This is a genomic window from Polyangiaceae bacterium, assembly GCA_016715885.1.
Lineage (GTDB): Bacteria > Myxococcota_A > Polyangia > Polyangiales > Polyangiaceae > Polyangium.
The window spans coordinates 57672-115342 of sequence record JADJXL010000025.1 but is presented as its reverse complement, the minus strand read 5'-3'; the positions used below and the strand labels follow the sequence as shown (position 1 = coordinate 115342).

General features: G+C 61.2%; 48 protein-coding genes and 1 tRNA gene (2 of these 49 cut by a window edge). 19 read left to right on the top strand and 30 right to left on the bottom strand.

Features of this window, described 5'->3' with window-relative positions; translation table 11 throughout:
* Together IPM54_35560 and IPM54_35555 are read right to left on the bottom strand one after the other, a co-directional pair.
* Window positions 1-115, bottom strand: the 5' end (the start) of a protein-coding gene (locus tag IPM54_35560; protein ID MBK9265085.1) for an insulinase family protein. The gene continues 1175 nt to the left of window position 1, outside the view; 115 of the gene's 1290 nt are visible here — the first part of the coding sequence; its start codon is at window positions 113-115; the stop codon falls past the left edge of the window.
* Window positions 116-152: 37 nt separating this feature from the next.
* Complete coding sequence (locus tag IPM54_35555) at window positions 153-1931, bottom strand: peptidylprolyl isomerase (protein MBK9265084.1); 1779 nt, start codon at window positions 1929-1931, stop codon at window positions 153-155.
* A gap of 354 nt (window positions 1932-2285) precedes the next feature.
* On the opposite strand from IPM54_35555, the gene IPM54_35550 reads away from it, so the two are divergent.
* The 3 genes from IPM54_35550 to IPM54_35540 all read left to right on the top strand — a co-directional run bounded on the left by IPM54_35550 (window position 2286) and on the right by IPM54_35540 (window position 5378).
* Entirely contained in the window at window positions 2286-2795 is a 510-nt protein-coding gene (locus IPM54_35550) for a hypothetical protein (GenBank protein ID MBK9265083.1), read from the top strand.
* A 133-nt stretch (window positions 2796-2928) separates the two neighbouring features.
* The gene (locus tag IPM54_35545; protein MBK9265082.1) at window positions 2929-3354 is read left to right on the top strand and encodes a hypothetical protein; all 426 of its coding nucleotides are present in this window, start codon (window positions 2929-2931) and stop codon (window positions 3352-3354) included.
* Between the two features lie 125 nt (window positions 3355-3479).
* Complete coding sequence (locus tag IPM54_35540; GenBank protein MBK9265081.1) at window positions 3480-5378, top strand: ATP-dependent DNA helicase; 1899 nt, start codon at window positions 3480-3482, stop codon at window positions 5376-5378.
* Between the two features lie 60 nt (window positions 5379-5438).
* Here IPM54_35540 and IPM54_35535 read toward each other — a convergent pair whose 3' ends face one another.
* From IPM54_35535 to IPM54_35515, 5 genes are all read right to left on the bottom strand, one after another.
* Entirely contained in the window at window positions 5439-7910 is a 2472-nt protein-coding gene (locus IPM54_35535; GenBank protein ID MBK9265080.1) for a phenylalanine--tRNA ligase subunit beta, read from the bottom strand.
* 133 nt (window positions 7911-8043) lie between these two features.
* A complete protein-coding gene (locus IPM54_35530; protein MBK9265079.1) occupies window positions 8044-9126 on the bottom strand; it encodes a DUF4340 domain-containing protein in 1083 nt (360 codons plus the stop codon).
* Window positions 9127-9138: 12 nt separating this feature from the next.
* Window positions 9139-10977 carry a GldG family protein gene (locus IPM54_35525; GenBank protein ID MBK9265078.1) on the bottom strand — a complete coding sequence of 613 codons (1839 nt, stop codon included), beginning with the start codon at window positions 10975-10977 and terminating at the stop codon, window positions 9139-9141.
* A gap of 10 nt (window positions 10978-10987) precedes the next feature.
* Entirely contained in the window at window positions 10988-11725 is a 738-nt protein-coding gene (locus tag IPM54_35520) for an ABC transporter permease subunit (GenBank protein ID MBK9265077.1), read from the bottom strand.
* 6 nt (window positions 11726-11731) lie between these two features.
* Complete coding sequence (locus IPM54_35515; GenBank protein MBK9265076.1) at window positions 11732-12904, bottom strand: ATP-binding cassette domain-containing protein; 1173 nt, start codon at window positions 12902-12904, stop codon at window positions 11732-11734.
* 433 nt (window positions 12905-13337) lie between these two features.
* Here IPM54_35515 and IPM54_35510 point away from each other — a divergent pair, with 433 nt between their 5' ends.
* The 3 genes from IPM54_35510 to IPM54_35500 are packed head-to-tail and all read left to right on the top strand — an operon-like array spanning window position 13338 to window position 16390.
* Window positions 13338-14459, top strand: coding sequence for a hypothetical protein (locus IPM54_35510; GenBank protein MBK9265075.1), 1122 nt, complete (start codon window positions 13338-13340; stop codon window positions 14457-14459).
* A gap of 3 nt (window positions 14460-14462) precedes the next feature.
* Window positions 14463-14657 carry a hypothetical protein gene (locus IPM54_35505; protein ID MBK9265074.1) on the top strand — a complete coding sequence of 65 codons (195 nt, stop codon included), beginning with the start codon at window positions 14463-14465 and terminating at the stop codon, window positions 14655-14657.
* 35 nt (window positions 14658-14692) lie between these two features.
* On the top strand, window positions 14693-16390 hold the full coding sequence (locus tag IPM54_35500; protein ID MBK9265073.1) for a HAMP domain-containing histidine kinase: 1698 nt from the start codon (window positions 14693-14695) through the stop codon (window positions 16388-16390).
* A 210-nt stretch (window positions 16391-16600) separates the two neighbouring features.
* On the opposite strand, the gene IPM54_35495 is transcribed toward IPM54_35500, so the two are convergent.
* The 6 genes from IPM54_35495 to IPM54_35470 form a co-directional block, all read right to left on the bottom strand.
* Window positions 16601-17173, bottom strand: coding sequence for a hypothetical protein (locus IPM54_35495; GenBank protein ID MBK9265072.1), 573 nt, complete (start codon window positions 17171-17173; stop codon window positions 16601-16603).
* A 33-nt stretch (window positions 17174-17206) separates the two neighbouring features.
* A complete protein-coding gene (locus IPM54_35490) occupies window positions 17207-19384 on the bottom strand; it encodes a hypothetical protein (GenBank protein MBK9265071.1) in 2178 nt (725 codons plus the stop codon).
* A gap of 51 nt (window positions 19385-19435) precedes the next feature.
* Window positions 19436-20032, bottom strand: coding sequence for a hypothetical protein (locus IPM54_35485; GenBank protein MBK9265070.1), 597 nt, complete (start codon window positions 20030-20032; stop codon window positions 19436-19438).
* A 41-nt stretch (window positions 20033-20073) separates the two neighbouring features.
* Window positions 20074-20907 carry a lipoyl(octanoyl) transferase LipB gene (gene lipB, locus IPM54_35480; GenBank protein MBK9265069.1) on the bottom strand — a complete coding sequence of 278 codons (834 nt, stop codon included), beginning with the start codon at window positions 20905-20907 and terminating at the stop codon, window positions 20074-20076.
* A complete protein-coding gene (locus IPM54_35475) occupies window positions 20874-22295 on the bottom strand; it encodes a response regulator (protein MBK9265068.1) in 1422 nt (473 codons plus the stop codon). The genes lipB and IPM54_35475 overlap by 34 nt, the downstream gene beginning before the upstream one ends.
* A 140-nt stretch (window positions 22296-22435) precedes the next feature.
* Entirely contained in the window at window positions 22436-24802 is a 2367-nt protein-coding gene (locus IPM54_35470) for a methyltransferase (GenBank protein ID MBK9265067.1), read from the bottom strand.
* A gap of 193 nt (window positions 24803-24995) precedes the next feature.
* On the opposite strand from IPM54_35470, the gene IPM54_35465 reads away from it, so the two are divergent.
* Window positions 24996-26327: a hypothetical protein gene (locus tag IPM54_35465; protein ID MBK9265066.1), complete on the top strand. Its 1332-nt coding sequence runs from the start codon at window positions 24996-24998 to the stop codon at window positions 26325-26327.
* Window positions 26328-26628: 301 nt separating this feature from the next.
* Here IPM54_35465 and IPM54_35460 read toward each other — a convergent pair whose 3' ends face one another.
* Both IPM54_35460 and cyaY read right to left on the bottom strand, forming a co-directional pair.
* A complete protein-coding gene (locus tag IPM54_35460) occupies window positions 26629-27537 on the bottom strand; it encodes a matrixin family metalloprotease (protein MBK9265065.1) in 909 nt (302 codons plus the stop codon).
* 30 nt (window positions 27538-27567) lie between these two features.
* Window positions 27568-27912, bottom strand: a complete 345-nt coding sequence (gene cyaY / locus IPM54_35455) for an iron donor protein CyaY (GenBank protein MBK9265064.1) — start codon at window positions 27910-27912, stop codon at window positions 27568-27570.
* Window positions 27913-28000: 88 nt separating this feature from the next.
* On the opposite strand from cyaY, the gene IPM54_35450 reads away from it, so the two are divergent.
* Together IPM54_35450 and IPM54_35445 are read left to right on the top strand one after the other, a co-directional pair.
* Window positions 28001-28270, top strand: a complete 270-nt coding sequence (locus tag IPM54_35450; GenBank protein ID MBK9265063.1) for a hypothetical protein — start codon at window positions 28001-28003, stop codon at window positions 28268-28270.
* 151 nt (window positions 28271-28421) lie between these two features.
* Window positions 28422-30206: an AAA family ATPase gene (locus tag IPM54_35445; GenBank protein MBK9265062.1), complete on the top strand. Its 1785-nt coding sequence runs from the start codon at window positions 28422-28424 to the stop codon at window positions 30204-30206.
* A 6-nt stretch (window positions 30207-30212) separates the two neighbouring features.
* Here the strand turns inward: IPM54_35445 and IPM54_35440 are convergent, their stop codons facing one another.
* Together IPM54_35440 and IPM54_35435 are read right to left on the bottom strand one after the other, a co-directional pair.
* A complete protein-coding gene (locus IPM54_35440) occupies window positions 30213-30914 on the bottom strand; it encodes a hypothetical protein (GenBank protein ID MBK9265061.1) in 702 nt (233 codons plus the stop codon).
* A gap of 84 nt (window positions 30915-30998) precedes the next feature.
* Window positions 30999-32783: a hypothetical protein gene (locus IPM54_35435; GenBank protein MBK9265060.1), complete on the bottom strand. Its 1785-nt coding sequence runs from the start codon at window positions 32781-32783 to the stop codon at window positions 30999-31001.
* 178 nt (window positions 32784-32961) lie between these two features.
* Here IPM54_35435 and IPM54_35430 point away from each other — a divergent pair, with 178 nt between their 5' ends.
* A complete protein-coding gene (locus IPM54_35430; GenBank protein MBK9265059.1) occupies window positions 32962-33627 on the top strand; it encodes a hypothetical protein in 666 nt (221 codons plus the stop codon).
* Here IPM54_35430 and IPM54_35425 read toward each other — a convergent pair.
* Together IPM54_35425 and IPM54_35420 are read right to left on the bottom strand one after the other, a co-directional pair.
* Window positions 33624-34595: a Gfo/Idh/MocA family oxidoreductase gene (locus IPM54_35425; GenBank protein ID MBK9265058.1), complete on the bottom strand. Its 972-nt coding sequence runs from the start codon at window positions 34593-34595 to the stop codon at window positions 33624-33626. The genes IPM54_35430 and IPM54_35425 overlap by 4 nt on opposite strands.
* 4 nt (window positions 34596-34599) lie before the next feature.
* On the bottom strand, window positions 34600-37296 hold the full coding sequence (locus IPM54_35420; GenBank protein MBK9265057.1) for a hypothetical protein: 2697 nt from the start codon (window positions 37294-37296) through the stop codon (window positions 34600-34602).
* A 300-nt stretch (window positions 37297-37596) separates the two neighbouring features.
* Between IPM54_35420 and grxD the strand changes: the two genes are divergently transcribed.
* From grxD to IPM54_35400, 4 genes are all read left to right on the top strand, one after another.
* Window positions 37597-38529 carry a Grx4 family monothiol glutaredoxin gene (grxD, locus tag IPM54_35415; protein ID MBK9265056.1) on the top strand — a complete coding sequence of 311 codons (933 nt, stop codon included), beginning with the start codon at window positions 37597-37599 and terminating at the stop codon, window positions 38527-38529.
* Window positions 38530-38555: 26 nt separating this feature from the next.
* Window positions 38556-38819: a BolA/IbaG family iron-sulfur metabolism protein gene (locus tag IPM54_35410; GenBank protein MBK9265055.1), complete on the top strand. Its 264-nt coding sequence runs from the start codon at window positions 38556-38558 to the stop codon at window positions 38817-38819.
* Between the two features lie 66 nt (window positions 38820-38885).
* Window positions 38886-40562, top strand: a complete 1677-nt coding sequence (locus tag IPM54_35405; GenBank protein MBK9265054.1) for an amidohydrolase — start codon at window positions 38886-38888, stop codon at window positions 40560-40562.
* 275 nt (window positions 40563-40837) lie between these two features.
* A complete protein-coding gene (locus IPM54_35400) occupies window positions 40838-41095 on the top strand; it encodes a hypothetical protein (GenBank protein MBK9265053.1) in 258 nt (85 codons plus the stop codon).
* 10 nt (window positions 41096-41105) lie between these two features.
* Here the strand turns inward: IPM54_35400 and IPM54_35395 are convergent, their stop codons facing one another.
* The 5 genes from IPM54_35395 to IPM54_35375 all read right to left on the bottom strand — a co-directional run bounded on the left by IPM54_35395 (window position 41106) and on the right by IPM54_35375 (window position 44623).
* Window positions 41106-42926, bottom strand: coding sequence for a hypothetical protein (locus IPM54_35395; protein ID MBK9265052.1), 1821 nt, complete (start codon window positions 42924-42926; stop codon window positions 41106-41108).
* 16 nt (window positions 42927-42942) lie between these two features.
* Window positions 42943-43386, bottom strand: a complete 444-nt coding sequence (locus IPM54_35390) for a hypothetical protein (GenBank protein ID MBK9265051.1) — start codon at window positions 43384-43386, stop codon at window positions 42943-42945.
* A 128-nt stretch (window positions 43387-43514) separates the two neighbouring features.
* A tRNA-Arg gene (locus IPM54_35385) sits at window positions 43515-43588 on the bottom strand.
* A gap of 58 nt (window positions 43589-43646) precedes the next feature.
* Window positions 43647-44384, bottom strand: a complete 738-nt coding sequence (uppS, locus tag IPM54_35380) for a di-trans,poly-cis-decaprenylcistransferase (GenBank protein MBK9265050.1) — start codon at window positions 44382-44384, stop codon at window positions 43647-43649.
* Window positions 44381-44623 carry a hypothetical protein gene (locus IPM54_35375; GenBank protein ID MBK9265049.1) on the bottom strand — a complete coding sequence of 81 codons (243 nt, stop codon included), beginning with the start codon at window positions 44621-44623 and terminating at the stop codon, window positions 44381-44383. Before IPM54_35375 ends, uppS begins: the two co-directional genes overlap by 4 nt.
* A 389-nt stretch (window positions 44624-45012) precedes the next feature.
* Between IPM54_35375 and IPM54_35370 the strand changes: the two genes are divergently transcribed.
* Window positions 45013-46035 carry a hypothetical protein gene (locus IPM54_35370; GenBank protein MBK9265048.1) on the top strand — a complete coding sequence of 341 codons (1023 nt, stop codon included), beginning with the start codon at window positions 45013-45015 and terminating at the stop codon, window positions 46033-46035.
* An 83-nt stretch (window positions 46036-46118) separates the two neighbouring features.
* Here IPM54_35370 and IPM54_35365 read toward each other — a convergent pair whose 3' ends face one another.
* A complete protein-coding gene (locus IPM54_35365) occupies window positions 46119-46829 on the bottom strand; it encodes a hypothetical protein (GenBank protein ID MBK9265047.1) in 711 nt (236 codons plus the stop codon).
* Window positions 46830-46851: 22 nt separating this feature from the next.
* On the opposite strand from IPM54_35365, the gene IPM54_35360 reads away from it, so the two are divergent.
* Window positions 46852-47142, top strand: a complete 291-nt coding sequence (locus IPM54_35360; GenBank protein ID MBK9265046.1) for a hypothetical protein — start codon at window positions 46852-46854, stop codon at window positions 47140-47142.
* A 467-nt stretch (window positions 47143-47609) separates the two neighbouring features.
* Window positions 47610-48362, top strand: coding sequence for a hypothetical protein (locus tag IPM54_35355; protein MBK9265045.1), 753 nt, complete (start codon window positions 47610-47612; stop codon window positions 48360-48362).
* Window positions 48363-48827: 465 nt separating this feature from the next.
* On the opposite strand, the gene IPM54_35350 is transcribed toward IPM54_35355, so the two are convergent.
* The 4 genes from IPM54_35350 to IPM54_35335 all read right to left on the bottom strand — a co-directional run bounded on the left by IPM54_35350 (window position 48828) and on the right by IPM54_35335 (window position 54827).
* Window positions 48828-50213, bottom strand: coding sequence for a HAMP domain-containing protein (locus IPM54_35350; GenBank protein ID MBK9265044.1), 1386 nt, complete (start codon window positions 50211-50213; stop codon window positions 48828-48830).
* Window positions 50210-50956 (bottom strand): winged helix-turn-helix domain-containing protein, encoded by a 747-nt coding sequence (locus IPM54_35345; protein MBK9265043.1) that lies wholly within the window; start codon window positions 50954-50956, stop codon window positions 50210-50212. Before IPM54_35345 ends, IPM54_35350 begins: the two co-directional genes overlap by 4 nt.
* 413 nt (window positions 50957-51369) lie before the next feature.
* A complete protein-coding gene (locus tag IPM54_35340; GenBank protein ID MBK9265042.1) occupies window positions 51370-52764 on the bottom strand; it encodes an aminotransferase class V-fold PLP-dependent enzyme in 1395 nt (464 codons plus the stop codon).
* Window positions 52765-52838: 74 nt separating this feature from the next.
* On the bottom strand, window positions 52839-54827 hold the full coding sequence (locus tag IPM54_35335) for a tetratricopeptide repeat protein (GenBank protein ID MBK9265041.1): 1989 nt from the start codon (window positions 54825-54827) through the stop codon (window positions 52839-52841).
* 123 nt (window positions 54828-54950) lie between these two features.
* Here IPM54_35335 and IPM54_35330 point away from each other — a divergent pair, with 123 nt between their 5' ends.
* A complete protein-coding gene (locus tag IPM54_35330; protein MBK9265040.1) occupies window positions 54951-56174 on the top strand; it encodes an acyl-CoA dehydrogenase family protein in 1224 nt (407 codons plus the stop codon).
* Window positions 56175-56183: 9 nt separating this feature from the next.
* Here IPM54_35330 and IPM54_35325 read toward each other — a convergent pair whose 3' ends face one another.
* Window positions 56184-56762 carry a hypothetical protein gene (locus IPM54_35325; protein ID MBK9265039.1) on the bottom strand — a complete coding sequence of 193 codons (579 nt, stop codon included), beginning with the start codon at window positions 56760-56762 and terminating at the stop codon, window positions 56184-56186.
* A gap of 427 nt (window positions 56763-57189) precedes the next feature.
* Here IPM54_35325 and IPM54_35320 point away from each other — a divergent pair, with 427 nt between their 5' ends.
* A protein-coding gene (locus IPM54_35320; protein ID MBK9265038.1) for a hypothetical protein crosses the window boundary here: on the top strand, window positions 57190-57671 show its start. Its footprint extends 808 nt past the window's final position; the window shows 482 of its 1290 coding nt (coding positions 1-482); the start codon lies at window positions 57190-57192; its stop codon lies beyond the right edge, outside the window.

Sequence of the window (57671 nt, the reverse complement as noted above, 5' to 3'; positions counted from 1 at the left end):
CGAAGCGAGGACCCACGCGCAGAAAAAGCGCGGCCACCGCGCGGTGAACGTTGGGCTGCGGTACGACGACCACCGGCAGCCCACTCGACAGGACGAGATCGTGGTGGATCAGCATTCACCTACACGAAAATGATGCATGCGAGCATCGTATGCTACTCGGTCGGCTCTTCGCTCGAAGGGTCCGACTCTTTCGGTTCGTTCACGAACTCCGGGCCGTACTTGATTTCCGCTCCGAGCGTGTTGCGCAGGCGGTCCAGGTACGCAGTGAGCGCGTCGTTTTGCTTCTCCGCGCGAAGGCGCGCGATGAACATCGTCTTGTCCTTCTCCCACGCCTCTTTGGATGCCGGAGTTTTCTCCTTCAGCACCATGACGGCGTAACCGTTGAACAGCTCGACGATGTCGTTTGGCACGTCGCCGGGCTTTTCGAGCTTGAAGGCCATCGCGGCTGCATTGCTCGCGGGCGATGCCCCGGGGATGGGACTACCGGACGCATTGAACGGCAAGCTCGTTTCGACGACCGGACGCGCGGGATGCATGGCGAAGAGCGATGGAGCTGCTTCGGCTTCCTCACCCTTCTTGTCATCCTTCTTTTTGTCGTCCTTCTTCTTGTCTTTGCCGCCTTGAGCTTCCTCGGCCGCTTGTGCTGCCTTCGCTTCCAGATCCGCGATGTGTGCCGTGACGGCCTCGTCGATCTTCTTGCCGCCTTGCACCGCTGCAAGGATCGCTTTTGCTGCTTCGGCTGCGAGGCGCTCCGTCTCGTGCGCGAGGTAAATCTCTTTGTCGACTTCGGCGCGTCCGAGCGCTTCGGCTTCCAAGTCTTTGGCGATCTTGTCGATGACGATGAGGTGGATGCCGAACTGAGATTCCGTTTCGACGACTTTGCCAAGTTCAGCGCCGAACGTCGCGTCTTCGAAGGGTTTGACCATCTTGCCCTTGCCCACGCATCCGAGCAGGCCGCCTTGTTCGGCGCTGCCATCGTCGCTGAGCGACTTTGCTACGTCGGCAAAGCTTTCACCTTTGTCGAGGCGCTCACGTGCTTCCTTGATCTTCTTGCGCGCCTTTTCTTTCTCGGCATCGGGATCGGCGGCATCCTCGTTGATCTTCGCCAGGATGTGCCGCGTCACGCGACATTCGGGCGTGTACTGGCTTTTGCGAGCGTTCCACACGCGCTCTTCTTCTTCCTTGTTGAGCGCGACCCACGCATCGATGGACTTTGTCGAAGTGTCGGCAACGAGATCGGCGTAGAAGCGTTTGTCCAAGCGAACGTACGACACGACCGCTTGCGACTTGTCCTTCGCGTAGCGCGCGAAAGCTTCTTCTTCGCCCACTTGAACGCGTGATCGGACGATGTCGCGCATGCGCGCCGCGATGAGCTCTTCCTTTTGGTAGGCGCGGAACTCCTGCGGGCTCATCTTCGCCATGGCCCGTACTTCACGTTCGTACGTTTTGAGGTCAAACTTTCCGGTTTGCTTGTCCTTGACGGGCCAGTAACGAACCATGTCGGGTCCGAGGCCCAAGTAGGGCATGAGCTTCGCAGGCTCGACTGCGGTGCCGTCGGCGAGTTTGATGGGGGCGACGGGCGCCGAAAGATGCATGCGCCCCGACCTGAGCTCGGTGTTGAGGTCGTCTTCGGAGACGGTGATGCCGAGGCGTTTGGCGTCTTCGTTGAGCAGGTAGCGCTCGACGAGGCCTTCGGCGGTCATTTTGCGCATGCGGAGCTGTCGCAAGAGCGCGGCTTCTGCGCCGCGCGGGACCATCATTCGGAAGGACGCCCAGTAGTGGAGGGTGGGGATGCACGAACCTCGCACTTCGATGGCGCACGTTGGGCCGGTAGCCACCTGCTGTCCCGCGTTGGGGCGGAACTGCACGATGAAAACGATGGCGATCGCAAAGACCGCCAGGCCACCCAGGATGCTCGTCAACTTGTTCACGCGTCGAAACTCCGCAGCGTTCGTCACTAGGCCGAAGAACGCGGCCCCGGGGCATACCATCTTTTTGGGGCCGCGCCTTGGGGGTTTTGGGTTTGAGTTCCAGCACGCCGTTCAGTCTGAAATTAGGCAAATTCGGGGCATCGATCTGCGTGCACTTCGCACCTCACCCCCCGGCCCCCTCTCCCTACGAGGGAGAGGGGGAGGAGGAAAAAGGGTCACGATCATGTAATTCCCCCTCTCCGCGGAGCGTCACGCAGTGACGCGACGGGGAGAGGGGGTTAGGGGGTGAGGCGCGAGCCCCCCCAGGAGATCAACATCCCCAACCAGCCAAACACGAGCTATGCTGCGCGCCCAATGGCGACGACACCGAAATCCATGCTTCCTGATTGCGGCCTCTACCTGACCTCGCAGCCCCTGCCGGGCAACGAGCAGCGGGTTCCCGCAGGCTCGATCGTGTACTTCCACAACCACTCGGACAGCGGTCTTCCGCAGGTCATCACGCCTGACCACAACATCCACAACCGATGGCACTTTCACGGGCCGGGCATCGAGTTTCGTGGGCTGTCCTGGGCAAACTCGCTGAAGAAGCTGACGCCGGAAGGCTTCTACACGCTTCGTCGCGAGCTCAACTTCGACGGCGGCTCGTGGCCCAAAGGCGCCATCGTGCAACTCGGCTACACGCGCGAAGCCGATCCGATTCTCTTCATCGGTCGCGTCCGCTCTCGCCTCGAGGAAAACGACCTCTTCTTCTCGGACAAAGGTCTGAAGATCAAGCGCGACCAGCTCAACGTGCTCGAGCCCGCGCCCATCTTCCAAGAGCCCGATGACGGTTCGAGCGGTCACGCGCCCAACGCGACGCACTGACCACTTTTCTCCCGCACACTCACCCATCCCCCGAAAGCTCGACCCAAAACGCACGTATTCTTGACGTGGTGCAGCGGAATTGCGACGCTGCGCTTGCTACGTTTCTTGGCTCGGGGGCCCGCACCATCGAAAGATGCCGACACCGGCCGAAGTAAAAAAAGCCCTGGTTTCCGCAGGATTCGTCGTTTACCGCACGCGTGGTGACTTGGTCCATGTCGCCGAACGCGCGCGGGAAAACCTCATCATGGATGCAGGCATCCGCGTGCGAGCGTCCGAGCCCGCAGTGATCCTCATGGTACGCGCGCAGCGTAGCGACTTCCCGCACGAGCCCGAGGGCGTGATGTTCGAACACGCTCGGAAACTCGCGAAAATAGCGATCGAGCGCGGCTACGTCGAAGTGGGTACGCAAATCACGCCTTTGCCCGATCCGAACGACGAATCGCACACGCTCGATAGCTGGTTCGAGGTTTCTTACGAGAAACGAGTAGCGGACCTCGAGCAGGCGATGACCGAGGTAGCTTTCGCGCTGTCGATCGAGAAAGCTGCTTCCCGCACGTAGTGGTCGCGTACGAACAGCCCTCTTCAGCGTCACCTCACGTCGGTCGAGCTCGCAGGCTGCTTGGTCCGAACGGCCCGCTTGCGCACTTGTTCGCCGGCTACGAAGAGCGCGACGGGCAGCTCGCGATGGCCGACGCCGTCGAACGAGCGCTCGAAGAAGGCCGCGTGCTGTTTTGCGAAGCGGGCACAGGGACGGGAAAAACCCTCGCGTACCTGGTTCCCGCCATCCTGAGCGGCCGGAAGGTCGTCATTTCGACCGCCACCAAGGCGCTCGAAGAACAGATTTTTAGTAAGGATTTGCCGCTCGTTTCGACGCTCCTTGGCTTGCCCGTTTCGGCGGCGCTCGTGAAGGGACTCGGCAACTACTTGTGCCTGCGTCGTTACGACGAGCTGCGCAAGAGCCCCGAAGCGTACCGGGATGACAAACTCTTGCGATCGCTCCCCATCGTCGAAGATTGGGCGAGCTACACGGCGACGGGAGATCTCGCAGAGATCGCGTCGCTGCCGGAGGGCGATCCGATTCGTCGCGAGGTCTGTTCGTCCAGCGAAACGCGCATCGGTTCGAATTGTACGTACTACGAACGGTGCTTCGTCACGCGCATGAAGCGAGAAGCGGAAGCGGCGCGCATCATCGTGGTCAACCATCACCTCTTCTTTGCGGACTTGGCGCTGAAGGTGGGCCGCGGAGACGTTCCTGGCGCAGGCGCATTGCCCCCGTACGATGCAGTGATCTTCGATGAAGCCCACGAGCTCGAAGACATCGCGACGGACTTTTTCGGCACGCGCGTGTCGCAAACTCGGTTCGACACGATGCTGCGCGACGCCGATCGCGCTTTCATCGCGACGGGTTTGTCCGACCGAGTGCTCGGGAAAGGCGAGGGCGCGGTCATCACGTCGCTCACGCGCGAAGCAGCCGATCAATTTTTTGCGCAGGTTGCTCAGGTCGTAGCGAAGGATCCGCGGTCGAACGAAGGACGGGTCGAGCTTGCGCACGATGCGTGGTCGGGCGATCTTTTGAACGCATACCATCGGGTCGACAACTGCCTCGATGGGCTCATGAATTACGCGGGCAACAACGCGAAAGCCGAGGCGGTAGCGCTGGTGGGCATGCGTTCGAGCATGTTGCGCGACGACCTCGCCAAGATCGTGGACAAGCACCACAACCACGTCACGTGGGCCGAGGTTCGTCCGCGGTCGATCGCGATTGGAGCTTCCGCGGTCGACGTGGGGCACATCTTTCGCGAGTCGGTGTTCGAGCGCATCGGATCGGTCGTGCTCACGAGCGCGACGCTCACGCCGAAGCCGGGGGATTACCGCTATCTGCGTTCACGTTTGGGGATCGATGAGAACGTCACGGTACCCGTGGACGAGCTCGTCGTGCCTTCGCCATTCGATTACGCGTCACGCGCGCTTTTGTACACGCCGCTGGACTTGCCGGACGTCGCTGACGCGGCCTTTGGCGCGGCAGCGGCCGATCGCATCGCGGCGCTCGTGGGCGTCGTTGGTGGCGGCGCGTTTGTCTTGTGCACATCGAGTCGCGCGATGGTGGGGTTTGGCAGGGCACTTGCTGGTCGAGTTCCCGGGCCGCTGATGGTGCAGGGGCAAGCGCCGAAAGGGCTGCTTCTCGAGCGTTTCCGTGCATCGAGGAACGCGGTGCTCGTGGCGACGATGAGCTTTTGGGAAGGCGTCGACGTGCCTGGAGATGCGCTCAGGCTGGTCATCATCGACAAGATTCCGTTTGCCGTGCCGACCGATCCGATCGTGGTGGCCAGGTCTCAGGCCATCGAACAAGCGGGCGGCAAGCCGTTCGCCGAGTACTCGGTGCCGCAAGCCGCGATCACGTTGAAGCAAGGGTTTGGGCGATTGATACGAACGCGTAAGGATCGCGGAGTCGTCGCGATCTTGGATCGACGCGTTCGCACGCGAGGGTACGGACAAACGCTGCTCGCGGGTTTGCCCTCGGCGTCGCGGACGGAGCAGCTCGATGATGTCGAGGCGTTCTGGAAAAGGCTGCTCGCGGAATAGCCTCACCCCCTGGCCCCCTCTCCCCTCGCGCCTGCGGCGCGGCGGAGAGGGGGAAGAGAGTCACGCTCGAAGCGTCGCGCCAAACTTCTTGTGCGCAGCTTCGACGACGCTCTTGTGACGGCGATCGACTTCTTCGTCCGTGAGCGTTTTTGCGTTTTCAGGATCGGTCGCTGCGCGCGGATCGCGGTACACGACGTGGAACGCGAGAGACCGATGCCCGGCGGGAATGCCCTGGCCGCGGAACAGGTCGAAAAGCTCGACCGATTCGCACAATTCGCCGGCTGCTTCTTGGATTGAAGCCCCTACGGTGCCCGCCTCGATCTCGTCCGATACGACCAGCGCGATGTCCCGCGTTGCTGCAGGAAGCACCGGAATCGGCTTGTATTGCGGCCTTCGCGTGCCCACCTGCGCGAGCGCTCGCAGGTCGAGCTCCATCACGACGCAACCACCGCCCAGATCCAGCGCATCGACCACATCCGGATGCAGCGGGCCGAAGCTGCCGACGACGCGACCTTCAACCAAGACAAACGCCGCCCCGCGCGGATGCAAGTACGGCGCACGCTCGTTTTCAGGCTGATGCGCGACCGTCGCGCTCTGCTGCGTGACACGCTCGACAATCTCCACGGCGATGCCCTTGGCGTCGTACACGTCGACCTCCACGGGCTTTTGCAGCACCGCGCGCCGCGAGCCTGCAAGGATCGCCGCAAACGACGGGACCTCGTCGGCAAGGGGCGCGGTTTGCTCGCTCGCGAGAAATCGCGCGCCCGACGTGAAGAGCCGGACGTCGTGCACACCATGACGGCGCGCTCGACCAAGCGCTTCGAGGAGGCCAGGAAGCAGCGACGTGCGCATCACCGAACGCGTTTCGACGAGCGGGTTCAGAAGCTTGAACGGTGCCGGTGGTAAACCGAGCGCTTCGAGCTCTTGCGGTGATACGAACCCGTACGTGATCGCCTCGGACAAACCCAGCGCGACGGCTGCTGCACGCACGCGGTTCTGCAGGTCGAACGCCGTGCGAGGTGGTTGCGGGCGCAGCGCTGGAAGCACCGTGGGCACCGTGCCAAGGCCTCGCACGCGGATGACCTCTTCCATGAGGTCCGCTTCTCCGGCGATGTCCGGACGATGCGGCGGAGGCACCACCAGCGCGTAAGCCGCGTCGTCTTCGCCATGCGTTTCCGTCACGTCGAAGCCGAGCCGCTGAAGGATGTCCGTTGCTTCCGGCATGGGGACTGCGACGCCCAGCAGCGAGTGCATGCGTGACGCACGCAGGCGCACGGGCTCGCGTGGTGGAAGGGGTGCACCCGCAAAGAGCGGCGCTGGAGCCGCCTGTCCACCCGACAAATCCGCGAGTAGCGCCGTCGCCCTAGCGAGCGCCGCATCCATCGTCCCGTGGTTCACGCCTCGCTCGAACCGATGACTCGATTCCGTGTGCATGCCGTGTCGCCGAGCCGCTCGACGAACCCCTCGCGGCGCGAAGTACGCGCATTCGAGGAGCACCCGCCGCGTGGTTTGCCGAATCTCGCTGTGCGCACCACCCATGATGCCCGCAAGCGCTGTCGGTCCTTCGGCATCCGCAATCACGAGGTCATCCGCGTCGAGCGCGCGATCGACGCCATCCAGCGTCGTGAGCTTCTCGCCCAGTTTGGCGCGACGAACGATGATCTTTCCGCCTCGCACATCGTCCAAATCGAACGCGTGCATCGGTTGCCCGTACTCGAGCAGCAGAAGGTTTGTCACGTCCACAATGTTGGAGATGGAACGAATTCCCAAGCTCTCGAGGCGGTACTTCAGCCACGACGGCGAAGGACCCACCGCCACGTCGAGAACCAAGCCTGCGCCGTATCGCGGGCATCGCTCGAGGTCCTCGATCGCGACCGACACGTGCCGTCCGACGTCTTCACCTTCGGCAACGCGCTTCGCTGCGTGAATCGTGGGCAGTTGGAACGGCAAACCAAACAGCGCTGCGACTTCACGCGCCAAGCCGATGTGGCCCAGACAATCCGGTCGGTTGGGGGTCAAACCAAGATGCAGGATGTGGTCGTGCACCTCGGGCATCGCTTCACGCAGCGGCGTGCCGGGCGCAGCAACGCCCTTGGGCAGGATCAAGATGCCGTGGTCTTCGTCCTTGCTGGCAACGGCGTTCAGCCCCAGTTCCCGCTCCGAGCAGAGCATGCCTTCGCTCACGACCCCGCCAATCTCGCGAGGTGTCAGCGTCAGGCCCACCGCGGGCAGATGTGAACCGAGCGGCGCGAACGCCACGAGGCCCCCCGGATCGGGCACGTTCGGGGCACCGCAAACGACCTTCTGCGTCGTGTCTGCGCCGAGCTTCACCGTCACGAGCCGCAGCTTGGCGCGCGCCGGATGCGGCTCGAACGCCACGACCTCTGCGACGACCAGCGACTTCGTCCCTTCGCCGAACTCGTTGATCCCCTCGACCTCGATTCCTGCATGAGTGAGCCTCCGTGCAATTTCATCGACGGAAGCATCGAGACCTGGGACCAGTTCGCGCAGCCAGCGGCAGGAAGCCTTCATATCACGGCGGGCCTAGACCGCATGACCGCCAAAATCAAGGCATTTTGCCACTAGCTTCCAAGATTTGAAGAGGGACAAATCGGGGGGGTATGGGGGGTGCCCGAGCCTCGGGCCCCCCATCGCAAACAAGCTATCATTGCAAATCGGGCGGAAGACCAGGGATGTCGCCGTGGCCGTGGCCATCGTCGGCACCGTGCGGCTCGTCCTTCTTGTCGTCGGACTTCTCGAACTTCTCGCGGTTCGCGGTCGCCCAATCGGCCGACCACGACGAGATCACGTAGAGCGTCCCGTCGCCGCCTTCCTTCAAGGCGAAACGGCTCGTGCCCTTGTTTGTCTTTCCAACCTTGACCGTGATGTCGCCCGCGTTGTCCTTCAGCTTGATCTGAACGACACCACCGTTCGTCTCGGCAGCATCGAGACCCGCGTCGGACTTGTCGTCGCCGAAGTCTTCCGCCGTCAAGGACTTGAATGCACGCAGCATCTCCTTGACCTTGCCTTCGTCGAACTTCTCCCACTTCTTCTCGGGTTTGTCCTGGAGCTTGCCGTCCTTGTCGCGCTTCGTGAACGACCCGGACCACTTCCCATCGTTCTGCGAGAAGCTGAACTGACCGTTCGGGTTTGTCACGGACGCTTGAATCACGTTCGCATCCTCGAACTTGAGGATGGACGTCTCGCGCCAGTTCTTGACCTCGCGCGTGTACAGGAACGGCGAGTACCCGTTGACGATCCACACGCCGTCTTTGCCGCCCACGCGTGCAAGCTGTCCGCGTGAGCCGCTCTTGCCGAAGTACGCGTCGAAGACCTTGCCGTCGCCCTTGTAGGCCACGACATGCACCCCCTTCTCGTCGTTCAGCTCGTACTGCGCGTACGTCGTCGTGCCGCGATCGATGCTCTCCTTGACCTTGAGATCCTTCAAGTTGTCGAGCAGCGACCGGACGTTGGCCGCATTGGCCTTGGCGGATACGGGAGCGGTGACTTCCCAAGCGTCCCCCTTCTTTTCGAGGGTAACGCTCGATTTGTCCGCGTTCTTGACCTCGAGCTTCGTGATGGCTTCGACGTCGTCTTTGCTCACCGCGATGGTCGGAAGGTCGGCCATGGCTGCCGGGGCCGAGTGCGCAGCAATGTCCTTTTGCTTCTTTTGATTCGTGGCGTACCAGCCGCCGCCGAGGGCGAGGAGGATGGCGATCGCCACGTAGATCTTGAGTTCGGTCTTCATGGTTCTTCGTCCTCAGTCGAGTCGGATGGCTTCTCGTGCGCTCTCACGCCGACGCCATCGGAACAGGCCGAACCCTGCGAAGAGGATCGGGCCGAGGAGCGTCAGCGTCCACTTCACGCGCGTCTGAACTCGTTCACGCTCGAGGCGATATTCCTCGGCCTTCTTGGTCATGGCGGCCTCGTCGTCCGTCGCCTCTTGCTTGGGCTTGCGGATGTCCGAGTACGTCAAGTTGGGCTCCTGGAGGAGCTTGGCGCTTGCAGCAATGAGGTCGCTGTCGCCGCCCATCCAGTCGAGCGTGTTCTTGAACGCCAGGATCGTCGCCGTGAGGTACTTCTGCGCGTACGGCATGCTGAGCATCAGCAGGTCTTCGTCGCCGCCCATGCCGCCCATCATCATCATCTGCGGGGGCATCGGAGGCGCGTTGCCTGCACGCGCGAACGGGTTCGCCAAGAACTGCGACGCGCTCACCACCAAGATGCGGCTCTTGTCTTTCGACTCCGCCGGCGCCTCGACGCCTTGGTTGTCGCCCGTGAACGCACTCTTGAGTTTGCCCTCGACCACGACCGCCATCGCCCGCTGCCCGTAGTCCCCCTTGGGCTTCAGGTCGTTGGTGAACTTCATGTCGATCGTGTCCGACGAGTCGACAGTGGTGTTCGGCGTCGATCGCGCGACGACCTTCATTTGCGCTCCCGGTTGCTTCTCGGGATGCGGAACGAGCGTCGAAGGGAAGGGGAACGAAAGCTCGTCGATGCGGAAGAAGCCGGCGAACGACGAGTCGAGCATCTGCTCGTTCTCCTCGAGCCCACCTTCGTGCTGGAGCTGCACCACGCCGTGCATACGAACCCAGCCGATGCCGCCCGACTGCGTTTGGTAGGGGATTCGCATCGTGCGGCCCCAATCCAAAATCGCTTCTTTCTTCATCTCGACGCCGTAGCCATCGAGAAGTTTTTCCAGGCCATGCGTGTTCAGCTCGGCCTTCATCGCTGCATCGGAAGCCTTGAGGTTCACGGCGCCGGCAAACACCACGAGCGCCTTGTTGCCCTCCATCAGGAACTGATCGATGCGACGCAGCTCCTTCTCGGTGAAGTCCTTGCCCGGCTGCGTGATGATGATGCCCGCGAGCTCCTTGTTGATCTCGGCATCGCCGTTCTGCAGATCGACGTCTTCGATTTTGTAGAACGGAAGCGCCTGATCGATGATCCCCTTCATCGAGGGACCACCGCGGCCACCTTGGCTCGCCACGAGGTTCGTGTCGGTCAGCTTGATCTCGTCCTTGCCCGTGATGACGCCGAACTTCTGGCTGTCGTTCTCGGCGCGATCGCGGATCTCGCGAATCTTGTTGGTGATCCAAAATTCGAGGCCCTGGGACGAATCGGGCGAAAGTATCGGAATCGATTCCTTCTCGCTTCCGTACTTGAAGGCCATGCCCATGAAGCCGCGCGAGATCGTCGCTTGATCGCGGCCCGTTTCGCTGCCTTCACCGAACGCGGCTTCTTGCAAGCCAGCTTCTTTGGCTGCCGTCTTCTGCTCTTCGGTCTTCGGCTCGATGATCGTGTAACGGAGTTTGCCGTTCGAGGCTCGCTCGTACTCGCCCATCAAGTCGGTGAGGTCCTGAATGAAGGCCTCGTGCTTGGGCAAACCCCGCGTCACGTAGATGTCGATCTGCAAGTCTTGCTTCAGCTTTTCGCTGACGAGCCGAGCCGAACCCTTCGACAGGGTGAACCGCTCGCTCTTCGTCATGTCGAAACGCTTGTAAGCACCAAACGAGATGACGTTCGCCATGACGAGGATCACGGCGACGAGCGCGAGGTAAAACCCAGTCTGCGCTCGTGCTTTGTTTTTGCGTTCCATCGCCATTCTCCTACGCCCACTTCCTTCGTTCGAGCGCCCGGAATGCAATCATCAGGCAGCCGATGGTGATCGAGAGGAAGTAGACGATGTCACGGGTGTTGATCATGCCCTTCGCGAACGGCATGAGCCTCGAGTTGAAACTGATGAACGCCACGGCCTCGCGAGCCCACGGCCAGGGCAAACTGTCCGCGACGTTGCCAACGACGTGGAGGAAAAACAGGATCACGGCGGTCAGGAAAAACGCGATCGGTTGGCTCTCGGTCAGAGACGACACGAGAAGGCCGACGGCAACCGCCGCTGCGCTGTAGAGAACGAGCCCGAGGTAACCCGTCATGACGGGTCCCATGTCGAGCGGCCCGAGGTTCCAAGGCCACTTGAACATGAGGATCGGATAGAGCGCCGTGGCGAGGATCAGCATGGCAACGAGGCCGAACGCGCCGAGGAACTTGCCGAGGATCACTTCGTGATCCTTCACCGGCAAAGTAATGAGCAGCTCGAGCGTCCCGCTGCGCTTCTCTTCAGCCATCACGCGCATCGACACGACCGATGCCACGACGAGCAAGAGCCACGGTGCCAGGGCAAACAGCCCCGCCAAACTCGTGCGATCCGCCTGCCAGAAGCCCCCGTTCCACCAAGAGAAAAACAGGAAGCCCACGAGGAGGAGTCCAATACAGATCACCACGTAAGCCAGTGGTGAGTCGAAGTTCGAGCGGAACTCGCGCTTCGCGATGATGAATGTGGTGCCCATCGACGTTCAGCCCTTCTTCTTCTTGTCGTCGGACTCGTCCTCGTCGTCGGACTCGTCTTCGTCTTCATCCTCGGACTCGTCCTCGTCCTCTTTCGACTCGTCCTCGTCGGACTCGTCTTCATCGGACGCGTCTTCGTCCTCATCCTCTTCCTCAGCCGCTGCGGCGTCTTCTTCGGGTTCGTCGACGATGGGACGACCGCGATCTTTGCGTTCGTCGCTGCGCGTGAGCGCTTTGAAGACGTCCTCGAGCTTCTGCGCTTCGCGGCGCATTTCGAGCAAAAGCCAGCCTTTGGCCACGACGAGCTGGAAGATCTCGGGCCGGATGTCGCCATCCTGCACGCCCATGATCTGGAAGCTGTGCGCCTTGTCGTCCGTCGGCAGCTCCACGACGCTCGTTACGCCGGGGAGTTTTTCCAGGGCAGCCTGGACCTCTTCGGCGCTCGGCGGCTTCTTCGCCGATCCACCTTCGAAGACGCGTTTTTCGTGGACGGTCACGACGTACCGCACTTTGCCCGTTCGGGAGCGGATGTCGTCGAGCGCGCCGTCGGCGACGATGCGACCTTTCGAAACGATGATCGCGCGCGCACACGCTTGCTCGACTTCGTTCAAGTTGTGCGTCGAGAGCAAGATCGTGCGCTCTTTGCCGATCTCTTGGATGTAGCGAATGACCTCCGCTTTTTCGTTGGGGTCCAAATCGCTCGTGGGTTCGTCGAGGATGAGGATCGGGGGGTTGTGCACGAGCGCTTGCGCGAGACCTACGCGCTGGCGATAGCCGTGTGACAAGTCCCGAATGTCTTTGCCCAAGCTCGTGGCCAGGCCGCAGATCTCGACGATGTTCTTCATGCGCTTACGGAACGTTCCGTGGTCGAGCCCGCGCATGTCGGCGACGAACGTCAGGTATTCCCAGACGTTCATTTCGCCGTAGAGAGGCGCTCGCTGCGGCAAGTAACCGACTTTCCTTCGAACCTCGAGCGGTTCGTCGAAGACATCGTGCCCATGCACCTTCGCCATCCCGCCCGATGCGGAGATGAAGCAGGTGAGGATGCGCATCGTCGTGGACTTGCCGGCGCCGTTCGGGCCGAGAAAGCCCACCACCTCTCCCCGGTGGACTTCGAAGCTCACCTTGTCCAGCGCGCGAAACGCCCCGTATCGCTTGGTGAGCCCATTGGCCTCGATCATCACGTCGGTAGACAATCCGACCTCCTTGAACGATGGGGCGCCCTGGTTCGCGCCCCCCTTGGTTCGCTGAAAATAGTAAAACGCGTTATCCGCCAGAGCCGCACGGCGGCGCGCTCGGCCCGGTATTGCGAACGTTTTCCCGGGCGCAGCGGCGCGCATCCTAGCGGCAGAGTGATCCGTGTCAACGTCTCGACGTCGACTCGCGCGCCCAAAACCGCATTTGTCGAATTTTATTCCCGCTGACTTCAAAACATCCACGCGTGATCCGTCACACTTTTTCGGTGGATCCTGATGCGTTGCGTCGAAATTCGAAGTTCAGGGGATTTTACGTTGTCGACCATGACGCCAAACCGTCAGGGAAAGGGCGTGCAGGACGTGGTAGGCTCGGGACGTCTTTCTTCGTTCCCAATCAGCTAGTGAGGAGGTTTTGCCGATGTCCATCGAGAAGCAGTGGTGTTTGTTCAGTGCGGGCGCGGCGCTTTTGCTTGGGCTTTCCGCATCGGCGGTGGGTTGTCGGGCCGAGCCGCAAACGGGATCCGGCGGAGCGGGTGGCGATGGCACGGGTGGCGAGGGTGCAACGACCGTTGCGAGCTCGTCGTCGGGCATGGCCGGAGGAGCTGGTGGCACTGGCGGTGGCGGTGCTGGCGGCGGAGGCGGTAGCGGCGGCGGCGAGGCGTGCTCCGGATCTGAGGTGACCATCGAGCAGATCACCAACGAGAAGGCGGCAGGAGCCGTCGGCAAGGGTTCGCCCGTGTCGGTCAAGGGCGCGGTGGTGATGAGCCAAAAGTTCCTCGTGTCGAAGAGCTCGTCGAGCGGCACGTGCCTTTATGGTGTATTCGTTTCGGCGCCTGGCCTCACGGAAACTGCACCGTATTCGGGCATCATGGTCGTGAGCAAAGGCAACAATGCCGTGATTCCACCAGGTCAGCAGACTTCATACTGCGGCAAAATCAGCAATCGTTTCGCCGACGATCCGCTTCCCGGCGATTCGATTCCGGACGATATCAAACCGGGCGACGTGGTCGACGTGATAGGCGTCGCCGATTACTTCCTGCTCAATGCGTGTGCAAACGAAATGAATGGCAGCCAAGTGGCGCAGCGGCAAATTGCATTCGCATGCAAAGTCGAAAAGACCGGCACCGCGACGCCTCCGACGCCGCACGCTTTCACGACGGCTGACGAGATCGCCAAGCTCGCTTCGTCCACGGACAAGGATTTCCATGACCAATGGGGCGGCGTGAAAGTGCGCGTTGGGGACGTCTCCCCCGTGCCTCAACCCGATCCGGGCGGCGGCAGCGGCGATGTCGTCGTCGGCGACTTCGGCATCATCAAGCTCTCCGGCAGCAACCTCGAAGTCGGCGATAAACTCTATTATCGCGGCTACGACAAACAAACCTGTTACACCGGCCCGATGTTCTCCGACATCAACATCAAATGGACGGCGATCGACGGCTTTGGTTATTTGAATTACTGCACTTGGGGCCTTCAGCCGAACAACAAGTGCGCCGACTTCAATCCCGCCAGCGAGGATTGTAGCGGCGTCGTCTGCCAGTAATAGATGCCGCTGACCAAGACCACCACGTTGCCAAGTCATTGGCATGTCGTCTCGCCACAGTGGGACGGCTTCGCCACGCGCCCTGATGAAAGCGACGGCGGAAAAGTCCTGGGCATCACCGACCTCGTGCCCGACCAAGCCCGAGAACGAAAAGGCTCGTGGCGCATCGTGGTCGAGTTCATTCCCGACGAGACGTAGACCCACACGGATGTAGAGCGCTACGCTGCCTCGTCATGGCGGCGCGCCGCACGACTGCCGAGTCACAACCATCTCATCCTGCGCTGAGCGCTCTACTCAGTCTGTCCGGATCACTCACGCGCACCAAACCTGGCGGCGTGTTCGCCGAGGCCCTCACGTGCGTCTTCGAAGGCACCAAGCTTCATGCGGGCATGGTGCATGAAGCGACGCCCTCGGGCCTGGAGCTCGTGGCCGAAGAAGGTTTGCCCGCAGCGCTGCGCCCTCACGTTGGATCATTTCCAGCCGCTGTTGCGCCCTGGTTCGTCATCCAAGAAGCCGCTAAACGACGCCGGCTGACCGTCGACGACGATGCAGCATCGATTCTTGCAGCTCGCGTGTCTCCGTCGGTCCTCCGAAGTGCCGGTTGGAACGCGGTCGCCGCTGCGCCCATCGTCATCGGTCGTGATGTTGTCGGGGTCATTTCGCTCGCAGCGTCATCGGCCGAGCTGTTCACGTCTCAAGTGCTGACGGTGCTGGAAACTGCAGCAAATATGCTCGCGCTGTTTCTCGCACGCGAAAAAGCGCTTGCAGGCGAAGTGCCGCGTACGGAACGACCTGCGTCCGTCACGGATGTCGACGAGAAATTGATGCGCCTTGCGACGCTCGGCGCGCTTGCGGCTGGATTCGTCGACGACCTGCGCGCGGTGTCGTCGCAACTCGCGTCCTACAGCAGCCACCAAGAAAAGTGGCTCGAACAATTGCGCATGCGTCACCCGAGCGCGGCAGCCGTGCTCCGCGAGCTCGAGTCCGCGCAAGAAGAAGCTGCAAACACGCTCATGCTCGCGCGTACGAGCGGTGGACGGCTGCTTGCTGCGCTCGAGGAGACGGCCCCGGAGCTCGTCGATGTGGGTTCGGTCGTTCACGATGCGGTTGGCCTCGTCGAATCCGCTGCGCGTGCTCGAAACGTCGACATCCTCGTCGCAATTCAGCCGGGCGCGGAATCACTCGTTCGCTGCAAACGCAGTCACTTGTGGCAACTGGTGCATGGACTGCTCGCGGATGGCATCGACGCTTGCGGTCGCGCGGACAAACCCGGAAAGCCAACGATTCAGGCGCCGCGGATGCAGATCGTGTCGGTATCCGTTGCTCGTGAGAAAAACAAAATCGTCGTGACCATCGAGCATTCGGGAAAAGCCGCGACGACGGAACACCGGCGGGCGACGTCGATTCACCCGCTGCTCGCGAGAGAACCGCTCGGCCTGATGCTCGCACGCAACATCGCCGCATCGCATGGAGGCACGCTCGAAGCAGCGCGCTCGGACTTGGGCGGCATGCTGGTGCGCGTGACGCTGCCGGCATCGGCGTCACCGCCTTCGTCGAAGCGAGCGCGTTCAGGGCCGACATCCTCCAAACGGGCGCGCATGAACGCTCCGACGCTCGATGCCATGCCCGCAGTCCAGCTTCCCGATACGCTGCCAGGCTCGGTGAGCGGTGGGTCGTTGCGGCCGAGCCGAGCACGCGCACAAACGCTCCCTGCGTTCGATGAACCGCCGCCGGTCTCGGAAGTGGACATGTACGCGTCGACCGAACGCGTGCCGCTGGCGTATTCGGCTGCAGCACCCGCGCGCGCTCCTGCATCGATCATCAGTACGAACGTCAACGACTCGCCGAAGATCACCGTGGTCGTTCCGCCGTCGACGAGGAAACGGTCGAACAGCGGACAAGGGCCAGCGAGTAAGGGGAAGGGGTCCTAGGGGGGTGAACAGGGTTTGTCCGCCCAGGGAGGGTTCAATTCTGCGGCGTCGCGGTACCCCCCAAACTCGCCCGCTTCGCGGGCTCGAACAGTGGGGCCCCCCGCAACGCCGCAGAATTGAACCACTCCCCGGGCTAGCTCAAATCTTTGCACGCTGAGCAGGTCCGACCGACGATTCGCGGCGCGCAGCAGCCTGCAAGCTCCCTCTACTTCAATAACCCCATATATATTGGGCTCGTATGAACCCACCGATCGTGTGATCAACTGCGTTTTGGTTGCCGAAAAGCAGCACGCCATAACGCCCCATCGCGCCAATCGAAAAGCTTCGGGAGACTTGGTAGTCGATTCCACCCAGCAAGGAGAATCCGAGACGCGCGTTCGTGCACGGAACGTCGTTTGTCGCGACGCATGGTTCGAGCGCCGAAACGCCATAACCGCCCGCCGTTACGCCCGCCCAAGGTACCCACCGCAACACGTCGATCACGTAGGCGACGCCCACCGAACCTCCGTAAAGCAGCGTTGGTGCATCGCCAGGGTGAGCATTGAAGTCGGCGTGACCAATGATGTTGATCGCATCCGTGAGGCCATACGTGATGGTGAGACTCGACCCAATGCCATGAAGGGACGCTGGCGTTACAGGTGTGCCACCTTCGTTGATGAGCTGCGCGTAACCCACGCCCAAGCCGACTTGCCACTGGCGTTCGTATGCGCCGGCCTCGGACGACGAAGCAGCCATGACGACGCATGACGCAAGCAGCGTAAAAAGCGCGCGGAAAGCTCGCATGACGGAGCCTGTAGCACGTTTTACGCCATGCATTCAGATGTCGAGATGCCGAGTCAGCTCGATGTGCGCGTGATCTGCGGCGAGCTTGCGAAGAGCACGGTAGCGATCGTCCCACGTTGAAGCGGCCGCACCATCGCCTCGCATGCGTGCCGCTTCGGCTCGGGCAAACGCATACGACCGCAGCGAAAACCGACGCTGATCGAACGCGAGCAGCGCATCGAAAAAAACTTCGTGATCACCTTCGGTCGGATCGAGCAACCGGCTCGCGAGAAGCAAATGCACCGACAACCACGGGGGCGCATCGCCGCGCGATCGAAGCGTTGCCCATCGGCCTGCTCGACGCACTGCGGGATCCGCCGTGGCCAGGCCAACCCACGGTGCAAGCGCTCGATCGAGCAGCGTTCGCTGTTTGTCCGGGTCATCCGTACGCCAAGGCTCGAGCGGACTCGCAAACCCCACGGGTGGAAATGGTGCCGGCGTTGCAAGCGTTTCCTTCGGTGGAGGCTCGGCCTTCGCTTCACCGAGCGCCGCAAGCATCCACTTCGATCGCGCAAGGAGGTTCGATTCGTTTGCAGCCGAAGCAAATCGTTCCGCACGAAGCGCCGCGTACCGCGCCTCATCCCGTTTGCCCAAGGACATGGCGAGCTCGGACCGCTGTAACGATAACGCCGCAAGGATCCGGTTTTCGGTAGCGTCATCAGCTCGAGCCGCTGTGGTGTCGAACGCCGATTCGGCGAACGCTTTGTCACGCTCGCCCGATACCCAGTAAACGTTGGACCTCAAAAGGCTGCGAGCTGCCGTGGGCAACTTCAGAACGGCCGCGGCGTCATCGGCTGCGGCGGTGGCCACTTCCGGGTGGCCGTCCCTCGCAAGGGACGCTGCGGCCTCCAGAAGAAGTGCACCGCGCAAGGCAACGATGCCCGCAAGCACATCGGCATCGCTCGTCCCAGGCTGGTCGCCCTCGTTTGGTTCGTCCTTTCCAACGGGTTTGTCCGCGGCTTCCTCGAGCTTCGTCTGCAGCGCGAAAAGCTCGTGCGACGCTGCAAGAAACACCTTTCCAGGCAGAATGGCTGCGGGCTCGGCATCCCCGATGGCCGGACGATGATCGGCGACCCATTCGAGCGCCGTCAGGGAAAGCGACGGGGCAAGCGGTAGCTCGTCGAACTTGGGTTTGGACAGACGAACAATCCGCGCGGTATCGAGATCCGTGCCCGACGTCAGAAGCGCAGCGAGCAGCGAAAGACGCCCTCCCGGGCCACGTGGCCCGCCTTCGAGAAGCCTTACGATGGTCGCGATGGCTGCGTTGCGCGATGCCTCGGCCGCAGGCGTATCCGCGAGCCGCAAACGCAAGAGCGCACGCTGCTCCACGGCGTCAGCGGTGCCCGCGTCTGACCGCGTGGGCAACGGGGGCGGCGGCAGGTTGCGCTTCGCCAAGCACGCGACGAGCAGCGCACGAACCTCGCCATAATCGCGTGAAAGCCCTTCGTAGCGACGACTCGCGCGGTCATCCTGGATGTACGCCAGCATGTCCGCGCCCTTCTCCGGATCGGGCCCCATGCAAAGCACCGATGCAACCGCCGAACGCAGGTCCGGATCTCGCGGATCGTCGACCGCGTACCGCTTCGCGAGCGCTTCGGTTTTCGCCATGTCGCCCGAAAGCAGCGCGGCACGAAGCGTCGAAAGCCGCACGCGCCAGTTGAACCACGACTCACCGCGCTCGACGAGCGTCCGACGGTCACCCAGCTCGTCGGCATCGCGACCAGGATCCGGCGCACCCGCCAAAGGACCGAGCTCCTTCATCGACACGCGCGTCGTTCCGTTTTGCACGATGACGGCTTGGTGTTCGATCGCTTCCGCAGCGTGCGCGAGTGCCTCTCGATTCGGTTTGCCCACGGCCGCTTCGACGTACTCGAATCGCGCCATGCGAACGCCGAGCTCTTCGATTCGGTAACGCGCGCGGGACGCCGTCCACGGAAACTTTGCAGGCCAATAGAACGAGTCGAACGCGGCGCCGCACGACGGCGTTTCAGGGCCGCGGGGCTCGGCGTACTTGGCAAGGCATTCTCGGGCTTCTCGCGTGCCGCGATGAAGCAAGGATTCAGGCACGGCGACCGCGACAGCCGTCATGATGCTCAGCGCGGCTCCGCCCAGCACGAGGCGCATGATCCTTCGCCGCCGTACGGTCGTTCGCCCTCGTGCTCCGCCAGTCACGGGGCCTTCTTAGCTGATTTTCCGCGCATGCTGCACGAATGCTGCACTGAACTACATGACGATCGCGATCCCAGCCGCGATGGAAACGAGCGCAGTCAGCGTCTGCACATACGGCATGACGGCCGGCGACAAGCGTGCAAGCGAGCGCATCGGTAGCGCTACCAAGGCTGCTGCAAGGGCCATCCCGATGACCGCAGCGAAACTGAACACTCCGACGAACACGAGCGCTGCACCAGGCGTGCTCATCGTGCTCGCCACGAGCAACGTGAGAGCCGCCGTACCCGAAGCGCCATGCACGACACCGACTGCGAAAGGCCGCCGGTTTGGCGTAGCCGCGGGTTCGTCCTGGTGGAACTTGTGACGCACGGCAAGAGCATGCACGCCGAGTCCAATGAGCATCACGGCCACGGCGACATCCAGCAGCGTCGCAATGCGCTCTGGTACGGAAACGCCAGCCAAAACGAGCGTCCCTGTGGCGAGCATCAACACGACCGCATGCCCGAGCCCCCACAACGCACCCGACTTCGCCGCGCGTGCAACCGTGCCCCCGCGCGCAACGAACGTGCACACGGCCGCCACGTGATCCGCTTCGAGCGCATGCTTGAGCCCAAGTCCCAAGCCAAGCACGCTTGCCGTCAACACCGACATCGGGCGCACCGTAGCACACGGTTGCGCAATCGTGCCACGGCCTATGTCGGCAGCTCCATCGTGCGCGCAAGTGCCGCTTTCTCCGCGCCAACCAGCGCGCTCAGCAGATCCGGCGCATCCGAAACGTCTTCCACTGCCCCGATGGGCAGGTCGAGCCCCTTGGCAAGCGCATCACGCGCTCCAAACGCTGCATCTCGCACTGAAGGCGCGTGCCCCACGAGGTCCTGAATCGACGTCACCCCATGCTCGCGAATCCCACACGGGATGATCCACTGAAACGCTGCAAGGTTGACCGAAAGGTTCAGCGCAAAACCGTGCATCGTCACCCAACGCGACAAACGCACGCCTATCGCGCCCACCTTCGCCAAGTCCTCCGCCCACGGAGCTCCAGCCCACTCCGATGGTTTGGCGCGGTCGACCCACACGCCAATCAATCCATCGACGACACCAGCCTCCACACCAAACTCGCGCGCCATCAGGATCATCACTTCCGCAAGCGATCGGACGTACTTCCGAACGTCACACCGATCCGGTGCAAGGTTGACGATCGGATAACAAACAAGCTGCCCAGGCCCGTGATACGTGACGTCTCCACCTCGAGCCGTTTGCACGACGTCCACGCCGATGTCGCCAAACGCCGCCTGCCCAAGCAAAAGGTTTGTCTCTTTGGCCGATCGACCAAGCGTCACGACCGGCTCGTGTTCGACGAGCAGCACCAAGTCCGGCGTTTGCCCTTCCGCTCGAAGCGCTACGAGCCGCTGCTGAAGCTCGTGCACCGGCGCATATCGCTGTCGGCCTATGTAACAGGTGCGAATGGGATCTCGGTGGCTCGCCACGCGGGCTACTCTGGCACCTTGACGCCAGAGGCGCGACATTCGTCACGGTAGTTTTCGATGTTCTCCGTGAAGTTTGCCGCAAGGTCCGGATCGAACTGCGTCGCCGCACATCGCTCGATCTCCGCCAGCGCCACTTCATGCGGAAGCGCACGCCGATACGACCGGTCGCTCGTCATCGCGTCGTACGTGTCGGCAATCGAAATGATGCGCGCGATGAGCGGGATGTCGTTGCCCTTCAACTTGAGCGGATACCCGCGCCCATCCCACCGCTCGTGATGCAAGTGCACGCCCGGAATGAGCGGATGCAAGAACTTGATCGGATCCAAGATGTCGCGCCCGAAGATCGGATGCTTCTTGAAGACCTCGTACTCGTCGTTCGTGAGTTTGCCCGGCTTGTTCAAGTTGAGCACGCAGCCGATCTTGCCGATGTCGTGCATCAGCGCGCTTTGCCGGACTATCTCGATCTGCTCCGGGGACAAACCTAGCTGTTTGGCCAAGTACACGGCATAGAGCGCAACGCGATCCGAATGCCCCGACGTGTAGCGATCCATCTTGTCGATCGCCTTCGCCAATCCCTGGATCGTCTGCTGAAACGTGTCCTGCAGATCCTGGTAGAGCCGCGCGTTCTCGATCGCCGCCGCAGCCCGTGACGCGATGATGCTGAGCAGCTTGCGCTGCCCCTCCTCGAATCGCCGGCTCTTCGTGAACGACACCAGCGCGATGAAGCCCATGAAACGCGGGCCAATACGCAACGGCACCGCCATCAGCGACGACAACGGTATGTCGGGGGGCGCGTGGAAAAACCGCAGACCTCGCGTGGATTGCTCGAGCAGCGTCTGCTCCGTGCGGAAATGCTCGATGACCTTCTCGTGGTCGAGCGCTCCGAGCTTCGTGTCCTCGGGAATCGTAGACGAACGGATGTGCTGCCGCTCGAAGAACCCTCCCTCGCCATTGTCGAGCCACGTCGACACCAGATCGCTCTGCACCTCGGACAAACAACTGTCCGCAACCGTCTCCAACACCTGATCGAGCGACAAACTCGCCTGAATCGCTTCGCTCACCTTGTACAAGCTCAGCGCTTCCCGCAGCCGCAGGTTCTCCGCCGCCATCCGCCGCTTCTCGATGCCCCGATGCACCACGTGCATCACTTCATCCACCTTGAATGGCTTCAGCACGTAGTCGTATGCCCCACGCTTCATCGCGTCGATCGCAGTTTCCACCGTGCCAAACCCAGTCATGATGACCGTCAGCGCATCCGGCGCCGTCTTGCCAATCTCATCGAGCAACGTGATGCCGCCCATCTTCGGCATCTTCAGGTCGCTGATGACCAGGTCGTAAGACCCCCGCGCGAGCTCCCCGAGCGCCGCGGCGCCGTCTTCCGCCGTGCGCACCATGTACCCCTCCATGCTCAGAAAATCCGCAAGCATGTCGCGGATCACCTTCTCGTCGTCGACGACGAGAATGCGCGGGCAATCATCCGTCACGGCAGGAGGCACCAGGTCACGTTACCAGATCTTGCCGAAAGGCCGATCGAGACTGCATGCACGAGACGAGCAAACCTCGTCGCTTAGAAGTCGTCATCCGACACGATGGCGTGACGATTGGTCTGCGGCGCTTCGTCCAGATCCGGCACCGGTGAAAGCGCCGACTCACTCGCAGGTGGACGCTCGGTAATCGTCGGCGCATAGGACGGTCGCGAAGGAGGCGGCAGAGCAAGCGAATCCGGCGTTCCTTGTGACGTAGGCTCGACCAGCGAGTCGGGCGCATGCGACGGAGGCGGATCACTCAGTGGGGTCAGGCGCGGCTGCGACGTCCTCGCGCCCGATGGATCCGGCGGCAACATCGACGATGCCCGCTGCTCACCAAGCGCGTGCTTTTGCTCGAGGAACTTCAGCACGTTCGACCCGGTGGAACGCTCCAGCGTGCCGCGCAGATCGCCCGGCAACGTCGACTCGATGAGCAGCTTCGCACCCGTGCGCGGATGCGCGATCTCGATGCGAATGAGATGCACGAATGATCGATCGAGTCCGTGTTTTTCCTCGAAGTACCGATTCGTCGCTACGTGTCCGTAACGTTCGTCCCCAAGAACCGGGTGCCCAATCGCCGCCAAGTGACGCCGTATCTGATGCGGTCGATGTCCATCCGGAATCACACGCAAAATCGAATGCCCCGATGCAACCGCGAGCCTTCGATAACGCGTCCGCGCCATGTAGCTTCGACCCGCTTCTCGCAAGTCGCGCGCAATCGCACCCTTCGTCGGCGTCACGCCTTTGGCCGCAACCAAGTAGATGAGCCGTCCGCTCGTCGCCAGCGCCGTCGCCCAAAGCTGCCGTGCAACCTCGTTACGCGCGAAGATGCACAGACCGCTCGTCCCCGTGTCGAGCTTGTTCACCACTTTCAAGCTCGATACGCCGGGCAAACGCAAACACCGCTGCATCAGCGACGTCACGTATTCGGGCTGGTTCTCCACAGGCTCGTGCGGCCCCTTCTCCACGACGATCACGTCGTCGTCCTCGTAGATCACACGCGGCGCAACCGGCGGCGCCTTCTTCAGCACTGCAATCGTCTCGACCTCTTCCGTCAGCGGAATCATGTCGAGCGGAATCAATTCACTCGACGTGTATCCAACGCGGCTGAAGTGATCGAGGTCCCGCGCGAGCGTGTCGGGATCGCATGAAACGTAGATGCAAAGCGGCGCGCCGATGCGCGCAATCGCTTCGCGCGCCGCCGGCGATACACCTCGACGCGGCGGATTCATCACCACCGTGTCGAACTTCTCGTGCTTCGAAACGAGCTGCGTCACGAGCTCCGCTGCATCACCCACGCGCGCATCGAGCTCCCCCAATCCTTGCGACGCAGCGGCTGCTCGAGCGTTCGCGACCGCCGGCGCGAACGACTCGATCATCGTCACGATGTTCTGCTCTTGCGCGAGCGCGACCGAGATCGCGCCCGAACCTCCGTACAGATCCAGCACTCGAGGCTGCCGTCGCTTCGTCCCCGTTTCGTCGAGCAAGAGCTGCATGTCGAGCGACGCGATCTCACGCGCGATGAGCGCATGCACGCGCGCCGCTTGCCCTCGATGTACCTGGACGAACGACCCGTACGACGCCATGTGATACGTGCGTCCGATGCGATCCTCCGCGTGAGCAGCCCCATCCAGCACGATCGTCTCGGGGCCCAAAATCTGCGGCGCATCGGCTTCGTGCAGGTTCGCCGCAACGCCAATGACGCGAGGCAACAGCGGCCGCACCAGCTTGCCGGCCGCCATCAACGCGTCGCGCGACGACGCGCGATCGCGCTGCAGCACGAACGTCAAAAGCACGCCTACTCGGCTTCCTTGCGGCCCCGGCGTCGTCTCCGGAAACGACGTCGCCACCGCTGCCGGCATGTGCACTTCACGCAGATCGATCGCCCGAAGCACTCCGCCTTTCTGCGGATCGAACGGCGTCAAAAGTGCTTCGGTTCCCGCGGGCGGCGACGCAAGCAGCGCACGAAGCGTTGCAGTAACTTCGGACAGCGGCGGTGCGAGCACGCGGCACGACGGAATGTCCACCACCTCGTGATTGCCCGACCGCCCGTACAGCCCAATGCCCCCCGTCGGCGATACGATCAGCTTCGCTCGACCGCGGTACGCCACGATGAGATCCGCCGGGATCACCTGCCGCGTGTAGAGCAGCTCCAGCGCCGGGTAGTGCACGATGGAGCTCACGACACGAGCTCGTTTCGTCGTGAGTTGCTGCGCGTGATCGATCCCTATCAGCGGACAACCCCCGCATTGCTCCGCGTGAACACACTCGATCTTTGCCGACGGTATCTCACCTGCACGCAACGTTCGTCGCGCCGAGCTTGGCATCGCTGCGCGCACGCCAGGAGCCGCCGGAGTGGGGGGATTGCCGGGACCCTTCGGGCCGTTGTTCCCTGCGCCAGAATCCATCGCGCCCAGGTTACAGCGGTCCTCGTACAAGGTCGAATCTTGAAAACGAATGAGCGAGCGTTTTGTCTTCGAGCGCTACCCGCGCCCACCAATGCCCGCTCACCGCCCAATAACGGCAACTTTATCCGCACGCGCGACCAAGGCCGCGTACCATCCGCAACGCGAGCACCGCTTCTCGCACGACGGTTCGAGAATGCCCCAAGGCGTTGTCAACGCTCTAGGAATTGGCCCCAAAGGCACCAGCGCGATCGAACGCAGCGTTCGCTCCTGCCTCCGCACATGGGCAGCCCTCGCCATCGCCGCGAGCCTATTTTCCACGTCATCCGAAGCTTCCGCATCACCCGAATCCGATGCGCGACAAGGCATGGCCCTCGCCCGCAAAGGCAACTGCGTCGAAGCTCTCCCGCTCCTCGAATCCGCCGAGGGCGCTCGCCACAAGCCCGAAACCGCCGTCGGACTCGCCGATTGTTACGTCGAGCTCGGCGCTCTCCTCAACGCCAAAGTCCTCTACGACGTCGTCGCCGTCGAAACGCCCGAGCGATCCCACTCGCGCGCCGACAGAGCCGCCTTGGCGAGCGTTCGCAAAAAGCTGAAGGACCTCGAAGCTCGCATCCCCACGCTCGCTTTCGAAGTGCCCGCTGACTACCGCGATGTCGTCATCAAGGTGAACGACGAAACCCTGGAAAAACCGAGCGAACCGCGAGCTTTCGATCCGAACGACGATATCGTCGTCACCATCTCCGCCAAGGATCGCAAGACACGCAAAGAGACCATCACGCTCGCCGAAAAAGAACGCCGCGTGATCAAAGTCGAGCTCGATGTTGCCAAAGGTGTCCAAGCCCCAGCACCTACCGAGCCCCGCACGTATTTCGGCGCTGCGTATCGCGGCTACGTCATCCCCAAGTTTCTCACGAACATCTTTGGCGAAGGCGGCCGATCCTTCGTCGCGCCCGGTACCGGCATCTCCATCACCCGCGCATCGGGACAACTCGACCTCACCTTTTCCCTCGACTTCGCAGCGTTCTTTTTATCGGCCACGCCGTTCAAACCGAACGGCACACCCGATACCGAATACGAGATCATCGAGAGCGATCTTTCCGCTCTACACGCCACGTTCGACGTGCGGTGGAACATCCCCCTCGATGCCAAAAAACGCGTGCGATTCCGCATCGGCGCCGGCGTTGGCATCGGCTTCATGCCCTTCGGCGACCTCTACCGCACGCAGGCTTATCCGCAGTCTTTCGTGCCCGGCGATCCCTACACCTACTTGCCTTGTCGCGGTCCGAACGACCCTGGCGGCTCCTACCGCTACTGCAATCAGCTCGACAAAGATGCCGATCACTACGGCGGATACACCGAACCTTCCTGGTTTGCCGGAGGCGTACGGCCGCTCGTTTACCCATGGATCGCGCTACCCATCGTCGGCATGAGCTTCCGACCGACGCCGCGTGTCGCCATCGACGTCGACATTGCCCCATCGATCGCGGGCCTCTTCACGAGCGCTGGCGTACGCGTGGGCTTTTGAAACCGATTCTCCAGACTTGCGGCCCCTCGCCCCAGCCCCGCGCGGGGTTAAAACCCCGCGCTACACGACAAGAAGTCCTCGCGCTGCCGCGCTCGGACTAACGTCATGGCTGCATGGCGAGGCCTACAATCTAGTCGAAATCGTCGAGGATTCTCGATGACGATCCGACATTCCATAAGGTCAGTCCCGAACGGTAGTGAGGGACTTTTGAATGTGTAGCGCGGGGTTTCAACCCCGCGCGTGCGTGCATTGAGGACGGGGTTTCGAGTTATGAGACAGCCTCTTCAACCCCGCGCGGGGCTCATTGACCCTGCGCCGGTCCCCCGGTTTGTCTGCGTAGACGTAGCCAAGTCACAACCATCACCATCACCATCGCCCCCGCGCCGTCGCGCGATGTCCCCAAAGGACCGCTCACCGAACAGTCCCCCTCGGTCTGCTTCGACAAACACGCCGGCGAAAACCCATGCCTCGGAATCGGGTTGCACGTCGCCTTGTCCACCGGCGGATCCACCGCCGGATACACCGAACAAATCCCCGCGATGTCATCGACCGCCAGCGTGCGCGGCCCGAGGTTTCCCGTCGTGTAATTCGCCCACATCGTCGCGCTCGAATCGAGCGAATGCGTGAGCCCCAAAAAGTGCCCCGCCTCGTGCGTCAGCACCGAAAGCAAGTCCGTTTGCACGTCCCCGTCGGATGTCGAAAAGCCAAACTCCGCCGTGTTCAGCTCCATGTCCGCGTCGTAGATTTCACCCGTCCGCGTATCGTACGTGACCGTCGTCAGCGCGATGTTGTGCGGACCCGATGGGTGCGGCCAGTTCAAGTCGCGAAACACGACCACGTTCGCGTTTGCCGCACGCGAGTTGTATTGCACGAGGTCACATTCGATCGGCCCCATGTTCTCCACGTGGATGTTCGGTTTGCCCCCCGAAAGCTCGTCGCAAGCAGGCTCTTCCCACGTTTGAAATGCCTTCGTCACGAGCGCATTGGCCACCTCGAACGGCACCTGCTCCGACCCGTTCACTTGCAAGCTCACGCCCACGCACGGGCGCTTCCACGCAAGCGGAATGCAACTCGGGTCGAGCTGTTCTACGCCGTCGCAAATGGGAACGTCACGGCACGTCGACGTGCGACAAGCTCCCTCTGCCGTGCGTGCGCTCGATGCGACGAGCCCGACGAGAGCTGCCAAGACCAAGCAAGTCGAAACGCGCATCCCGAGTCCTTTCGCGACTCGCCGCGCGGCTCAGGCGTTGCGACGAGCGAGCGTGACGGTGGTGCCGAGTTTACGCGAAAGTGTCGCTTCGAGCGTCGACCACAATTCCGAGCCGTCTTTGTTCGCACGCCACTCGCGACCTTCGGATCGCGGGTCGAAGTGCCAAGCGGTACGTTCCGCGGCCATCCAAATCTGCTTGGCAGCGCGGTGACTGTTCACGACGTATCGAGTGCCATCGCTGAATTCGATGGTGAGCACGCCCATTTGCAGGTCCACCTCGATGGAGTCGACATCGCTGAGCGCTCGTTCGATGTCTCGCAGCGTGTCGTCGGCAACTCGTTCGAATGCGGCCTCGGTCATCGCCTCGGTGCTCATGGATTGCCGTTTGTAGCTTGCTCGAGGGTCAGCGCCAAGACGAGACGGCGGCAAGCGGGCTGCTCAAAGGCATCTGTGCGACCGAGGCGTGCTTCGCAGAGCTGCTGAAGGTGAGCTTGACGACTCCGATGCACTTCGCAGAACTGCGAAGGTGAGCTTGGCGGCCGAGGAGCGCTTTGCAATTACGATGAAGACGGACTTGGCGACCGAGGCGCGCTTTGCAATTCCGATGAAGGTGAACTTGGCGGGGGAGGAGGGTTTTGCAATTACGATGAAGGTCAACTTGGTGACCCAGGTGCGTTTCGCAACGCTGCTGAAGGGCTGCTGGCGGTCGAGGAGCACTTTGCAAAGCTGCTGAAGGTGAGCTTGGCGACCCAGATGCACTTTGCAACGCTGCGGAGGGACGACTGGCGGTCGAGGAGGCGCTGAGCAGGTTGACGAAAGGGGGTTGGCACCTTGGGGAGGCTCGGCCATGCTGCGCTCCGCACAACGTCACGCGAGCGAGCATCATGGACATGCAAATCTCCCTCGGTATCGATGATTTCCGCGCACTGCGTGAAGGTGGCTTCGAGTACGTCGACAAGACGCACTTCATCACGGAGCTGATTGACCGAAGGGGCATCAAGGTCATCCTGGTTCCTCGCCCGCGCAGATTCGGCAAGTCCCTGAACATTTCCTTACTTCGATGGTTTTTCGAAAAAAACAACGAAGACCTCTGGCACCTCTTCGAAGGACTCCATGTTGCCCGCGCGGGGGAAAAGTACCGGGCGCACTTTGGGCAATATCCTGTCGTTCACATCAGCTTCAAGGAAACCAAGGCTCTGCATTTCGACGGATGCGTGAGCGAAGCCAAGCGCTTGATTCGGGACATGTACGTGCACCATGCGGCTTCGCTCGAAGGTCGCCTCGAACCGTGGGCCGAAGCTGAATTCAGGGCCATCGTCGATGGCAGTGCCGACATCGGGCTTTACCGCCGGTCGCTCAAGAACCTGACGCGTTTTCTGCACCAGGTGCACGGCAAAGCTCCAATCGTCCTCATCGACGAATACGACGCTGGGATCGTTGCAGGGTATACGAATGGCTTTTACACCGAAGCGGTCGATTTTTTCGGGGCTTTTTATTTGGCTGGATTGAAGGACAACCCGCACCTCGAACGAGCGGTCATGACGGGGATTCTGCGCGTTTCGAGGGAGAGCATCTTCTCCGAGCTCAACAATGTCGGTGTGTACACGTTGCTCGCGAAAGAATTCAATACGTGTTTCGGCTTTACGGAGAGCGAAGTCGAGGACCTCGTGCAAAGGGCCGGCATTTCGCACACGATGGACGCTTTGCGAGGCTATTACAATGGTTACGACTTCGGCGGGGAGGCTATTTACAACCCGTGGTCGATCCTCACGTACCTGGCGAATGAAATCAAAGAATTGATGCCGTATTGGATCAACACGAGCGCCAATACGCTCGTGAAGGAGTTGCTCCGGCTTCATGCATTCGTCGTCGAAAAGGACATTCGAACGCTCCTCGAAAGGGGGAGCATCGACAGGGAGCTCGATGAAAACATCGTGTTTGTCGAGCTGAAAAGGAGCTCGCGGGCGCTCTGGAACATCCTCGTGTTCACCGGCTATTTGAAAGCGGTCAGGCAGCCTCGTGGTCCCGGTCAAACATGGCCAGTGTTTCGTCTGTCAATTCCGAACACCGAGGTTAGCTACGTCTATCGCACGACATTTCAATCGTGGATGGACGAAGGGATGCGCGCCCAAGGTGGCGCCATCGAAAAGTTGCTCGATGCGCTTCTCGCGGGCAATGTGACTGAATTCGAGGCACAGCTCGGAGCATTTGCGCTCTATTGCGTGTCGTTTCATGACGTCGACGCCAGAGATCCAGAACGGTTTTATCAAGGCTTGATGATCGGCCTGCTCGCGAGCCTCGAGCCGGGGTATGAAGTGCGATCGAATCGGGAATCGGGCGAAGGGCGTCCGGATGTGATGATCAAGCCGCGGAGTCCTGGGAAACCGGGTGTCGTGCTGGAATTGAAAGCGGCGCGGGCCAAAAAAACGCTGAAACAAGCGCTGAAGGAAGGGCACGACCAATTCCGCAAAAGCGATTACGCCGCGGAGCTGCGCGCTGCGGGCGTCGAGCAAGTGCATGCGATGGTCATTGCATTCGACGGCAAGCAGGTGAAGGTGGAGTTGGCCAAGGCGCCCTCGAAAAAGTCGAGCGTGCTGCGCAAGGCGGGACAAGCCATTCGCAAAGCGGCAAAAAAGGTGACGGCCAAAAAACGAGCGACGCGAAAGTAACGGCAATCAAGCCGGCGGCGCTTCGGGCGCTTCTTCGTCGCGAACGCCTTGGGCGCGATGCACTTCGGCCAAATCGTCGAAGATTTCCGGCATCATGTCGGCTTTGCCGAGCGGTTCCAGGATGCCGCGAATGATGAGTTTCGTCGCCGCATAACGGCGCATCCACGTATTTCGCGCGACTTCGACTTCGGGCGTCATGCTGCGCCTGTCGGTGCGCGCTTGACGAACGCTGCCATTGAGGTCCGCGAGGGCATTGTGGGCGGCGGTGACGTCTTGCGTCCACTGCGCGTGTTCGGGCAAGCTGGCCGCGTGCTTTTTGATGGCCGCGAGCGCATGTTCCAAGGCGGCCGCGAGCTTCACGGGGCGCCGGCGAAGGGTGACGCTGAGCGTCTCGCCATTGAGAATGTCGCGCACGATGGCATCGCCATTGACGCGAGATTCAGCGTATGCGACGAGGCGGCGCAAGGTCTGCCGGCTGTTTGCGAGCACGGCGGCGCTTTCTTGGGCCGTGTAGGTGACGACTTCGAGTGACCCGACTTTGGACAGCGCGGTCCACATCGCTTCGGTATCCGAGAGCAGACGCGCAGCAGCGGTCTTGATGAATGAATCGGCGTCCGAATCGAGCCCCACGACGAGCGCGAGGATTTGGCCGACGGCGAACTTGCCGTAGGCGATGGTTTCGTATTGATCGATATAAGGATCGGCCATGGGAGCAAGGATCGCCTGACCAGGGGGCGAATGGCAAGAGAAATGTGCACCCCGTCGAGCAAAAATGCTACACGCCTCGACCCATCACCCCCCAAGCGCCTTGCCATAAGGCACGACGGGGAGCACACGTTCTTCGCCGACGCGCGGCAAGCTCAGCAGCGAATACTGCCGCTTGTCCCAGAAGACCCACGTGAACGATGGATCATCGAGCGGCTTGTCGAAGCGAAAATCGATTCGCTCGGGCAATTGCCCATCCGGCATCATCATAACGATCTCTGCGACCATTCCGGTCACGACGAAGCGATCACCGACGTGCACGGGATATCGCTTGGGATCGCGAAAGAGAATGCTCGTCGGCTCGTGCAAATGCCCCGCTGACATGATCATCGACAACGTGTGATCGTCGACGCGACGAACGGTGATCGAGCCTTCCACGGCCGGCATGAGCACTCGGAACGTTTCCGGAAGAGGTCGCTTTTCGTTCATGCGCGACGCAATGACGGTATTCGAAATGACGCTATCGGGGGCGTACACGACGACGACCGATTTGCCCTTCAATTCGGCATCGCCGGGGAAACTTGCGATGGCGCGGTCGGTGTAACCGTGGAGCATGGCGCCCATGGTATACGCGCGGAGAGGCAGGAGAAGGGGAGCGACGACGAGGTGCAGAAAAATGAAAATGCCCGCGACCAATCCTCCGAGCATTCGCGCGGGCTTTGCGAGATGTTCGCGCGATGCGGAGAGGAGCTGCGCGACGAGGCCGAATCCGCCGAGACCTGCAAAGATCAGGTTGCGATCTCCGGGCCAGGTGGCGCATGCGGGCAATACGGAGAGCGTCATGCCGAGCGCAAAAAACGCCGCCGTCCGGTTGCCTCGTAATACGACGAAGAGCCCTGCTGCGACGATCACGAGAATGCCCGCACAAATGCCCACGAGCTTTGCGGTTTCGCCTGGGGGAAACATCATCCATGCATCGGCCGGAGGTGCTGCAAGTTGCCCCGCGAGCAGCACGGGAAGGCGCTGCACGACGGCTTGGAGATAGTCGCCCATTTGGCGCAGCGGATCGATGTAAAAGGCGCCGCCCGCGGCCCCATACCCTCCGAGCTTGTAAATGGCGGCCCATATCATTGATACGCCGGCGTACGGGGCGAGCGATAGGATGCGGGAACGAATGGGTGCGCGATCGAGGATGAGGGCATAGGAGAAGAGATACGCGAGGGTGCTGGTGCCATTTTCGCCGGCAAGTAGGGAGAGTGCGAGCGCAAGAGGGCCGAGCACCATGCCGGGCTTCCATTGATCCCGCCTGGCTTTGTCGTGGGCCACGAGCGCGGCGATGCCGAATGCAGCGGCGATGATCGAATGGCGATTGGCAATCCACACAATGACCATGGAATGCGCATCATCGACGGCGAACATGAAGGCCGCGAGGCCCGCGCACACGGTGGCTCCCATGAGGCGTCGATAAAAGAGGGCGGCGAAAAACGCAGTGACGGCAAATATCAAAATACTTTCGGCATGCAGAAACCAATGTGCGTCGGGGAAAATGCGGTAGTCGAGCGAATGCCAAAGCGATGCCAAGGGGCGGAAAAACGCGAGGCGAAAGCCGGGGACGGTCCACCAGGGCCACATGCCTCGGTCCATGACGTGTTTCAGCGCGGCCGGGTCGTCATCGAGGAAACGGAAAATGTCCCAATCGCCGCGTGGACCTCCAGGGTGGCGCAACGACGGTGACGTGAACATCGCCTTGTGGACGTGGTCGTCCATCATGAGGCCCGAGCCGAGCGTCGGGAGGAGCAGGACGATGGCGGCGAGCGTTGCGAAGAGGGGCATGTGCCGATGTGAAAGCAATGCCTTTAGCTTGTTTTTCATCGCAAAACCGATCCTTCGAACGTGAGCGACTTCGGACGATGGAGGCGTGTCCGGGCGACACGATAACACCAGCGGCTCGGATCGAACATGCCAAAGGTGGAGGTGGGCTGGGTGTTGCGTAGGCATGCACGAACGCGCTCGACAAGGAAGCGGCGCTGTGGGACCGTTTCGACCGGTGATGCGCTGCAAGAACCGATTCTCCGCGGGCGTTTGGCTTGTCGCGACGGCATCGATGGTTGCGTTCGGCTGCGGATCGGGGGCGCCGGCGCGCGGGCCGATCGTGGATGTATCGGCGAGACAAACCGCCAGCCATGAACGAGCGGGCGCGAGCGTTCACGACGAGGACGACGATGGGCCGGGCCTCGTCGCCAGGATTTTCGACCGCGATCTCGATAGCGATGGCGATGGCATTTTGGAGGACGTCGACAAGTGTCCGAGCGTGCCCGAGGACCGCGACGATTTCGAGGACGGTGACGGGTGCCCGGAGCCGGACAACGATGGTGACGGCGTGGCCGATAAGGACGACAGGTGTCCCAACGTTCCGGAAACGATCAATGGCTTCGCGGACGACGATGGTTGCCCCGATGCGAACATCGATCGGGCCAAACGTGCTTTCCATGAAGGGGCGACGGCATTTGCGCAAGGGGACTACGTAAAGGCGCGGAAGCATTTCGAGGACGCATACAACTTGGAGCCGCGTGACGCGATTTTGTACAACATTGCGGTTTGTGCCGAGAGGCAAGGGGACCGCAAATACGCTTGCCAATATTACCGGCAATGGCGCTCGACGCCGACCGGATCGACGTCCCCGAACAGCGTACCGTCGCTGGAGACGTGTCCTTAGATCGATCCCGCCCCGCGTAGGCTCTCTTCGCAACGCTGAAGCACGGTGAGCACGCGAATGGCTTCGCGACCATCGGTGCGCGGCGTTTTTCGGTTTTTCACGCAATCGATGAAATGCTGGCATTCGGCGCGCAAGGGTTCGAGCTGCGCAACGGGTACGCGTATTGCTGCGGCTTTGATCGTGAGCGGCGTGTCCTGCTGAAAATCGATGGTGTGGGGATACAAGACGAGCTTGTCGTGCGCTTCCATGTCGTCGAATACGGCCATTTGACGATCCCCGACGACCACGAGCTTTTGTTCTTTGAAGGGATGCAGCCACGATACGAAAATATGAGCTCGAACTCCGCTCGCAAACGACAACATGCTCACCGTCACGTCGGCGATTTGTTTTTGTAGATAAGATGCACCTCGAGCTACGATTTCGGTCGGCATTTCCTTCACGAGGCCCAGGATGACGGAGATGTCGTGCGGAGCGAACGACCATAATATATTTTCTTCTCGGCGCACGCGACCCAAATTCAATCGATTTGAATAGACGTATTGAATCCGGCCGAGTTTTCCACCCGTCACCAATTCATCGAGCGCCAAAATTGCCGGGTGATACCACAAGAGATGTCCAACCATCAACAAGCGATCTTTCGACGTCGCCAATTCCACGAGCGATTGCGCTTCCGAGAGCGACAAACAAAGAGGTTTTTCCACGAACACGTCTTTGCCTGCTTCGAGCGCGCGGCGCGCAAGCTTGCCGTGCGTTTCCGCAGGCGTTGCGATGACGACGGCGTCGATGGACGAGTCTGTGAGAAGTCGCTCCACATGGGGCGTCGTTTGCACGTGAGGATATTGGGCGCGGACTTCGTCGAGCCGGTCGGGATGATTGTCGCAAACGCAGGCGAGCGCGCCCTCGGCGGCGAAATTGCGCACGAGGTGGCGTCCCCAGGATCCAGCTCCAATGACGGCGATTCGAGGCATGGGCCTATGGTCTCGGCGTTTCGATTGCGCGTCGCGATTCGGGGGCCTTGCCGGCGAGCAAGCGCTGGCGTATCGAAATGGTGGCGATTCCTTCGAAGTCGCGGCTTTCGGCAACTCCATAGATGCCTCGAATGCCCGAAAGGTCGAAGATTTGGTCGGGTTCTGGATTGAGCACGATTTCGAATCCGTCCGGCGTCAGGTGTCCGTTGGAATCTTCGCTCGCAAGCTGCTCGAGCGCAATGGGGAGGACTTTGCGTGCGCCGAAGGCTTCGCGAATTTGTTCGAAGTGCACGTGTCCGGACAAGCGTTCGGCAAGCGCCTGATCCAGGTCGAAGCGCACGATTTCTTGGCCGTATTCGCTCAGAATTTCGTCGTAGAGGCCCGTCACACCAGGCACGAAAGCGCTGTGCACCATGAAATAATTCTTGATACGCTCGGTGCTGACGAGGGACAAGCGCAAGTCGGCGCTCGAGGCAAAACCGCATCGTTTGCCGTCCAATAGGCGCCGGACGTGCTCGCCTTTTTGAACCGAGGCAAACTCGGCCAAGATGTGGAGTTTGTCGCCGCGAGGAACATCGCCTCGTTCGAGCGCACGGGCAAAACGCAAGAGACGCATGGTCGTTCGAGCGTCCCTGTCGATTGCGTCCGGTTCGCTGAGGAACACGACGGCGCCGACGGGGCCGCCTTTTTGGGCGCATTCGACCGCGAAAGAAGCAAGATCTTGGCCGTGATGCGTGAACACGGTGACGTTTCCGCCATGCGCGAGGGGTAACGTATTGCCCAGGCGGCCCGGCAATGGCGCATCGCTGGCAATGCCCATGCCAAGGGAGGCAATGCGCTCGCCGAGAGGCAGACGCTCATCGCCGCGTTCGCCCAGAATGAGCGTTGCGTCGACGCCCGGCATGAAATGCGCAAGCTCGTGGAGCATCGATGGCAATGCCGCGCTGTACCCCACGATGACGACGCGGGAGAGCAGCCCGCGCGCCATGGTAGCTCGGTTCGCCCAAGCCATGATTTTGGGGTCGAGGGCGGCGTTCGTATCGCTTGGGCCAATGCCGCTGCCCATGACGAGATCGCGGCCATATCGGCGCAATGGCGCGTATGTGGCCGTGACGCCAATCAAACCGCGAAGTTTGTCCACGGGAATTTGGCCGGCACGCGCTCCGAGCTTCCATGCACCGGATTCTTCGGGCGGATCGTGCAGCGGATTGAGCCATTGTTCGAGCGACGCAATGGGCACGAGACCTCGCATGCGTTTCGGCAATTCATCGCCCAAAAAAACGCCCACGAGGAGCACGGATCGTTCTCGGTAGGCGTGCCGTGCCAAGTGCTCGAACGAAATGAAGCCATCTGCGCTCATGTTGCTGACCGCTTCGAGTTCGCGCTTTTCGGTGAAGATATGCGTATAGAATTCGGATCCGTCAGCCGTCATGAGATCCGTATAAAGTGCCTCGACACCGGGCGTCACCAAGTGTTGGCACAGAAATAATCCCAAAAATCGTGGCATGTCGAGCGGAAACGTATGCGGACCACCAATCGCTTCCATGAGGCTTCGATTGGAGCTTTCCGTGACTTCGACGAATACCTGAGCGCTTGTGTTTTGCGCGCGAAATGAAGCCAAGGCCATCGAAGTGACGGCGTCTGCATCCGGGCCGGCGTCGAAACGCGACAAGATGAGCGCGCGTTTTGCCATTTGGGCGGAAATGCGTTCGAGCGCTTCTGGATCCCACCCGTCGCCTTCGCGATACACGACCCAGCGCATTTCGGGGTCGTACAAATACGACGGCGGATCCTGCGTCGTTCCAAGCAGGGCCATCCGCGGCAAAGCGTGACGATTGGGCTTCGGACCTCGGCGCAGGAGCCATTGGTACACCTCGGCTGGCCGAAACCACCTGCGCAAGATTCGGTTACGTTCGTACAGACGAACGAATTCAGCGACGAGCATTTCTGCTTGATGCACGGGACCAATGACGACGGAATGATCATGATAATCAACGGGGCGCCGTCGTTCGGCGCGCACGACTTGATCGACGACGTTCGTTCCTATACCGATGATGAACGATACGACGAAGACGCCGATGATGGTGAGCGCAAGCGATAAAATCGCGATGGGAACCGGAACGTGCAAATTGGGCACCAAGTTGTCGGCGCTCTGCAATTGCCGAAATGCCCACCACAACCGATCGAGAAACCCCGGATTTTCACCAAGCCCGCTGTAATCATAGCGAAGCGGCAGGTGCTGCAGCACCACGGCCGAGCCGAAGGCGAGCGAAAAGACGCCAATCGTCACGAGCCCGAATTGCTGGAGCTGCTCGCGACGAGTGATGATCGAATACACGTCCGCCGCAAGCTCGCGGGCGAATCGCAGGAGCAGGGCAAGTCGCGTCAGACGCAGCGCGACGAAGGCATCCGTGTAGCTTGCACCAACGACGTTTTCGAGTGGAAGGAAACTTGCGAATGCCAAAAAGTCGATGAACAGGAAAAACCATTCGAATCGCCGGATCTCGGTGCGAGGTCGTGTGAGTGCGATCGTGCGCAGGATGATCTCGGCGCCGAACACGAGAATGAAGACCGGCCGTAGTGCTCGTTCGAGCGACGGGACCGGCAAGAGCGACACGATGATCAAGAGCGCGAGCGCGAACTTCAGCGGTCGCTTTTCGAGGAGTCCCGCGATACGACGCGGAAGTGTAAGACGTTCCATGTGCGGCGGGCCGGGAGCCTACCAGAAATTTTTTGGAACCGGGCCTGGATTTGAACGCTCGCTCCGCGCGCGTGGGACGCGCGCTTCGCGAGGCCAGTCACGATGGGGGGCTCGCAGGCGGCTCTTTGAGTCTTTTGGGCTACGCCCAAAAGACGAGCCGACTGCTCTGCCCCCCATACCCCCCGGATCGGAATTGAAACCCTACCTCAAACACTGGCGTGGTTTCAACGTGCAAAAATAACGTAGCGGAACCTTGAGGAATGTGGAAGAGTGGCGCGCGACCACGCGAAGGGAAGAGCGATGAACGTGAGTGAGCCGATCAAAGCGCGAATCGAGGCGTTGATCCAGTCGGATCGGGTTGTGTTGTTCATGAAGGGGAACCGACAGGTTCCGCAGTGCGGTTTTTCGGGAAGCGTCGTGGAGATCCTCGACGACCTCATCGAACAGTACGCGACGGTGAACGTGCTCGAGGATGCCGAGATTCGTGATGGCATCAAAGCATACTCGAACTGGCCAACGATTCCGCAGCTTTACATCGCGGGCGAGTTCGTCGGCGGAGCGGACATCGTGCGAGAGATGCGGCAAAACGGGGAGCTATTGGAGAAGCTGGGCGTTTCGGCTGCAAAGGAACTTCGCGCGCCAGCCATCACGGTGAGCGAGCCTGCTCGGCGGGAATTCCTCGAAGCGGCGAAGGAGTCTCCGGGCGAGCTTTTGCGATTCGAGGTGAGTCCGCGTTTCGAATATGGGCTGTACATGAGCCAGCGGATGGCGGGTGATTTCGAGCTGGACGTGGGCGATGGGCTCGTGATGCTGGTCGATCGTTCGAGCGCTCGGCGGGCGAATGGCGTATCGATTGAGTTCATCGAGGGGCCGGAGGGGGGAGGGTTCAAGATTGAGAATCCCAATGAACCTCCGCGCGTCCGGACCATCACGGCGCCGAAGCTGAAGGAAATGCTCGATAACGACAAGAATTTGTTGCTCATCGACGTGCGTACCGAGCGGGAGCGAGACATTGCGAGCATTGAAGCAGCAAGGCCGCTCGACCGGGAGGAGCTTTCGCGTCTCGAGGGGCTTCCGAAAGACACGCCGATTGCGTTTCTTTGCCATCACGGCGTGCGTAGCCGTTCGGCGGCAGAGCATTTCATCTCGCAGGGTTTTTCCAAGATTTACAATGTCGAGGGCGGGATCGATGCGTGGTCGGTGAAGGTCGATCCTAGCGTGCCGCGATATTGAGAATAGCGTAACGAGGAGCAAGATCGATGTCTCATCATCCGACGACGTTTCAAGGTTCGATACCGGACGCCATCGAGCGTGCGGTGAAAGAAAAGCTGACCGATGCGGTCGTTTCCGTACGCGGCGGCGGTGGACATTATGAAATCGATGTCGTAAGCCGAGCATTCGCGGGCAAGAACACGCTCGAAAAGCACCGTTTGGTGCTTTCAGCGATTGCGCACTTGATGCAGGGAAACGATGCGCCCGTGCATGCGGTCGATAGTCTGAAGACGACCGTACCCGCGACCTGAGCGGTTTTTCTTTCTAGCCTTCGTCCGGCGCTTCCCAACGTTACCAATTCATTGTATAGGGTGGTCATGAGCAAAGCGATTGCCCTCGGCATTGGACTTTTCGCCGCTGGTTGTGCGTCGGCTCCCGCGGCGGCGCCGAAATCCGGCACGGCGGCCGATTTCGTGATTGTCGGAGCATCCATTCGCACGATGGACCCGGGGAAACCTCGGGCGGAGGCGCTCGCGGTCGCGGGCGATCGTATCGTTGCCGTCGGCACGGAAGCCGAGGTATCGGCGTTTGTCGGTCCGAACACGCGCACGGTGCGGCTTGCGGGGAGCGCCATTGTACCGGGATTGGTGGATGGGCATTGCCATTTGCACGGGCTGGGCGTTGCACAGGAATCGCTCGACGTGCGTGGGAAGAAGAGCCCCGAGGAGGTCGCTCGAAGTGTTGCAGACGCGGCAAAGGGGCGTCCGAGTGGTGAATGGATCACGGGGCGAGGGTGGGATCAGAATTTGTTCACGCCGGCAGTTTTTCCGACGCACGTGCCGCTCGATGCGGCCGTTCCGGATCGGCCGGTGGTGCTGACGCGCATCGATGGTCACGCATTATGGGCAAACCAGGCAGCGATGCGTGCGGCGGGGATCGATCAAAAGGCGGTGGACCCTCCGGGCGGGCGTATCATGCGCGATGAAAAGGGGGAGCCAACGGGGGTATTCATCGACAATGCGATGGACCTCGTGCAAAACAAAATGCCTGCAGAATCGCAAGATGCTCGCGAACGACGCATTCTGCGAGCGGCGGACACGGCATTGTCGCTCGGTTTGTCCGGGGTGCACGAGATGGGGATCGACGACGCGACGATTGCGGCATATCGCAAGCTCGCGGCGGAAGGGCGGCTGCCGATTCGCGTGTATGGGTATCTTGCGGGGGACGCGCAGCTCGGGCTGCTCTCAGGGCGCAAGCCGGACCAAGACGAATCGGGCACGGCGATGTTCGTGCTGCGCGGGGTAAAACTGTTTGCCGATGGAGCGCTTGGCTCGCGCGGGGCATCGCTGCTTCAGCCGTACGAGGACGAACCGAGCTCGTCGGGGTTATCCATCATGAATGGCGAAGCGCTGGGCCGAGCGGCGAAGGTTGCGGCGGATGCAGGTTTTCAGCTTGCGGTGCACGCGATTGGAGACAAGGCCAATCGTGAAGTGCTGGATGCGTTTTCATCCATTGGTGAAGGGCGCGCGAAGGCATTGCGATTTCGTGTCGAGCATGCGCAGGTGGTGTCGCCTGAGGACATGGGTCGGTTTGCGCAGATTGGGGTAATCGCATCGATGCAGCCGACGCACGCGACGAGCGACATGCCGTGGGCGCCGGCGCGGCTGGGACCGGATCGATTGGCGGGCGCGTATGCATGGCGGTCGCTGGAGAAAGCGGGGGCATTTTTGGTATTCGGATCGGACTTTCCGGTGGAGGAGCCGTCGCCGCTGCTGGGGATTTGGGCTGCGGTGAGTCGTCAGGATCCAGCGGGGAATCCGCCGGGAGGGTTTCTGCCGGAGCAGCGGGTGACGCTGGACGAAGCGATTGCAGGGTTTACGACGGGGCCGGCGTATGCGGCGTTTGCGGAAAACAGCCGCGGCAAAATTGCGCCGGGTTACGTGGCGGATTTGACGGTGTTCGAGAAAGAGCTCACGGCGGGCCGGGAGCTACTGGATACGAAGATCGTGGCAGTCGTGGTGGGCGGTAAACAGGTATATGGACACCTGCGATAGAAGGACAGCGGACGACGTTTGGGTTGTGTGACCCCGGTCGTAGCGCGATTTTTCTCTGGCACTTGCAATTCCCCCCAAACTCGCTCGATGGGTTGTGTGACCCCGGTCGTAGCGCGGATTTTTTCCGGCACTCGCGGTTCCCCCCAAACTCGCCCGCTACGCGGGCTCGAACAGTGGGACCCCCCGCAAGCGCCGGAAAAAATCGCGCTACGACCTTTCTCCAAGGCTCGTTTCCGTTTGTCGTTTGGGCCGCAATCGGTTAGCATCGAAGCGAAATGATCGGGTTCATCCTTCGCATCGTGGTGTTCCTGGCGGTAGGCGTGGCGCTGGGCGTGGTGCATGCTCGCGCGGTCGCGGAGGGTGAACGGATTCATCGCGAGACAGGCGAACGAGCACGTCCAGCGGTATTGTTTGCAATTCGCTTGGTGCTCGTGTGCGTGGCATTTGGGCTCATCGGGAAATCGGGGCCGATGCCGCTCGCCGCAGCGATTGTGGGGTTTTTCGGAGTGAGGGTGCTCAAGGGTAGAACGTGATGTGGTAACATTATCGATGGCTCCGTTCGTGCTCGGCTGAATACTTCTCCAGAAGCACCTCCACCCGCTCCGCATCCCCGCCAAACACCCGCCCCTCCGCAAACAGCGCATCCACTTCCCCGTCGAGCGCCCCATGCGCCGCATCCAATTCGCCCGGCATGCCCCGCGCATCGTAAAGCTCCCCCAAACTCTTGCCCGCAAACGTTTTCCTCGTTCTCAGCACGCCCTCTGCCGCCCGCATCACGCGCTCTCGTGCCGCATCTTCCGCATCCGGAAACGGAAACGTCGAATACGTCAGGTCCGGCGATATGCTGATGTCACTCTTCATCCGCCCCGCCATCACGCGCACCCACGCCATGAACATGCTCGATTGCAACATGCCAAAATGCCACATGTCCGCACCTCGCAACGTGATCAATTTGTTCCCCGCTATCACCTCGGGCCCCAAAAATGCCGCCGGAATCCATTTTCGCTTCTCCGACGATACCTCGGGCAGCGCCAAGTAACGCTCTTTCGGCTGCCTTATTTGCGTAAACAGCCCCGGCGTCGCCGCATGCTCGCGCACCGCCGCCGTCCGCGAGCCTTCCCGCAATCGACGCACCGCCTCCGTGCGCCGCCGCAATAGAGCCGACCCTTCGATCTCCGCCAATGTCGCCCCCTCGAGCCACAAACAATACCTCGGCCTGTCCCAAAGAAATTCCTTGGCCTGCATGTACCTGCGCACGTAACCCCTCGCAATGGGATCGGCTAGCACCTCGTCGAGCTCCCCCGGCTCCACAATCAAAAACCCGCCATCCGTCGGCTGACTACCCTTCGTCGCAACAGGATAACCCGCACGTAGCGGCGCTCTTCGCTTCTCCGGAAATACATCGGGACCGTCGGTCAAATACAAATTGATGTTTTTGGCATATTTCACGGTCGGCTGCTCATCCGACCTCTCGCAATCAAAAATCCGTTTCGTTATGCCGTCCACCTGTGAAAACCCAACGATGACGACGTGCACATTGGCCCTCTGCGATTCGCTCGACCTCCAAGGAAACGTTCGATACGCAAAATCCACGTGGTATCCGTGCTGCAAAAAGATCGGCCCCAAACTTCGCGGATGCTCCCCTTGGCTCATCGAATTCGTCACGACATACGCAAAACGCAAGGGCCTTCCCATGCCGTACGAAATGCTCTTCGCAAGCCAGCTCGCCGCATAATCGAGCCGCCCCACGCGAAGCCCTCGACCGCCCGCAAATGCAAAAGCCAGTCGCCGATCCTCCTGCTGCTCGGGCGTCATCCACGCCATCCCGACGAACGGCGGATTCCCAAATACATACGCCGCCCGATCCGCAGCGAGCACGTCGTTCCAATCGATCCGTAATGCATTCGCAACGACCACGTTCGGCCCCCCTCCCGAAATGGTGCGCCGCCGCAATTCCCCTGCAAGCTCGTCCTCCTCGAGCTCCGCCCTGCGCAATGCCTCCCGCGCTATCGATGCCGCTCGGCCGTCTATCTCGATGCCGTGAAACTGATGCAACCCCACACGCCCAGCCCGCTCGACGACCTGCGCCAAGGATGCGCCGCCATCCATTAGCCGCCGAAGCGCTCGCGTCTCGAGCCCACGGACAAGCCGATAGGCCACGACGAGAAAATTACCCGTCCCGCAGGCCGGATCGAAAAACGTCAGGGAACCAAGGCGCTCGAGGAACGCGCAAACTGCATTCGCCGTCGATGCAGCTTGCAGTTGACTTTCGAGCTGTTCGAGAAACAAAGGTCGCAGGACGCGAAGAATGTGCGGCTCGGTCGTGTAGTGAACGCCGCGCCTCCGTCGCTCGTCGCGATTCACGCGTCCCCGGTCGGCGCTACTTCTTGCCCGTGAAGGTCCACTCGTACGTGACGACCGCGTTGTCGTTCTTGGTCGTACCAAGGACCTCCATCTTCAGCGCTCCGCCTTCACCAAAAGACAAAGTCGCCGAAAGAGGGAGCTTGCCTTCCCAGTTGGCTACCTTGACTTCGCAGCTATTCTTGACGACGGCCATGTTCGACGTGCTCGATTCGCCCGACAGCTCGCAATTGCCGAACTTCGCCGTGTACTTGCCGCCGTTTCGCGTCACCGTCACCGTCTGATTTTCGAGCTTGCGTGGCGGCGATTCGTTCTTCGCCACGTTGTCGGTGCCCGTCACGGCAATCTTGATCGTGCCCGACTCGACGGCCTCACCCTTGTACGTGTCCGTCGAATTGCCCGCGCAGCCTGCGATGCCCAGCGCGCCGATGGCGATCGTCGCGCAAAGAAGATTCAGATTCATCGTGCCTCGTTCCCTGGAGCTGATCACACTCGGCCCATCCCCGCTCTCTCTCTGCTCCCTCTTGGAAATTCCCCCCTCTCCCACCGGGAGAGGGGGGTAGGGGGTGAGGGGCAAGTAGCGAAGCGAGGCACGCCCGGCAGGACTCGAACCTGCGACCCGCGGCTTAGAAGGCCGCTGCTCTATCCAACTGAGCTACGGGCGCTCGGATGCGCGCCAGGATAATCGGAACTGGGCCGTCGTGCCAAGAGGTTCGATCGTCTTCAGATCGAAACGGGGATGACCTGCTCACTCGTGCGCCCAAACCGGCGCTGACGATGGCCAAACGAAGCAAGCGCCTCGTCGAGCGTCGCTTCGGTGAAGTCCGGCCAGAGTGTGTCGGTGAAAAATAGCTCTGCAAACGCAGCTTCGTACGGCAAAAAGTCGCTGAGACGCCGCTCGCCGCCCGTGCGAATCACAAGATCTGCATCGGGAAGCTCACTCGTGCTCAGGAAACGACGCACCGTGCCCGGATCGATGTCCTCGGGCAAAAGCAGGCCAGCTCGAGCTTGCGCCGCGACAGCCCGCATCGCTGACACCATGTCTCGACGCCCGCCATAGTTGAGCGCCAAGGCAAGCGTCATCGAACGACCACCCGCCGTTCGCTCGACCAGCCGCTCGGTCGCCTTGCGCGTCGCCGAAGGCACTTCATCGTCGATGTCGCCGATGACGACGACCCGAATGCCTCGTTCGATGTACTCGTCGCACACTTCCTCGGCAAACGTTCGGCAGATGCGCATCAAGTTGTCGATTTCATCGGCGGGGCGCGACCAATTGGCGGCACTCCATGCGTAGAGCGTGAGCACCGGAATCCGCCGCTCATGGCAAACTCGAACCGCAAGGCGCGCCTTGGCGGCCCCTGCTTCGTGTCCTTGCGTACGTGCAAGACCACGCGATGTTGCCCAGCGGCCGTTGCCGTCGAGAATGATGGCGATGTGCTCAGGAAGCGAACGGTTGTTCATGAAAGTGCCTCGTGCTGCGAGCCCAGGATGAACCATGGAACGCCCGCGGTCCACGGAGGAGTCGTGATGCGTTCGTGGAGGCTTCGTGGAGAAACCTCCACACGGACGAGCTCGAGTGTGGAGAAGAAGGCCGTCTCGCGACGCGCAGCGAGCCCATGCAGACTGACGCGTGCTCCGCCATCGACGTATCCGGGACGCACCACATGAGCTCGACCGATGGGTGTGCGAGGATGTGTCAAGCGAAAAGTTTGGCGCAGGCGTCGACTCGGTTGCCCAACCGAGCCGTGGGCATCTCGATGCGGTGCTGGCACACGGTTCCAAGTTGGCATCTTCAACGTCGCGCGGCGTCAAGCAACGGAAATGCACTGATCGTGTTTTCGTGCCTGGCATTGGCATCGTAATGCTCGACCTCGGGACCCCGCGAAAAACCTTCCGGCCTCGCGTTTCCCGCGGTTCCGTGGGTTTGCCCACGCCGTGTCAAAAAATCGTCTTGACGAACGTTTTCCTTGATGAATGGTTCGTCCGTGGTAACGTCCGGCCGTGCGGTTCGTCGCAGTCGCAAACTTTTGTGCAGAAAGGGGCGCTTTTCCTGCTTCCCACGCATGTCGAAGCGTGGTAGACATGGCGTATGACCACCATCGCTCCGGGGCTGCACGCGGTCGAATTGTTCCAGGCAAAGCGAAGGTCGAATCGATCACGTTCGGCGCAGGCGCCGGTGCAGACGAAGAAGGTCATCGTCGACGTCATCGTCGAGAGCGACGACGGCGATGCGTTCGAATCGGACGAATCGGACATCGAGGCTGACGCGTTTTATGCCGATGACGACGATCCGACCGAATACCCTGCTGGGGAGCCCATGAGCCGCGATTTGGTCGAAACCTACGTCGCGACCAAGCTTCAGGCGGTCATCGAGCGTTATCAGGCTTCGCGGGGCATCGTGTGTTTTACGGGGTCGGACAACTTCCTTTATTGGCACAAGGGCGACAACAAGCGCAGTGTTTCGCCCGACGTCTACATTTTGCCCGGGCTCCCGCCGGATGCGGATCCAAGAAACTTTGCGCGCAGCAAGTTCGAGGGGTGTTGGAAGACGTGGGTTCACGATGTGGCGCCGAGTTTGGCCGTGGAGGTCAAGGCGTGGAGAAACCCTCGAAAGGACGAGCTGCAATCGCCGCTTCGCCATGACGCCTTGGGAACGCGCGAATTGATCGTTTTCGATCCGTTTCTCATCAAGCGGCGGCGGAAAGCTCGAAAACGGTTCGTGGTGTACCGGCGCGACGATGCCGGAAAGCTCATGCCGGTGCTGCACACGAACGATCGTCGGGTCTATTCGGAGGTGCTCGAAGCGTTCCTCGTGGCCGAAGGCGATAACCAATCGTCTCGGCTGCGAATCGGCGTAGGTCCCACAGGGGAAACGCTATTGCCTTTCGATTCGGAGCTCATCGAAATGACCTCGCGACGCGCCGAGGAAGAAGCGCGTATGCGCGTAGAGTTGGCGCAGCGGGTAGAAGACGAAACGCGACGCGCGGACGAAGAGGCCCGGCGGCGTCAAGAAGAAACGCGACGCGCCGAGGAAGCGATTCGCCGCGCCGCGGAGCTCGAAGCGGAACTAACGCGTCTGCGTACGGGTGGCGGAAAACAGCGTAAACGATGAGCGTCACTCCAGGCGACGAGCACTGGATCGCGTCGAATTTCGTGTCAAGCGATAAGTTTGGCGCAGACGTCGTCAGCCAAGAATCACGGTTCCGAGCGCACGGCCGAGAACGCAAAACCGTCGCGCTGGCCCACGAAGACGGGGACGTTTCCCGCCGTCAGATCCGATGTCGCTTGCACGGCGAACGTCCCACTTCCCGTTTTTAGTAGCACCTCTGCCCCGTCTTTGGACACGGCACTTTGATTTTTGTATCGAATGCGAACCGCGTCGTGGACGATGAACGCTCCGCCTTCATCGAGCGGAACTCTGCGCGCCGCACCTTCTCGATGGAAGGACCACGAACGAGATAGGTGCTTGTTCGTCGCAGGGCTCAAATAAATCGAATATGCCCCCAGCAGCTTCCATCCACTCTCTTTCGAATACCCGCCGCTCAATTCACCTTCCCAGCCTGCCGGATTCCCGAGGCCTGGTCGGCCAATGAATCGAGACCAACCACAAATGGTTTTTCCGACGGCAAGCTCGGACGCGATACGTTCTCCGCCCAGGATTCGCACCGACCCGGCACGCGTGAGGTCCGGAAAATTCGCTTCGGGCAATCGCATGTCTTTGGCCGTCGTATCGAGCGGCGTCGTACATGGAAAACCATTGTCTGGCGTTATGTCGATATCGATGGCTCGATCGGGGGCCGACGGTGCAAAACCGTCAATGAGCCACGAAGCCTCGGGAATGGTCTCCACGACTTTGACGGCGCGTATGCGACCGCGCAGAATGCAAGCTCGCGGCGGGCCGGTCATGTGCCGCGCCGGAGAACGTCCAATGCATTGCACGGAAAACGACAGAGCTGCCGAAGGCGCTTGCAACGAAAACGTAGGCGCGGGCGACGGCGCGCTCGCGGATGCAACTGGCGCAGCACTCGACGATGCAGCCGGCGGCGCAGACGAAGCCACAGGGGCGCTCGACGAGACGGCTGACACAGCGGGTTTCGGTTGCGTTTGGCGCGTGGGCGCAGGTGAGGGCGCAGCAGCGGGCGAAGAACAAGCGCATGCGACGAGTCCGAGCAAGGCCCAAGGAAAATCGCTGCGTAGGATCATCGCGCGGTCATGGTAAGCCAAAGTGAGCCGGTAAAACAAGATCAATGGTGTATGCGTAGGGCTCGAGGGGTGGGGGCGCGGCGCCACGAGCGGCTGGCGCGCGTTTACCTCGGTCGACGTGCATCCGCCTTGCTCCCGTTGCTCATCGGCCACGCTCGACGTGCATCCGCCTTGCTCCCGGTGCGCGTTTACCTCGCTCGACGCCGGTCCGCTTCGCTCCTGGTGCTCGTCTGCCGCGCTCGACGCCCATCCGCCTTGCTCCCGGTGAGCGTTTACCTCGGTCGATGCCCGTCCGCTTCGCTCCCGGTGCGCGTTGATCGCGCTCGACGTCGGTCCGCTTCGCTCCCGGTGCTCCTTGATCACGCTCGACGCCTGTCTGCCTTGCTTGCCGCCTCCTATGATCAGCGGAACACGCGGAACGCTCACACTTTTCTTGGCTTTCCCCTCGAAACCACGTAGTGTGCGACGCTTACAGGAGGTCGCATGTCTAGTCTTTCTCATGTTTCGCGGGACGAGAAGCGACGCATTGCGGGGGAAATCCACGACAATCTCGTGGCTCGATCCACCAATGGTCCGCCCGATCCCATTCTCGATCCGTTGATTCCCACGAGCGCCACCGTGCGCGATGCGCTTGCCACGCAAGTCGACGACAAGAGCGCTGCCCTTGCCGAGCGATCCGCATTGCTCGCCGAATGCGACGTACACGACGACGAAGTCGATCGCTGGTATCGCCACGGCTACCGATATATCGAAGTGGAATCCTTGCGGCGCCATGCGCCGGAACATGCCGCCATCGACGCACTGCTGATGGCAACGTATCCCAATGGCCTTGCGCATGTGGATGATCGTATTCCGGATCAAAACGAAGAGGTCCGAAAAACCATGACGGCACTCCGCAATCCCGAGTATGCAGGGATTCTCGGGGCCATTGGGTTTCCGCTGCAATGGGTCGATTTGTTGGAAACGGCGGTACAGAAGAGCGATGCATCGTTTGCGAAGTATCGAGCGGCCGTGGGTCAAGCTTCGTCGGCCGTGGCGATGGGACGCGATGCCGAAGACGATTGGGTGCAATGGGCACGCAGATTGAGTCATGCCATTGCATTGCGCTCGACGGGTGCGGATGTCGACGTGGTCGAGGAAGGAAAGCGGCTGATTGCACCGCTCACGAATGCGGTGCGGCAGTTACGGACCCAGGCGAAGACGCGGGCGACGAAGAAGAAGCAGACGACGCCCTGAGCTGAGGATTGCCCACGTACCCGTGGGACGATTTTTCTTTCCTTCCCCAGTCCTCGAATGCACCCCCGCGTGGGGTTGAAACCCCGCGCGGACGTGCAATGACGCAATTTGGCTCGAGTTATGAGACGATCTCTTCAACCCGGGGCGGGGCGACAATTGCGTTATGTTAGCGCTTATGGGGTCGACCCCCAGCCCACGTGAATGCGCCGACGATGCTTGAAGCCGCCGGAGCTTGGTCCCGGTGTGTATTTCGATTTTCGGACGGAAAATGTCATCGCGCTGGGTCGATCTACCTGTCCGGTCGCTTCGTTCAGCGCTGGAAGCAAGCCAAACTGAAAGGTCTGGATTTCATTCTCGCATGGGATTCGGAGTTGCCCCCCGAAGCGCAGCCGAACGTGTGGACGTCAAAGCCGATAAAGCTCTAAGCGAATCAGGGAGGGACCTAGGAAACTAGATTCGTTCCACCTAAAGCATCGTCGCCGGTGGCAACGTTATGCGAAACGCGACCTCGGGCGGGCCGCCGTCGATGCATTCGACCGATCCACTGTGAGCCTCCGCAATGGCGCGGACGATGGCGAGCCCCAATCCCGTTCCGCCATGACCACTTCGCGTGGTCACGAATCGACGAAATAGCCGCCCAGCCACGTGCGAATGAATGCTGCCTCGATTGCGCACGGTAATTCGTACCTTGTTCGACTCACGGTCAATCGATAACCGAATGGGCTCGTCTGCGGCGCCGTGCGTATGCGCATTGTCGAGCAGGTTCTCGAGCGCGCGGGATAACCATGGCGCACTGCCTCGAACGAGCGGCGCGCCGACAATGGAGACGTCGATGACGGCACCTCGCTCACGACCTCGAGCGACGACCTCCCGCGCGAGTTTGTCGAGGTCCACGACAGCGGCTTCTTCGACGCCACGCGCTTCGATTCGAGCGAGGTTGAGCAAGTCGCCAAGCAACGCTTCGATACGCTCGGTGGCCTCGCGAATACGAGCGACGAACTTTTCGGCTTCGGCAGGTTCCTCGAGCGCCCCGTCGGCAAGGACTTCGGCGCTCGCTCGAATGGCCGCGACGGGATTCTTGAGCTCGTGCGAGAGATCCGCAGCAAAAGTTTCGACGAAAGGGCGACCTTCGAGCTGCCTGCGCATGGAATCAATGGCACGTGACAGGCGCGCAACTTCGCGGCCAAATGCAGGTGGCGGCGGCGCGCGACGTTCGCCTTCACTGACGCGTACGGCGAATTCGGTGAGCGCTTCGATGGGCGTCGCGATGGCTCGACCAATGAGCATTGCGGCAGCGGCAGCGGCGGCACCGAGCAATGCGCTGATGGTAACGACTGTGGGCGCAAAGTCCGCAAGAACGCGACGAATGACGATGGTGGGTTTGACGACGCGAACTTGTCCGGAAACATGTCCGTCAATGAGGATGGGCGCAGTGGCGAAAACGGTGCCGGGTTCGCCTTGCGCTGGACCGCTGGCAAAGACCGTGCGTCCAGTGGTATCGAGCAGCGAGAAGTGCAGGGTTGCAGGGTTGGAGGAACGAGCGATACGTCCGCCGACGTCTTCGAGCGAGGAGGAGCGTTCGGCGATTTCACCTGCGACGACGGCGGCAATGGCGGCGGCTTCGTCGCGCGCGGCGTCGTCGGCGAGCAGCGTTGCGCGAGCTTGGATGCGATCGAGGACGAGAAGGCCGAGGCCGAAGGAGAATGCGCCGACGATGCTTGCGAGGGCGATGAAGACTTGGAGGCGGATGCTGGTGCCAGCCGTTCGAGCTCGAACGATGCGCGAGACGACGTAGGCAACGAGGAGGATGAGGCCGACGGCGGAGATGGTGGCGATGATGAGGCGAATCACGGGGTTTCCGAGCTACCATCACGCGAGGGCGGGACGGGTTTGTCCGTGACACGATAGCCGACGCCACGCACGGTTTCGATGATGCCAGGGTTGCCGCCCGCTGTTTCGACTTTGCGGCGGAGGCCTTTGACGTGGGAATCGACGGTGCGATCGGTGATGGCAAAGCCGTCGCCCCAGACGCGATCGATGAGCTCGGCACGGGTGAAGACGCGACCAGGAGCTGCGAGCAAACAGGCGAGCAAGTCGAACTCGACGCGTGTCAAGTCGAGCTCTTGGCCGTGCACGTGTGCTCTGCGGCTGGGTTCGTCGATGGCGATGGGGAGGGGCTCTTCGCGGGCTGCGGGGGGTGGAGGGGTGGTTGGTGGAGGCGTAGCGGACGCGGTGGCGGTGGAGCGACGAAGAACGGCGCGGACGCGTGCGGTCATTTCGCGCGTGGAGAAGGGTTTGGTGACGTAATCGTCGGCGCCTGTTTCGAGCGCTGCGACGCGATCGGCTTCGTCGTCGCGGCTGGTGAGGACGATGATGGGGACGGCGGTGCTGCTTCGACGGACGTCGCCGATGAGGTCGAAGCCGCTGCCATCGGGGAGCATGAGGTCGAGGATGACGAGGGATGCGGAAGGAAGGGCGCGCCGCGCATCTGCGAGGGTGGGGGCGAGCGTGGTGGCAAACCCGTCACGACGCAGGGCATACGCGAGCGATTCGGCGATTGCCGGTTCGTCCTCGACAATGAGGATGTGTGCCATGGCCATGGGGAATGTATCGCGCTTCGGGGCAGAAGGTGCCAGGCAGATTTGGGACTAGCGCGCAATTCGCACCTCACCCCCGCCGCGGGTTGAAGAGATCGTCTCATAACTCGAGCCAAAGTGCGTCACCGCACGCTAGCGCGGGGTTAAAACCCCGCGCTACATTACAAGAAGTCCTCGCGCTACCGCGCTCGGACTAGCCTCACGCCGCATTGCGAGAAATGCAATCTATTGCGAAATCGACAGAGATTCTCGATAACGATCCGAGATCGCACAACGCCAGTCCCGAACGGAAGTGAGGGACTTTTGAATGTGTAGCGCGGGGTTTCAACCCCGCGCGTGCGTGCATTGAGGATGGGGGTTTCGAGTCATGAGACGGTCTCTGAAACCCCGCGGAGCTTGCCTTCCCGAGACTACGCTTCGTGCGCCGGTTCCATCCACTGGTCCGCGCAGCGGCTCGCAAATTCGGCCATCATTGCGCCTCCCTTGACGTGGTAACGACCAACCCACGCACGATCACGCACTCGTTTCAATTCCTCCAGAAATCGATCGACATCGGATTCGTCGTTGTAGATGCCGAACGAGGCGCGTACCGCACCCGTCGGGAGCTCGCCGGTCTCGCCATGATGAATGCGCAAGAGCTTATCCATGTAGATGTGCGCGCAGAAGCGACCATTACGAACCGCGATACCTCCCTCTTCGGAAAGCACGGCGGCCGTCATCAATTCCGACACGCCCTCGACGTTGAACGAAATGACACCCAATCGAGCTTCGGGAGAGGGATTGCCATAAATGGTAATGCCGCCGAGCGCTTGCATGCCAGCAATGGCCTTTCGAGTCAGCTCGAGCTCGTGCTTTCGTACGGCATCCATTCCGATTGCACGCAAAAACGATAGCGCGCTCATGAGGCCCACGACGCCGGCGATGTTCGGGGTGCCTCCGTGATGCCGATCAGGCGCAGGAAGGAATTCCACGGAGCTCTCCGTCACGCGCGCGGCATTTCCACCTCCAGGCAAATACGGCGGCGCGGCGTCGAAAAGCGCGCGCGGGCCATAGAGAAACCCAGCCCCGAAGGGCGCGTAGGCTTTGTGACCCGCGCACGCCAAAAAATCGATGTGCTCGGGATGATCGAATGGCTGCACATCAATGGCGTGATGCGCCAAGAGCTGCGCTGCATCCACGAGCAACAATGCACCTCGGTCGTGGGCCAATCGCGCAATGGCCCGCAAATCCGGCAAGAGCCCCGTGACATTCGCCGCGCCCGTGACCGCGACGAGCTTGACACGCTCTTTGCGAAGTAGCTCGTCGAGGTGGTTCAAGTCCACGATCCCGTCGCTCGCAATGCGCGCGTGAAGGACGTCCCCGCGCCTGCGATGCGGTAAGTCATTCGAATGGTGCTCCATTTCGGTCGTCACGACCTTGCCGGGCAAATGCGCAACCACGTGACTCGCCAAATCAATGGCTTGCGTCGTGTTCATGCCAAAACAAATGCAACCTTTTTCGACTTCGGCACCAATGAAGCTCGCGACCTCGCCGTACGCTTCCTCGAATCGAACGGTTGCACGGCGAGACAGCAAATGCGTGCCTCGATGCACGTTGGAATACTCGTGCTGCAAAAAGTCCGCATACGCCGAGACGACCGACCGAGGCGCGTGCGTCGATGCTGCATGATCGAGATACACGAGCGGCCGCTGGGAGCCGCCGAGGACCGGGACGATTCGTTCCACAATGGCAAAGTCGCGTCGCACGGCCGCCCAATCGGGCGCCGTATCTTCGCGCGATATTCCCGGACGATTCGAATGCTGCATGAGGGCACTCAGACAGCACTCGGGCGTATTGTCAAGCGCCGAGTGAACAATCCTGGTCGATTCGAAGTTTCGCCTCAGACGGCGCTCATCACGCTACGTAACTCGCCGTCCGCCATGAAATAGGTGACGCACGACGACGAACGATTGCCGCGCATCATGCAGAGGACATGCTCCAGCAAGAGTCGACGTTCGGGGGGCGATTGGATGTCGTAAACCGCCTTGGAAAACTGCTCTTCGGCTGCATCCGCCAACAGAAATCGAGATTTTGTCACGAGCTCGGCAAATACCGCATCGCGTTCGCCGGCGAGGCCAAGGTCGTCATTTGCCAGCCAAAGGTTGACCCACGCGCTGATGCGTGAAGGATTGTCGCGGCAAGCGGTTTTGAGGTCACGGACGGCTTCTTGGGGCTTGCCCGCGAGACGCAGCGCTTCGCCTCGATAAGCCAATAACGTCGGCCCGACGAGGAGCGGGGCGCATTCGACGCTTCGCTGAAAGCTACGCAGGGCCTCGTCAATGTTTCCTTGGAAAAATTGCACGGCACCCATGCCGATATGAAGCCAGCGTGCACGAGGATTCACGGCCAATCCTTTTTGAAAATCGTTCGCCGCTTCGTCGTAACGCCCAAGCCAGAGGAGCACTTCGCCTCGATACGCGAAAGGATGATGCGAACGCGGATGATCTTGCGCGATGACATCGAAGGATCGAAGCACGTCTTCTGGGGACGAATGCAAGATCGCCCATTGCGCGGTTTTCGCGCGGTGACGTGCAGAACGGCGCAATTCGAGGGGTACGAGCCTTCCGGTCGCCTTATCGACATAAGTGCACGAAGGGCTTCGATTGCCGTGCGTCGCTCGGAGAAGCTCGTCCGGGGATAGCCGTTCGAGCAGCCGCAAACGAAGGGATTTCGGCGCAGCGAGCTCGCCTTCTTCTTCGCGAAAACGATCGCCAAGTCGGTCGGCAAGCCGCCGGAGCGCGAAATCCGGCAGAAGCCATATGGCCTTGGCCATACGTGGCTCGATTTTCGTGAGCGCTCGATGCGCAAAAGGCCAATACATACCGAATTGCGCTTCGTGGTTTGGCTTTTTCGCCATGGCCGTGAGCTCTTCAATGGTCAAAAATCCCCAAAATTGTCTTCCGAGCGCGACGATTTCAAGGTCGAGCAAGTAATTTTGCGCTTCGCTGCCCGAATGCTTGGCACGCAAGAGGTCTTCGAGCGCCCCGCGCGCATCACCCGCGCCCCGTCGCGCTCGCGCGCGCAGTGCAAGCGCCTCCGAATTCGACGGCATTTTTTCGATGACCGCATCGAATTCTGTCAGGAGCCTGCTCGGGTCGTCACCTCGAAAGAGCTTCGAGGCCAAAAGACCGAGGCGCGCGCGGGGATCGTTTGGATCGATTTCGACCGCACGCTCGGCGTATTGCACCGCGACGTCGGTTTGCCCGTGATGAAGGGCCAGAAACGCGAGCGCGACATGGGCTTGGATGCATTGCCGATCGCGCTCTACGGCCATGGTAAAACATTCTCGAGCGCGATCGACGTCGACCATGGCAAGAAAAATGTTTCCCGCCGATACCAACACGGGCGCCGAATGCTGCATTTCTTTCGCAATACGCTGTAGAGCTTCTCGCGCTTCGGCGGCTTTCCCGCGTGATACGGCGATCGATGCGTGACGCAATACGACGTTTGGATGCGGCGACGCATCGGACAAACATGCTGCAGCGCCGTCCAGATCGCCAAACGATTGCAATAGCTCGGCAGCTCGTTCGCGCACGTCCGCCGACGCAGGGTCGGCTCGAAGTGCGCGCGCTACGTGCTCACGACACGTTATGATTCGTCCTGCGCTGCGGGCCAGCTTTGCCCTTTCGAGCTCGACACGGGCCAGCGAGCTTGGTCCGATTCGCGCCGCGAGCTGTTCGGCGCGCGTTAGCCACTTTGCGGACAAACGCAAATCGCCGAGCTGATGGGCAAGACGCGCGGCTTCGATCGCTCGTGGCATGTCGGCGACGCGTGCGGGATCCGTTTGGCAGAGCGCTTGCCAGGTATCTCGAGGGCTTTTGCTGCGCACGGCTTTTCGCATTAACACGAGTGCAGACACGCGTCGAGGCTTGTCGATTCTTCGCACACGAAGCTTTTTTCGTGCGATGCTTTCGCGGCAAACGGGGCGCGCTGGCTCCGTGGGAGAGTATCGATGTTCGAGTGGAGCGAGCAACACCGGCAGATTCGGCAAATGATTCGGCGTTTCGTGGAGGCGGAGATTGCACCGAAGCGAGAGGAGCTCGAGTTCGGTGACACGCCACCGTACGATGTTTTGCGCAAGTTCATGGACACGTTTGGCGCGGGCGAGATGGCCAAAGCGCAGTTCTACGCGGATCTCGAGCGAGAGAAGCGTGGTGAGGCGCCGAAGGAAAGAAAACCCCGCGAGACGTTTTCTCAAGGAGCGGCGGATGCGGCGGCGATGCGGATGATTCCAGTCATCGAGATATCGCGGCACAGTCCGGGGATGATCACGGCGCTCGGCGTGGCGGTTGGGCTCACGGCGGGGGCGATTCAGAAAAAGGGAACGATAGCGCAAAAAGAAAAGTTCGTTCCACCGCTTTTGACGCTCGAGAAAATCGGTGCGTGGGCCATTACCGAACCAGGATCCGGATCCGATGCATTCGGATCGATGCGTTCGACGGCGAGGCGCGACGGCGACGACTACGTGCTGAATGGCAACAAGACGTTCATCACGAATGGGCCGTATGCCGATACGATCGTATTCATTTGCAAGCTGGACGAGGGCAATCCGCCGGAGCAGCGCAAGGTGTTGACGTTCATTCTCGATGGCGACACGAAGGGTCTTACGCGGTCGAAGCCGCTGCGGAAAATGGGGATGCATGCATCGCCGACCGGGGAGCTCTTTTTGGAAGACGTGCGCGTGCCGAAGGATCGATTGCTTGGCGAAACCGAGGATCAGCCTTCACGCGAGGGTGCAAAGGACACGTTTACGACGGAGCGAACGGGGGTTGCTCCGATGGCGCTCGGCATCGTCGAGCGATGTTTGGAGCTTTGCACGGAATACGCGAAGACGCGTGTTCAGTTTGGAAAAACCATTGGTGAATTCCAGCTCATTCAGTTGAAGCTCGCGAAGATGGCCGTGGCGCGTGCGAACATCCAGAACTTGGTGTTTCGGCAGATCGAGCTTGCGGGATGGGGTCGAAGCATGGACTTGACGGAGGCGTCGGCGTGCAAGCTTTATTGCGCGCAAGCGGCGATGGACGTGTGCCTCGAAGCAGTGCAGCTCTTTGGCGGAAATGGCTACATGGCGGAATTCAAGGTGGAGCAGCTATGCCGAGATGCGAAGGTGCTTCAGATATACGGCGGCACGGACGAGATTCAGATATCGCAGATTGCGCGGTCGCTCTTGCGGTGAATGCGCAATTCAATCCACGATGGCGTGCAGCACTTCCCGCGTAATGCTCAATAGCCGCTGATATTGCTCGGGCGCGGGGTGCAATCCCGCGACGTAGATGGCCAATCCTCCAGGGCGCACTTCGAGGTGTCCCTGAAAGCCCCAGCTTGCAAGCAGTGATCGCAATCGAGGCGGAAACGCTCGAGCAGCTTCCGATCCCGATGCGGCGAACGTCGTGACGTGGTTGTCCCACAAGGCATCGCCAATCGTGACTTTGGGTGGCGGTGGGCTTTCGATGAATGCCACGCGCGTCACGAAATGCTCGCCCACGCGCATTGCCGCGCGATGCCTGAGCGCTGGATGCGTTGCGTACGCGAGCAGGGTGCGTTCGAGTGGTTCGCTGTCGAGGTCCGATGCGTACCAGGGTTCGACGCACACGTAGGGCCCATGAGGCGTCGTGCGCGTGACGCTGTGCAGATAGTGACCAGGGGGGGCAATGGTGTCGTACGGTTCCCACTTTCGGAACCACGTTTCGGTGGGAAAGGGCGTCCACGCGAAGCCATTGCTAAAGGCCCAGGTGGCAATTCGTTCGGTTTCGAAGGATCGCAGAGGACTCGTCACGCGGCAGAAATATAGCGCCCATGCCAGAGAAGCGGTAGGAAAATGTGGAAGCCGTACGGGGCGTACCGCGGCTGTCCTGCCGGCAATGAGCGAGAAACGTCGTCGGTGATCTCGCTCGCCGCTTTTCGTTCCAAACGAATGTGACGCTACGAAACTCTCCAATGGCCCCGAGCATGATCGGGGTTCCGTGGCGAAGATCCATTACGCAGAAAAAATGCGATCGACAAACCTGGCGAGTGGCTGGTCGACCGAGCACAATGACTCGAAGAGAACGCCAATTGATGGCCTGCCCGACGATGCGCTTGTTGCGCTCTGCGTTGGCGGGCGTCTCGGCTTTCATTTACGTGCATACTCCAACGCGCGTGCAATGCATTAACTCGAGAAATACGCCGGGGCCCGAAAAGCGAGGAATATCATGAGCCTATGGTCCAGACACTTTGTCGTGACGCCGCTGGTGCTTGCGTTGATTTCCGGTTGCACTGACGGCACGTCCGCCATCGACGAGGAGTTTACGGCCGAAAATGCCGCAGCGCTCTACCAGGACGACGACGACCGGGATCGCGATCGCGACGACGACGACGACGATGATGATGATGACGATGACGATGACGATGACGACCGTCGCGGCCGTGGCCGTGGCCGTGGCCGCAACAATGAAAATGATTGTTCGATCACGTGGCAAAAAGAGCTCATGATCACCGAATTGGGCGTGGTCAACGATGCACGCGCCGAAGGCTGTGGCCCCTGGTCGTTCTGCGGTGTCATGCGAAACCTGGCGGGCAAACGCAATGAACAGGAATTCGTCAAAAGGTTCGTCGAATCATGGCTGTACGACCAAACGATGCATGGAGTCGTCGTAAAGAAGCGGGAAAACATGAGAACGTTGGTTCTCGATCC

Excerpts from the sequence above, each read along its gene's own strand:
- IPM54_35435 (MBK9265060.1), bottom strand. The coding sequence starts at position 32,783 with ATGAAAAACAAGCTAAAGGCATTGCTTTCACATCGGCACATGCCCCTC.
- IPM54_35495 (MBK9265072.1), bottom strand. The coding sequence starts at position 17,173 with ATGCGAGCTTTCCGCGCGCTTTTTACGCTGCTTGCGTCATGCGTCGTC.
- IPM54_35340 (MBK9265042.1), bottom strand. The coding sequence starts at position 52,764 with ATGCAGCATTCGAATCGTCCGGGAATATCGCGCGAAGATACGGCGCCC.
- cyaY (MBK9265064.1), bottom strand. The coding sequence starts at position 27,912 with ATGAGCACCGAGGCGATGACCGAGGCCGCATTCGAACGAGTTGCCGAC.
- IPM54_35500 (MBK9265073.1), top strand. The coding sequence starts at position 14,693 with ATGGCGGCGCGCCGCACGACTGCCGAGTCACAACCATCTCATCCTGCG.
- lipB (MBK9265069.1), bottom strand. The coding sequence starts at position 20,907 with ATGTCGCGCCTCTGGCGTCAAGGTGCCAGAGTAGCCCGCGTGGCGAGC.
- IPM54_35430 (MBK9265059.1), top strand. The coding sequence starts at position 32,962 with ATGCGCTGCAAGAACCGATTCTCCGCGGGCGTTTGGCTTGTCGCGACG.
- IPM54_35410 (MBK9265055.1), top strand. The coding sequence starts at position 38,556 with ATGTCTCATCATCCGACGACGTTTCAAGGTTCGATACCGGACGCCATC.
- uppS (MBK9265050.1), bottom strand. The coding sequence starts at position 44,384 with ATGAACAACCGTTCGCTTCCTGAGCACATCGCCATCATTCTCGACGGC.
- IPM54_35525 (MBK9265078.1), bottom strand. The coding sequence starts at position 10,977 with ATGGAACGCAAAAACAAAGCACGAGCGCAGACTGGGTTTTACCTCGCG.
- grxD (MBK9265056.1), top strand. The coding sequence starts at position 37,597 with ATGAACGTGAGTGAGCCGATCAAAGCGCGAATCGAGGCGTTGATCCAG.
- IPM54_35530 (MBK9265079.1), bottom strand. The coding sequence starts at position 9,126 with ATGAAGACCGAACTCAAGATCTACGTGGCGATCGCCATCCTCCTCGCC.
- IPM54_35345 (MBK9265043.1), bottom strand. The coding sequence starts at position 50,956 with ATGGCACACATCCTCATTGTCGAGGACGAACCGGCAATCGCCGAATCG.
- IPM54_35515 (MBK9265076.1), bottom strand. The coding sequence starts at position 12,904 with ATGATCGAGGCCAATGGGCTCACCAAGCGATACGGGGCGTTTCGCGCG.
- IPM54_35370 (MBK9265048.1), top strand. The coding sequence starts at position 45,013 with ATGACCACCATCGCTCCGGGGCTGCACGCGGTCGAATTGTTCCAGGCA.
- IPM54_35360 (MBK9265046.1), top strand. The coding sequence starts at position 46,852 with ATGCATTGCACGGAAAACGACAGAGCTGCCGAAGGCGCTTGCAACGAA.
- IPM54_35485 (MBK9265070.1), bottom strand. The coding sequence starts at position 20,032 with ATGTCGGTGTTGACGGCAAGCGTGCTTGGCTTGGGACTTGGGCTCAAG.
- IPM54_35445 (MBK9265062.1), top strand. The coding sequence starts at position 28,422 with ATGGACATGCAAATCTCCCTCGGTATCGATGATTTCCGCGCACTGCGT.
- IPM54_35390 (MBK9265051.1), bottom strand. The coding sequence starts at position 43,386 with ATGAATCTGAATCTTCTTTGCGCGACGATCGCCATCGGCGCGCTGGGC.
- IPM54_35505 (MBK9265074.1), top strand. The coding sequence starts at position 14,463 with ATGCCGCTGACCAAGACCACCACGTTGCCAAGTCATTGGCATGTCGTC.
- IPM54_35475 (MBK9265068.1), bottom strand. The coding sequence starts at position 22,295 with ATGCTTGCGGATTTTCTGAGCATGGAGGGGTACATGGTGCGCACGGCG.
- IPM54_35465 (MBK9265066.1), top strand. The coding sequence starts at position 24,996 with ATGCCCCAAGGCGTTGTCAACGCTCTAGGAATTGGCCCCAAAGGCACC.
- IPM54_35420 (MBK9265057.1), bottom strand. The coding sequence starts at position 37,296 with ATGGAACGTCTTACACTTCCGCGTCGTATCGCGGGACTCCTCGAAAAG.
- IPM54_35330 (MBK9265040.1), top strand. The coding sequence starts at position 54,951 with ATGTTCGAGTGGAGCGAGCAACACCGGCAGATTCGGCAAATGATTCGG.
- IPM54_35510 (MBK9265075.1), top strand. The coding sequence starts at position 13,338 with ATGTCCATCGAGAAGCAGTGGTGTTTGTTCAGTGCGGGCGCGGCGCTT.
- IPM54_35540 (MBK9265081.1), top strand. The coding sequence starts at position 3,480 with ATGGCCGACGCCGTCGAACGAGCGCTCGAAGAAGGCCGCGTGCTGTTT.
- IPM54_35355 (MBK9265045.1), top strand. The coding sequence starts at position 47,610 with ATGTCTAGTCTTTCTCATGTTTCGCGGGACGAGAAGCGACGCATTGCG.
- IPM54_35520 (MBK9265077.1), bottom strand. The coding sequence starts at position 11,725 with ATGGGCACCACATTCATCATCGCGAAGCGCGAGTTCCGCTCGAACTTC.
- IPM54_35550 (MBK9265083.1), top strand. The coding sequence starts at position 2,286 with ATGGCGACGACACCGAAATCCATGCTTCCTGATTGCGGCCTCTACCTG.
- IPM54_35400 (MBK9265053.1), top strand. The coding sequence starts at position 40,838 with ATGATCGGGTTCATCCTTCGCATCGTGGTGTTCCTGGCGGTAGGCGTG.
- IPM54_35470 (MBK9265067.1), bottom strand. The coding sequence starts at position 24,802 with ATGGATTCTGGCGCAGGGAACAACGGCCCGAAGGGTCCCGGCAATCCC.
- IPM54_35405 (MBK9265054.1), top strand. The coding sequence starts at position 38,886 with ATGAGCAAAGCGATTGCCCTCGGCATTGGACTTTTCGCCGCTGGTTGT.
- IPM54_35535 (MBK9265080.1), bottom strand. The coding sequence starts at position 7,910 with ATGAAGGCTTCCTGCCGCTGGCTGCGCGAACTGGTCCCAGGTCTCGAT.
- IPM54_35440 (MBK9265061.1), bottom strand. The coding sequence starts at position 30,914 with ATGGCCGATCCTTATATCGATCAATACGAAACCATCGCCTACGGCAAG.
- IPM54_35365 (MBK9265047.1), bottom strand. The coding sequence starts at position 46,829 with ATGACCGGCCCGCCGCGAGCTTGCATTCTGCGCGGTCGCATACGCGCC.
- IPM54_35460 (MBK9265065.1), bottom strand. The coding sequence starts at position 27,537 with ATGCGCGTTTCGACTTGCTTGGTCTTGGCAGCTCTCGTCGGGCTCGTC.
- IPM54_35545 (MBK9265082.1), top strand. The coding sequence starts at position 2,929 with ATGCCGACACCGGCCGAAGTAAAAAAAGCCCTGGTTTCCGCAGGATTC.
- IPM54_35425 (MBK9265058.1), bottom strand. The coding sequence starts at position 34,595 with ATGCCTCGAATCGCCGTCATTGGAGCTGGATCCTGGGGACGCCACCTC.